The 57,671-nt window shown below is 35.9% G+C and carries 38 protein-coding genes (2 of these 38 cut by a window edge); 10 read left to right on the forward strand and 28 right to left on the reverse strand.

All coding sequences use genetic code 11. The features are described 5' to 3' along the window. The 3 genes from ICJ85_RS12810 to ICJ85_RS12820 form a co-directional block, all read right to left on the reverse strand. Positions 1–1,183, reverse strand: the 5' portion of a protein-coding gene (locus ICJ85_RS12810; RefSeq protein ID WP_188224198.1) for a RagB/SusD family nutrient uptake outer membrane protein. It extends 266 nt beyond the left edge of the window; only the first 1,183 of its 1,449 coding nucleotides appear in the window; it begins with the start codon at positions 1,181–1,183; the stop codon falls past the left edge of the window. Positions 1,184–1,202: 19 nt separating this feature from the next. Next, positions 1,203–4,400 (reverse strand): SusC/RagA family TonB-linked outer membrane protein, encoded by a 3,198-nt coding sequence (locus ICJ85_RS12815; protein WP_188224199.1) that lies wholly within the window; start codon positions 4,398–4,400, stop codon positions 1,203–1,205. A gap of 252 nt (positions 4,401–4,652) precedes the next feature. Next, complete coding sequence (locus tag ICJ85_RS12820) at positions 4,653–5,837, reverse strand: FecR family protein (RefSeq protein WP_188224200.1); 1,185 nt, start codon at positions 5,835–5,837, stop codon at positions 4,653–4,655. 135 nt (positions 5,838–5,972) lie between these two features. Between ICJ85_RS12820 and ICJ85_RS12825 the strand changes: the two genes are divergently transcribed. Continuing rightward, on the forward strand, positions 5,973–6,557 hold the full coding sequence (locus ICJ85_RS12825) for an RNA polymerase sigma factor (RefSeq protein ID WP_188224201.1): 585 nt from the start codon (positions 5,973–5,975) through the stop codon (positions 6,555–6,557). Positions 6,558–6,595: 38 nt separating this feature from the next. On the opposite strand, the gene ICJ85_RS12830 is transcribed toward ICJ85_RS12825, so the two are convergent. From ICJ85_RS12830 to ICJ85_RS12840, 3 genes are all read right to left on the reverse strand, one after another. Then, positions 6,596–7,180, reverse strand: coding sequence for an HD domain-containing protein (locus tag ICJ85_RS12830; protein WP_188224202.1), 585 nt, complete (start codon positions 7,178–7,180; stop codon positions 6,596–6,598). An 82-nt stretch (positions 7,181–7,262) separates the two neighbouring features. Further along, positions 7,263–9,245 (reverse strand): adenylate/guanylate cyclase domain-containing protein, encoded by a 1,983-nt coding sequence (locus tag ICJ85_RS12835; RefSeq protein ID WP_241739548.1) that lies wholly within the window; start codon positions 9,243–9,245, stop codon positions 7,263–7,265. Positions 9,246–9,251: 6 nt separating this feature from the next. Next, positions 9,252–13,943: a S8 family peptidase gene (locus ICJ85_RS12840; RefSeq protein WP_188224203.1), complete on the reverse strand. Its 4,692-nt coding sequence runs from the start codon at positions 13,941–13,943 to the stop codon at positions 9,252–9,254. 450 nt (positions 13,944–14,393) lie between these two features. On the opposite strand from ICJ85_RS12840, the gene ICJ85_RS12845 reads away from it, so the two are divergent. From ICJ85_RS12845 to ICJ85_RS12880, 8 genes are all read left to right on the forward strand, one after another. After that, positions 14,394–15,284, forward strand: coding sequence for a YitT family protein (locus tag ICJ85_RS12845; protein WP_188224204.1), 891 nt, complete (start codon positions 14,394–14,396; stop codon positions 15,282–15,284). Positions 15,285–15,605: 321 nt separating this feature from the next. Further along, complete coding sequence (locus ICJ85_RS12850; RefSeq protein WP_188224205.1) at positions 15,606–16,007, forward strand: DUF2541 domain-containing protein; 402 nt, start codon at positions 15,606–15,608, stop codon at positions 16,005–16,007. An 88-nt stretch (positions 16,008–16,095) separates the two neighbouring features. Further along, positions 16,096–16,818, forward strand: coding sequence for a DUF2092 domain-containing protein (locus ICJ85_RS12855; RefSeq protein WP_188224206.1), 723 nt, complete (start codon positions 16,096–16,098; stop codon positions 16,816–16,818). Positions 16,819–16,835: 17 nt separating this feature from the next. Then, entirely contained in the window at positions 16,836–17,927 is a 1,092-nt protein-coding gene (locus tag ICJ85_RS12860) for a DUF6515 family protein (protein ID WP_188224207.1), read from the forward strand. A 47-nt stretch (positions 17,928–17,974) separates the two neighbouring features. Then, positions 17,975–19,870 (forward strand): DUF3604 domain-containing protein, encoded by a 1,896-nt coding sequence (locus ICJ85_RS12865; protein WP_206688041.1) that lies wholly within the window; start codon positions 17,975–17,977, stop codon positions 19,868–19,870. Positions 19,871–19,955: 85 nt separating this feature from the next. Continuing rightward, entirely contained in the window at positions 19,956–20,828 is an 873-nt protein-coding gene (locus tag ICJ85_RS12870; protein WP_188224208.1) for a peptidyl-prolyl cis-trans isomerase, read from the forward strand. Continuing rightward, positions 20,825–21,817: a HupE/UreJ family protein gene (locus tag ICJ85_RS12875; RefSeq protein WP_188224209.1), complete on the forward strand. Its 993-nt coding sequence runs from the start codon at positions 20,825–20,827 to the stop codon at positions 21,815–21,817. The genes ICJ85_RS12870 and ICJ85_RS12875 overlap by 4 nt, the downstream gene beginning before the upstream one ends. A 178-nt stretch (positions 21,818–21,995) precedes the next feature. Further along, positions 21,996–23,252: a glycoside hydrolase family 27 protein gene (locus ICJ85_RS12880; protein WP_188224210.1), complete on the forward strand. Its 1,257-nt coding sequence runs from the start codon at positions 21,996–21,998 to the stop codon at positions 23,250–23,252. 57 nt (positions 23,253–23,309) lie between these two features. On the opposite strand, the gene ICJ85_RS12885 is transcribed toward ICJ85_RS12880, so the two are convergent. The 12 genes from ICJ85_RS12885 to ICJ85_RS12940 form a co-directional block, all read right to left on the reverse strand. Beyond that, positions 23,310–24,326 carry a zinc-dependent alcohol dehydrogenase gene (locus tag ICJ85_RS12885; protein WP_188224211.1) on the reverse strand — a complete coding sequence of 339 codons (1,017 nt, stop codon included), beginning with the start codon at positions 24,324–24,326 and terminating at the stop codon, positions 23,310–23,312. A gap of 163 nt (positions 24,327–24,489) precedes the next feature. Continuing rightward, positions 24,490–24,930 carry a heavy-metal-associated domain-containing protein gene (locus ICJ85_RS12890; protein WP_188224212.1) on the reverse strand — a complete coding sequence of 147 codons (441 nt, stop codon included), beginning with the start codon at positions 24,928–24,930 and terminating at the stop codon, positions 24,490–24,492. Between the two features lie 35 nt (positions 24,931–24,965). After that, a complete protein-coding gene (locus ICJ85_RS12895) occupies positions 24,966–26,687 on the reverse strand; it encodes an efflux RND transporter periplasmic adaptor subunit (RefSeq protein ID WP_188224213.1) in 1,722 nt (573 codons plus the stop codon). A gap of 3 nt (positions 26,688–26,690) precedes the next feature. Further along, a complete protein-coding gene (locus tag ICJ85_RS12900; RefSeq protein ID WP_188224260.1) occupies positions 26,691–29,189 on the reverse strand; it encodes a heavy metal translocating P-type ATPase in 2,499 nt (832 codons plus the stop codon). A gap of 77 nt (positions 29,190–29,266) precedes the next feature. After that, the gene (locus ICJ85_RS12905; RefSeq protein WP_188224214.1) at positions 29,267–29,824 is read right to left on the reverse strand and encodes a helix-turn-helix domain-containing protein; all 558 of its coding nucleotides are present in this window, start codon (positions 29,822–29,824) and stop codon (positions 29,267–29,269) included. A gap of 2 nt (positions 29,825–29,826) precedes the next feature. Continuing rightward, positions 29,827–31,062: a TolC family protein gene (locus ICJ85_RS12910; protein ID WP_188224215.1), complete on the reverse strand. Its 1,236-nt coding sequence runs from the start codon at positions 31,060–31,062 to the stop codon at positions 29,827–29,829. Between the two features lie 7 nt (positions 31,063–31,069). Next, positions 31,070–34,795 carry an efflux RND transporter permease subunit gene (locus tag ICJ85_RS12915; protein WP_188224216.1) on the reverse strand — a complete coding sequence of 1,242 codons (3,726 nt, stop codon included), beginning with the start codon at positions 34,793–34,795 and terminating at the stop codon, positions 31,070–31,072. 117 nt (positions 34,796–34,912) lie between these two features. Continuing rightward, the gene (locus ICJ85_RS12920; RefSeq protein ID WP_449369424.1) at positions 34,913–35,326 is read right to left on the reverse strand and encodes an HYC_CC_PP family protein; all 414 of its coding nucleotides are present in this window, start codon (positions 35,324–35,326) and stop codon (positions 34,913–34,915) included. Between the two features lie 126 nt (positions 35,327–35,452). Next, a complete protein-coding gene (locus tag ICJ85_RS12925) occupies positions 35,453–37,153 on the reverse strand; it encodes a beta-N-acetylhexosaminidase (RefSeq protein WP_188224218.1) in 1,701 nt (566 codons plus the stop codon). A 156-nt stretch (positions 37,154–37,309) separates the two neighbouring features. Further along, a complete protein-coding gene (locus ICJ85_RS12930; protein ID WP_188224219.1) occupies positions 37,310–37,750 on the reverse strand; it encodes a hypothetical protein in 441 nt (146 codons plus the stop codon). A gap of 54 nt (positions 37,751–37,804) precedes the next feature. Then, the gene (locus ICJ85_RS12935; RefSeq protein ID WP_188224261.1) at positions 37,805–39,193 is read right to left on the reverse strand and encodes an MBL fold metallo-hydrolase RNA specificity domain-containing protein; all 1,389 of its coding nucleotides are present in this window, start codon (positions 39,191–39,193) and stop codon (positions 37,805–37,807) included. A gap of 2 nt (positions 39,194–39,195) precedes the next feature. Next, on the reverse strand, positions 39,196–40,035 hold the full coding sequence (locus ICJ85_RS12940; RefSeq protein WP_188224220.1) for an ATP cone domain-containing protein: 840 nt from the start codon (positions 40,033–40,035) through the stop codon (positions 39,196–39,198). Between the two features lie 165 nt (positions 40,036–40,200). Between ICJ85_RS12940 and ggt the strand changes: the two genes are divergently transcribed. Next, entirely contained in the window at positions 40,201–41,913 is a 1,713-nt protein-coding gene (gene ggt / locus ICJ85_RS12945; RefSeq protein WP_188224221.1) for a gamma-glutamyltransferase, read from the forward strand. Positions 41,914–41,974: 61 nt separating this feature from the next. On the opposite strand, the gene ICJ85_RS12950 is transcribed toward ggt, so the two are convergent. The 10 genes from ICJ85_RS12950 to ICJ85_RS12995 all read right to left on the reverse strand — a co-directional run. Next, positions 41,975–42,874 carry a S1 family peptidase gene (locus tag ICJ85_RS12950; protein WP_188224222.1) on the reverse strand — a complete coding sequence of 300 codons (900 nt, stop codon included), beginning with the start codon at positions 42,872–42,874 and terminating at the stop codon, positions 41,975–41,977. A gap of 195 nt (positions 42,875–43,069) precedes the next feature. Continuing rightward, complete coding sequence (locus ICJ85_RS12955; RefSeq protein WP_188224223.1) at positions 43,070–43,981, reverse strand: glycerophosphodiester phosphodiesterase family protein; 912 nt, start codon at positions 43,979–43,981, stop codon at positions 43,070–43,072. Between the two features lie 52 nt (positions 43,982–44,033). After that, a complete protein-coding gene (locus tag ICJ85_RS12960) occupies positions 44,034–45,647 on the reverse strand; it encodes a calcineurin-like phosphoesterase C-terminal domain-containing protein (protein ID WP_188224224.1) in 1,614 nt (537 codons plus the stop codon). A 29-nt stretch (positions 45,648–45,676) separates the two neighbouring features. Continuing rightward, complete coding sequence (locus ICJ85_RS12965) at positions 45,677–47,656, reverse strand: calcineurin-like phosphoesterase C-terminal domain-containing protein (protein ID WP_188224225.1); 1,980 nt, start codon at positions 47,654–47,656, stop codon at positions 45,677–45,679. A 6-nt stretch (positions 47,657–47,662) separates the two neighbouring features. Continuing rightward, complete coding sequence (locus ICJ85_RS12970; RefSeq protein ID WP_188224226.1) at positions 47,663–48,892, reverse strand: BACON domain-containing protein; 1,230 nt, start codon at positions 48,890–48,892, stop codon at positions 47,663–47,665. Positions 48,893–48,905: 13 nt separating this feature from the next. Further along, a complete protein-coding gene (locus tag ICJ85_RS12975) occupies positions 48,906–50,474 on the reverse strand; it encodes a SusD/RagB family nutrient-binding outer membrane lipoprotein (protein WP_188224227.1) in 1,569 nt (522 codons plus the stop codon). 10 nt (positions 50,475–50,484) lie between these two features. Beyond that, positions 50,485–54,072, reverse strand: coding sequence for a SusC/RagA family TonB-linked outer membrane protein (locus ICJ85_RS12980; protein WP_188224228.1), 3,588 nt, complete (start codon positions 54,070–54,072; stop codon positions 50,485–50,487). Positions 54,073–54,180: 108 nt separating this feature from the next. Then, entirely contained in the window at positions 54,181–55,146 is a 966-nt protein-coding gene (locus ICJ85_RS12985; RefSeq protein ID WP_188224229.1) for a FecR family protein, read from the reverse strand. 61 nt (positions 55,147–55,207) lie between these two features. Continuing rightward, positions 55,208–55,795, reverse strand: coding sequence for an RNA polymerase sigma-70 factor (locus tag ICJ85_RS12990; RefSeq protein WP_262891408.1), 588 nt, complete (start codon positions 55,793–55,795; stop codon positions 55,208–55,210). Positions 55,796–56,294: 499 nt separating this feature from the next. Continuing rightward, on the reverse strand, positions 56,295–57,671 hold the 3' portion of the coding sequence (locus ICJ85_RS12995) for a TlpA family protein disulfide reductase (RefSeq protein WP_188224231.1). It continues 3 nt past the right edge of the window; the window shows 1,377 of its 1,380 coding nt (coding positions 4–1,380); the start codon falls outside the window, past its right edge — the gene reads right to left on this strand; it ends in the stop codon at positions 56,295–56,297.

The raw sequence follows: 57,671 nt of genomic DNA on the forward strand, positions 1-57,671 counted from the left end.
CTGAACTTGCAGTTTCTGCTGCGATATAATACATCTCGCTTATACGAATTAACGGCTGCATAAATCTTGACTCTTTTTCCTTATTTTCTATATCGGCAAATTTGAAAAAAGTTCTATAATCTTTAGCAGCTTCTGTAGACACGAACCACGAATACTCAAAGCGATAATCGGTTGTAATACTTTCGTAATCTTCTTCTAACCTTGCTGTTGAAGCTGCGTAAATTCTTTCTTCATTAAGACTTGCCGCAAAATTATCTCTTTGAAAATTATACAAACCTGTGTTTTGCAATCCGAATAATACTTCGGTAGAGAAAATTCTGTCAATACTTCCTCCTCCACTTGTAATCTCTTCATCAATTACCCAAGGAAACCAAGTAGAAGCTTCGTCTATTACTGTATTAGCTGCTGACGAGGCTGCTTCAATATTACCTGCATACAAGTTTACTCTGGCCTGTAAAGCTTTTACAGCAAAATAGTTTAATCTTAAATTTCTATATCTAAAAAAGTTTGTACTAAAATCTGAAGAACTTGTTGTCATTGGGCCATTTTCTCTAATAGGATCGTTTTCTAATAACGTTTCTGCTAACGATAAATCATTTAAAACAGCATTTACAACATCTTGAGCCGATAGCATTTCAGATATTTCTGTTTCTGGCGTTGTATAATACGGAATAGCATCGTCTTCTGCATTTGTAACATAAACTGGCCCGAATAACCTTAATAAATCGAAATGCAACATGGCTCTTAAAGCATGAGCTTCACCTTCAACTAAAGCTTTTTCTTCATCACTTAATACACCTGTATAAATTTCTAACCCTTGTAATAAATTATTTATATTTAATATGTTAGTATACATAGATGTCCAGATACTGTTAAATCTATTTTGTACATCCTCCTCTTCATACAAATAGTTTGCATAAATATATCCCCTATGCCTATTATCTCCTACATTATAACGTTGCCCTAACAACTCTACAGTTCTCATGGTTAAATCGCCTCCATAAGCACTTTGAGCTACCATTTTTGCATATATACCGTTTAAAGCTGTAAATACACCTTCTTCAGTACTAAATAATTGTTCTTCTAAATATTTATCTTCTGGTTGCACATCTAAATAATCGTCGCAAGACAAAAACCAAATGCACAGTGATAGACACAAAATATGTTTTATATATGTTTTCATTCTTTATTCTATTTTATTATTAAAATCTTGCATTTAAGCTAAATGATACATTTTGAGCAAACGGATAATCAATACCTCTTTCTACTCTAACTGAAGAAATTCTAAAAATATCGTTCATATAAGCGTTAATTCTTAATTGACTTAAGCCTAATGATTTTATCCATTTAGAATCTCTAAAATCATAGCCCATATTAATAGATTCTCCAATAAGCACATTCTCTCTTTGAATAAAACGAGAAGAAATCGGTGTATAACTTATATCACTAATAGATTTGAACTGAGTGACATCTCCTGGTTGTACCCAACGCTCTGTTAACGCCCTTAAATCTTGGTTATAATAGCGTTCGTCTCTTGAAATATTTTCTACTTTTTCATACAAGGCATTATTAAATACATCGCCTCCAACACGGTAACGGAAATTAGCCCCAATAGTTAAATTTTTATAACGTAAATTACTGCTAACCACACCTTCTACTGTTGGTCTTGAATTACCCATAACTTTAATATCATCGGTATCATACTCGTAAGTAGGTATACCATCTGCAGTTAAAAACACTTCTTTTCCAGAACCAGGATCGATACCTAAAGACTCTACAGCCCACATATCGTCTGAACTATAACCATCTTTGTAACGAACTAAACTGGCACTTTTAAGCTCTTGTGCATTTAATCCTGCTAAATCGTTACTAAATCCTCCATATTCATTTTTAAGCGCACTTGCAGTAACACCTATAGTCCAAGTAAAATCATCTTGAGGCATGTATATTGGTGAGAACCTTAAAATAGCTTCAACCCCTCTTGTATCCATAAAACCTGCATTAATTGGATAATTATAAACCCCTGTTGATGATGGTAAATCTATTTTAACAATTAAAGGATCTGTTTTTTTAGTAAAAGCATTAAATGTTGCATTTAAACGATTTCCTAACATGGTCATGTCTATACCAACACTTGTTGTTAAAGTATTTTGCCATTTTAAATCTGGGTTAGCTAATGTGTTTACTGTTACGGCTTGTCCAAAAACATTTGTATACTGCTCAAAACCATAAATGGTTACCGAAGATAAGCTCCCAAACCCTTGATTACCTACAGACCCTATATTACCTCTTAATTTAAGCATAGACATAACTTCAGGATCTATATTAAACGTTTTATGCAAGTTCATACCTGCACCAACAGACCAGAATGGTGAATACTTTTCGTTAGAACCAAAAGATGTTGAACCATCTACACGATAAGTTCCATCAATAAAGTATGTATTATCGAACGCATAGTTAGCACTTGCTAATAAATTAACACGTCTGTATTTACTTTGTGATGTTGATGGTCTTGAATTAGGTTGATAACTAAAAGCGTATGCTGGGTTACCATTTGTTCCTAATGGAAATCCAACCGCTTTAATACCTAATCTTTCATAAGTATTCTCTTCTACTTCTCCTCTAATGTTTGTAGTTATCTTATGATTTTCACCAAGTACTTCAGCATAGGTAGCCATAGTATTTAACCTATAACTAAAATTATCTGTTCTGGTATTAGTGTAGCTACCTCTTTGCTGGTAACCAACATCAATAAAATCTGTATGCTCTGGAGGTAAAAACTTTTCGTTTGTTGTAATAGCTTTGGTTATTTGTAAACCAGACTGTAGCCTAAACTTAGTATTAAAAGTATAAATTGCTTGTAAATTATTTACAAGTTGAAGGTTATTTGAATTATCGATACCATTTAAAGTGCCATTGTATAATGGGTTTGTAAAAATGTAATCATTTCTCTCGAAAATGCCATCTATATCCAAGAACTTGGTAATTCTACCATTTTCATCGGTCTTTCTAAAATACGGGTTAGCTTGTCCAAAATTAGCAAAAGACCCATATTGAGACTCATTTGCATCGTAACCATTTATACGTAATCTATTACTTATATTTAGTTTATCTTTACGGTAAGTTAAATCGATATTGGCTCCCCAAGTTTCGCGATTAGACCCCTCCATAACACCTTGTAAGTCTCTATAATTAACACCTACACCATATGTAAATGCATCGTCACCCCCATCAGCATAAATAGAGTGTCCTAAGGTAGTACCAACACGTAAAGGTTCATTTAACCAGTATGAGTTTACACCTCTACCTACTTCTGCTAAAATAGTATTATAAACCGCATCAAGACCTTTTTGTATATAAGCCAACCCACCTGTTGCCTCTGTATAAACACCTGCTAACCTTTCATATTCTAACTTCTGCTCAGCATTCATTAAGTTATAATCGGTTAAATCAGGCACCTCTAATCTAAAATCTGCATTATACATAACACGTAATTTTCCAGATTTTGGTTTAACCGTCTCTACTACTATAACACCATTAGCAGCTTTAGCCCCGTAAAGCGCTGTAGATGAAGCATCTTTTAAAATGGTAATCGATGCCACACGGTTCATATCTAAATCTATGATAGTACGTAGTGTTGTTTCGAAACCATCTAAAATAAATAAAGGTTGATTAGGACTATTTCCAAACTCATCTCTTAAATTATCGGTAGACACACTTGTTTTACCTCGCACTTCAATGTCAGGTAAACGGTTAGGGTTAGATCCTAAAGCATTATTTTCTACTATAATAAACGAAGGATCTAATGTTTTTAAACTTTCTAAAACATTTAAATTACCAAGAGCTTGTAATTCTTCTCCTGAAACTGTAGCTACTGCTCCAGTAAAACTTTCCTTTTTACGTTCTACAATACCCGTAATCACAACCTCTTCCAGAGTGCTTACGTCTTCTTGCAAAACAACATCTACTTTAGTTTTACCGTCTAAAACAACTTCTACCGTTTTATAACCAATATAACTAAACACTAGTGTTGATGCTTCGTCTACCGTTAAGGCATAATTGCCGTCAAAATCTGTTGTTGTTCCGTATTTTGTTCCTTTAACAAGAACAGTCACACCTGGCAAAGGCATTCCAGAACCATCTGTTACAATCCCCGTTACTTTTACCTCATTTTCAAATGAAGCAGTGTTTTTTGGACTTATTAAAACAATACCATCTTCTGTTTTTTGAATATTATAAGTATTTCCTAACAAAGTATATAACGCATCTACAACATCAGCATTATTAAAATTTGCAGAAACCATTCGGTCTACATTTACTTCTTTATCACTATAAAAGAAATCTACATTAGCTTCCTTTTTAATTTCTTTTAGAGCATCGTACAATGTAACTTTCCCCATTTTCAAGGTAATTTTTTGAGAAAATGAAAAAACCGATATACTAAAAAATGCGATACATAACATGAGAGAACGCTTCATGAATCGGATAATTAAAGGGTTGAGTTTACTGAGTAACCTACAAGTTGTTGTGGTTAACTTTTTTTCCATAAATTTGTGTGTTTTGTTAATTAATTGAGTTTTAATAGTTTTTTATTAGCAAACAAATACTAAGGGGAATGTTGCAGCATTTCCCTTTTTTTTTAGTCGCTAACGTTACTTGGTTAGTTCTATTTCATATTTTCCTGTTTTGTTGTTTTTAGTTATTATATAATTGACTTTAGTGGTTTTACTAATCATGTTTAACAGGTAATCGACCGGCTTATTCTTATAAGCCACTCCGGTAAATGTTTCATTCCTCAAGCTTTCATTTTCTATAATCACATCTACATTATACCAACGGCTCATTTTTACCAGAATTTGCTCTAAACGCTCACGCTCGAAATAGAATTTACCTTCTTTCCATGCCGTGTAAACTTGAGTATCGACCGAAGCCACATCTATACTCGGATTCATCATTTCAATTACGGCACGTTGTCCTGGTGTTAATATTGTACTGCTTTGATCCTTTAAATTTGAATTTAAGGCGACACTTCCTTCAACCAATGTTGAAGAGAAATATTCGTCATCATCGTAAGACGACACATTAAACTGTGTACCAAGAACAGTGATATCTGCCGAATTGGTTTTTACTACAAAAGGACGTTTGCTCTTAGTGACCTCAAAATAAGCCTCTCCTTTTAAAGTTACCACACGTTGTTCTCCTACAAAACGCTCCGGAAACTCTAACGACGTTGCCGAATTTAACCATACCTTAGTACCATCAGGTAATTTTATTTGATACACACCACCAACAGGCACATTTAGAGTATTTATTTTAGGAGCTTTTATTACTACCTCATCTGCATCCCCCAACACATCATACACTAAACCTTCTTTGGTGTTTTGAATACTTGACAATTCATCCTCAGCAATCAATTCTTCCTGATGCACCGCCAAATCTACAATGGTACCATCAGATAAAACCAATGTTGCCTTTTGATCTCCCGGAAGAATTTCCTTTAAGGCATTTTCGGTTATAACTTCTACATTATTATTTGTTTGATTGTATATACCAATCCCAACCGTAATAAATAAAATTAATATAGCTGCATATTTAAATACGGTTTGTAACTTAAATACCTTAGGTTGCTTACGTATTGTATTTAATAAAGTGTCTACTGTAGCTTTCGTATTTGGTGTATTCACACTATAACTTATAGCGTAATTGGTCTTCACAAATTCTTTGAAAATTTGTTTGTTTTTCGAATCCTCCAACCATTTCGAAAGTTCCTTTAACTCCTCAGGAGATGCAGATTGCGACAAATACTTTAATAATATGTTTTCTATATTCTTAGACATGTATTGCTACCTTGTTTTTAATTATTACTCAACAAAAATCACCTACCCTTACTTTTATTCTTTCTTTTTTTACTTTTTATTGTTTTTTTTGTGACATTTACGAAACATTTCTCTTTTTTTGACACAAACTTATTCATGTCCGCATCACAGGAACATAACATAAACTTAATACGTCAGCTCCAAAACGGAGATGAAGAGGCCTTTTCGCACCTTATAAATACCTACCATAAACCGCTTTATATTTACGCCCTCAACCTTACTAAAGATCACGCTGCGGCTGAAGATATTGTTCAAAATACATTTTTAAAAACTTGGAAATACAGAAAAAAACTGAATCCTGATTTACCTATTAAAAATCTGCTTTATAAATCGACCTTTAACAATTTCATAAGTCATTACCGCAAAGAAAAACCTTTTCAATCTATTGAAGAAACTTATATTGAAGCAATTAACGAAACTATTGAGGATGATAATGCCGAAATACTTTCAAAAAAAATAGAAATGGTAACACAGGGCATTGAAGAACTTCCTAAAAAATGTAAAGAGATTTTTTTATTAAGTAAACAAGATGGATTAACGAACTCTGAAATTGCAGAATACCTGAGTATTTCGGTAAAAACAGTAGAAGGACAAATAACCAAAGCTTACCGAATTTTAAGAGATTTAGTTGGAGGACAATTAAAAGAGATCCTGTTTATTCTATTCGATATTAAAAAATAACTTAAAGAAGCCTCTCCAACAGGTATCTTTACCCCTTGTTACATTTTTAAAGAATCCTTTAGTTCCCTAATTCGTTTTACTTTTTTTGGCTTCCTGTATTTTTTTGCAAACTCAGTATGATACCTGTGTTCTTCTAAAAACGCCACCTGCATTTTATTCCACTGGTCAACATCTAAATCTAATCCTTGATTGTTCAACTCTTTTAAAAGCTGATCTCCGGTAACATAAAAATCACGACGCCCAAGATAATCTAAATCGGAATCACATATTATTTCCTCTAAATGGGTCTTTGGATTTTGAGGGACTTTTGTTGCCATAATTAAACCTTTTACTGTTTTAATAGCTTCCTCAGGAAATCCATATTGTTGCATTAATCGTTTTGCTATTACAACACCCTTTTCTTCATGATTTTCTCTTCCCACTGTAAAACCAATATCGTGAAGAATAGCTCCAACACGCAGCAATTTAGCATGATAACCATCTATTTTTTCGCGTCTTATGTATTTATTAACCACATTAAGGACATCCAACGTATGAATAATGTTATGGTAGCAAAGTTCTTCTGGCAATTCTGTATTTAAAATATGTAGAGCATGTTTTCTTAGTTTCAAATAGCCTTTCATACGCTAGTGCTTTATGATCCAATCCCTTTTGGAATTGACAAAAGTAATTTATAATATTTTTCTTATTAAATATAAGAATTTTTTAAACAGCTGTTTTTTTCAATTGAAGTCGGTCTAAAAATCCCTGGTCTTTTACTCCATTCACAAAATACATTTTCATCATACCTCGATTCTTTACTTCTATCTCACCACGATATTTACAATCAAACACATCTTTCACTATTTCATAAGTGTTTTCAGAGATATTAATTCTTCCGGGATCAGAAAGTGTCTCCATCCTTGATGCAACATTTACCGTATCGCCCCAGATATCATAAGCAAACTTGTGAATTCCAACCACCCCCGCTACAATAGGACCTGTATTAACCCCTATACGAATATCAAAAGTAGTTACATTTTCTCCGGTATTTCGCTTTGTTTCATCAATAAACCGGGCTATTTCAAAAGCAGCCATAATAACTTTAAAAGGATGATCAGTTGTTGGGAAAGGCAATCCGCCGGCACACATATAGGCATCTCCAATTGTTTTTATTTTTTCAATACCATATTTTTCCATGATTTGATCGAATCTTGAAAAATAATAATCAACACTATTTACCAGTTCTTCGGGAGATAAATCTTTTGCAAAATAGGTAAATCCTTTAAAATCGGTAAACAATACAGTAACCGATTCAAATTTCTTAGCTTCCACCTTACCTTTCTCCTTAAGTTCCACAGCGGTTTCTTCAGGAAGAATATTATGCAATAAGTTTTCTGAGCGTTTCTTTTCCTGCTCTATAATCAGATTCGTTGCCTTCACAAACTTGTACCGTTTATACAACCCGACTGCAGAAATAAAAACAACAAGTATGGTTAGCAACGACACTAAAATAACACTCTTTTGACGCTTTTGTTTTAACTGCTGGATTTCCGATTCTTTCTCCAACAGTCCAATTTGATCTTCTTTCTTCTCTAAATCAAAATCAAATTGAAGTCCACGTATTTTATCATCGGTTTCTAAATTGAATAAACTATCCTTTTTGGCAACATACAACTCCTTATACTGGTAGGCCTTTTTGAAATCCTGATTTAAAGCATATGCACTAGACAAACCTTTGTACACATCCCTTAATTCATCATTAGCTTCAATACGCTTGGCTAAAATTTCTGCTTCTTCATAAACTTCAATTGACTTAGTAATATCTTTATATTTATAAGCTTCTCCTAAGGCATACAATGCTTGTACTTCATCAAGCTGCAAAGCATTTAATTGCGCAATGTTGTAGGCCTCATTTAAATATTTTATAGACTCCTCAATATCATTTTTCTTTAAAAGTACCCTGCCTGTTTTTATAAGAATATCCGCTCTTGAAGCCACCTTATCATTACTTGATAATGCTTCTTGATAATAGTAAAGCGCTTCATCATAAAGTCCCTTTTTGAAATAAACCTCTCCTACTCCCATCAAGTAACTAATAACAAGTTGCGGATCTTTTAACTCTTCCTTAAAATCATTACATCTATTATAATATTCAAGCGCTTTATCATAGCTCCCCATTTCAGCATAAAGCCCTCCAATATTTAACAAGGCAGATGAAATTCGCAAAGGATCCTTTAATTTCTCTGAAATATTTAACGACCTCAAATAATAATCCAAGGCCCTCACATTACTTCCCTGGCTATAATAAACGGCCCCTAAATTATTAACAAGGTTTGCCATTCCAATAGTATCGTTAATGGATTCAAATTCTTTTAAAGACTCGGTCCAGGAATTTAGCACATCTAAATATTTCCCTTGAAAATATTGAGTAAGACCAATGTATTTTAACGCATAGCCTTTCCCTCTTTTATAATCTAAACTAGTAGCCAATTCATTTGCTCTTTGTGCAAATTCGTGAGCTTTATTAATGTCGCCAATATTCAAGACCTCTCTACTTAAATCATTTAGATTAATTACCATAGAAGTGTCTTTAACTCCTGTATTAACAACATGTTTCAAACTATCAATGGTACTGTTTTGAGCCATACCAGAAAAAGACAAGAAAAAGAAAAAACAGACTAAAATTATACCTGACCTTAATTGCATACAATTTTATTCTTTTAAAATATTATAAGTTCTCAGTTCAGTCTCACTAGCAATCCTAACGATATATAATCCTACGGGCAAGCCAGACATATTAACCTCTATAGTATCAAGAGGGTTAACAAAAGTACCTGCATCAATAACTACAAATCCGTACATATTGATCACTAAAACCGACACATTATTTTCCATGACATTCTGCTCAATATACAGTATTGTAGAAACCGGATTTGGATATATAGAATAGGCACCGTCTAATTTCGCATCGCATTTACCACTCTCACTGGTTGATGCCGATGACACCGAACTTTTTTGTGTCCCGTCGTAAGTTGTTAAACTCCAAACCAATTGGGTTCCGTCAAATTGAATTTCAAAAGTTCCCTCTCCTGGCATAAAAACGGTTGGAAGTAATCCACTATGCTCCGCTCCTGTTAATTTATTATCTTCACCTTCATTAACATACACTGGATAATCATTATCATTTTCATACCTGTAAACCACAGTGTATTTCAAACTCCCAATCGCGTTAGGGTCGTAAGACACACAATCGGCATACGTACGCACCTTTCTGGAACTGTCTGATGGATTTACAAACAAATGCGCACTATTGGAAACAATTATGTAATTTTCAGGTTCAGTAATTTTTACATAATAAGATCCTGGGATATTTGTATCATAAAAAACATTATCCGTATCATCCACAAAATAATATGGAACACCATCTGGAAACACCGTATCTTCACTATCTTCTCCAACAAAGCCATCAAACGTAAACATCAGTTCTGGTTGCTCCCCTTGATAAACCACAGATTCTTCCGGAGAAATAATAACATTAAGGGTAGCTGGTGTAATGACTAAGGTGCCGAAAGTTTCATTTAGCAGATTATGTATCACATAATTATTAGGGTTTCTGATTTTAATCTCATATGCACCCAGCATATCAAGTTCTGATAACTCGTACTCCACATTATCCTTAACAAAGTAAAATGGCACACCATCTGGAAAAACAGTTGTAACAGATTCCACAGCCTCACCTTCAAAAGCCCATCCTTCAAAAGTTGTCTTTTCCAAAAGCATAGCTTCTGTTAAATTAGTTCCGTAAGGCATGGTTATATTTTCAGTACTAACATTTAAGTCCTTTGGATTAATAATTACATTCCCAACACCGTAAGTAATATTGAAGTTTGCTGACATTTCATTTAAGAATGCACCCGGATACACTTGATGGGTATCCTCATCGGTTGGCGTCACATCAATACCTGTTATCATATTTAAAGCGTAAATTTCAGAAATGGCGCGTTCATCATCCGATCCGTCTTCTGGCGGAGCATCCTCTGCATCGATAATAGTGAATACCTCACCATAATCTTTAAAAGGCCTATCAGGATCATCTGTATTCACTACTGCACGAAACTTATTAACAACCGCTCGAAATTTATTCTCGATTCCCAACTCAACATCTCCTGTAAACAAATCTTCGGCATTTACTACCGCTCGAAATTTATTAACTACAGCTCTAAACTTACTCGTTGTTCCACTATCAAAGTCATCTCTAGCAGAAATATAATTGGTTATATCATCTGTTTCAAGGTCTACTACATTCATTCCATTTACAACAGCCCGAAATTTATTTTGTATGGTACGCTCTGAGGCACTCCAGCTACCACCATTTAAAAAGCTCAAATCATAATCATTTACAACTGCTCGAAATTTATTTACCACCGCCTGAAACTTGCTAGGAATACCATCTTTAAAGTCATTAGCATGAGTTTCATCAATTAATAACCTAAAACCATCTTCATCTGAGATTCCTGCACCATCAAATTGATAATTAAACCCTATTGAAATGGCATCACCATAGGTATAAACAACATCTTCAGGCATAATTGTTAAATCTTTTTTGGTAATGGTTAAATACCCGATCTTACCAATATCTGGGTCTGGATCTATATAACCAGACACAAAATTCACCTGATATTTCTCGGATAACTCAGTAGATAATTCTTCCGCAAAGGATGGGGTTATCACATAATCAAAAACAATAGGATATTCTCCTAAAGCCAATTTAGCATCTGCGCCAGAACTTAAAATTACTTCAGGAAAACCAAGTGCAGTCATAATTTCAGGGAAAGATAAGGTTGCATCTTCAATATCTTCAGGAGGTAAACCTTGAACATAATAGGACAGACTAATATCCTGTCCATATTCAAATGCAGCATTATTAGGCACAATATTTATAGCGTACTTGCCGTCTGGTAATATTTTAACCGGATCTGAAAACCCTCCATTACCTTCAGTTCCCGGTTTGGGCTCGGTATATATCTTTAAATCAGGATTACCAGTAAACTCTGGAATGACAGCTATAATCTCTGTATCCGATACCACCTGGATGTCGGTAATCTCATTTCCTTCAAAAAAGACTTTCGCCGGATAAGGCTCTTCACTTTCAGACGGAAAGAATTTACCTATTATAGAGAGTGTAATAGGTTCGGCTCCCGGGTTTCCTGTTAAGATAGTTAAAGATGTGATGTTAGCCGTTTGTGCTGCTATACTTTTAAAAGCATTTAAAGTATTTAAAAACTGAGCATTGCCACCATCTCGAGCCGTAAAGTTAACTGCTGTATTCTTAAACGTGGATAATGCTTGACCATCTGAAAAGGTAGAAGCACCTGAACCATCGGGATACCAATAGGGTAATGCCGACTTAAGTAAAGCCATTGCAGCTGCTGCATGCGGTGCCGCTGCCGAAGTTCCGTAAAAATTTAAAGCTTCATCATTGTCACAAGTGTCACATGTTGCCAATTGACCTATGGTAGTCGAAGCCGTATTGCCTCCGTCAGGAGCATACATATCAACATCAAGCGTTACACCGTCTTTTAGTAAGCCCCCATAACTGGAGAAGGCTTCTGCAACAGGATTGTCTGCAAAACGATAATCTACAGCTCCAACAGTAACAGATTCCGGTGTCATGGCATGCCCACTTACCGTCGGGGCACCATCGCCAAAATATTCCGGAAATGAAAGTCCGTCTGCAGTACCATCTTCTCCCGTAGTTCTAAAAGCGATATACCGAAACGGGACATTCGTTGGACCGTTGGCACTCGTGATTAAAATATTAGCATCTCCGGTGCCTGTGGATCGAAACACAATAATTTCGGTAGGATCACCATTTACATTAACGCGATTATTCCCCACCAGTAACCGTCCTGCATCATCAACAATATATATATCTAAATCGTTATCTGCCCCCAATTGATTCTCTTGTGATGCTACATCCTCTTTCCATTGAAGCGCTATTAAATAGGTTCCTGGAACCACACTTATTTTTTGTAAATAATCTGGTGTTCCATCAGTTTTTGTTCCAAACACATGGGCTACTGTAGGCGTTCCAGTTGGAATAAAATTAGTTAATGGTGTACTTGGTGAACTGTTAAAAGTTGCCTGATATCCTTTATTTGCAACATTTCCGGCCGATGTAAAATGAAATTTACCTAACTGCCCCACAAAGGACTGAACGTTTTCTGAAATTCTTCCTATTCCAAAAAACGGTTCTGTAATAAACGTAATATCATCTACTATTAAATCACAACCAGCATCTTTTAAAGCATTAAACCCCACTTCAAACTGTCTGGGTGATGCTGTTGCCGTATGAAACGCTAAAGAAGCTCCGGGAGCTACATCATGAATAATCTGAAGCATGGCTCGGCCTTCATCAGACGACTTGTATTTATTATCTTCTAAAACCTCAACATCTGCAGGTAGCTCGCCATTTTCAACATCGAGTGCGGCATATTGAGGGGAACCTAAAGCCATATCATAACTATCAGACAACACGCCTATTTTAACTCCGGTTCCATCTACAGGTAAAACAGTACCATCCTCTTGAATTATTCGAAATGACTGACGCACCAAATTTGAAGTTTGAGCACCATCACCTTGCGATACAATACCTCCGGAATTATTATAAGCCGGATAAACGGGTCTGGCGAAATTTATAATATCCGGATAATCGTTTAGAGCGCACAAGTCTGCAGGATTAAAATATACATCGATCGCTGCCAACCCTAAATATTCAGATATATCCAGAAGAAAGTCGGAAGCCGGAATGTTAAATGTATTTTGAAGCAAACTAAGTACAGCCTGCATTTGGTTAGCCTCAGGTACAATTTCAACCAATACCTTACCTCCTTCAATTTGAAAGATTAATTCGGAAGGTGTTTCTCCTGCTACGCCATCGCACAACGAAGATAACTCCTGCCCGATAAGATCATACGACTTACCATTATTTCCTATAACAGGAAAAACAAACCCATCATTGGTTGCACACTTATTGGAATTAGCATTGGCTATAACCGTATGGGTATTTCCATTGCTTACAATAGTCCACTCTACATAGTCATGCGGACCAAACTCTTTGGTAAACACTTTTTCTACGGTACCCGGTTTAAATTTATTTAAACCTTTAGCAACTTTTTTCCCGTTATTGGTTTTTATAATACTACCAGATTCATCAACAACCACTTCCTTATTAGTAGGGTTATAATAACTAAAGGTTGCTTGATACAAGCCATTGCTTAAATCTTTAACACAATAAACAACGGGCTCTATATCTTTATTTTTCTGAGCAAAAGATGGTAATGAAATAAAAAAAACTATGAGGCAAAACAAAAAGACATCCTGAGGTGAGTATTTTTTTTTCATACTAAAAAGATTTATAGTTAAATCCACATTTCACGATAGATTCTAGCGTAAAAAATGACCAATACTACTATACCATAAATCTTAGAGAGGTTGAGAGGTGACCCGAGAAGCCTCGTAAATTTACCACAAATAATTGATTATTAACCAAATAAACCAATATTTAACATTACAGTATCTTTATTGTTAATAAATTATGTAATCTCTATTTTTTTTAACATTTATTTAAAATTAACACAAGTTTCAGCAAACATGCTAACTATCAACATATTAAATTAGAACCTAAAACAACTGATTTAAACAAGAATACACCACATACTGTAGTAGTTATTTTCAAACAATAGGATTACTATGTATTTTTTTACGTACCTTAGACTGTCCTCATATCACACATGAATCACCTCTTTTTGAATTAATTAGCAGCATGTTCAGTTTCATTTTAATTAAATTTATATGAGTGATATTAATTCTGAAGAGTTAAACTTCAAAACCATTTTTTCGTTTCGATCATTATCATTAACCCTTTTGGGAATTTGTTTTGCTGTATTCGCCATAAAGGGATTTATGATACCTAACCATTTTCTGGATGGTGGTCTTTTAGGTATTTCCATCTTAATCCATGAGTTTTACCATATAAGCGTGAGTATCCCACTGGTTCTTTTAAACCTTCCTTTTGTATACATTGGTTATTTAAAAATCAGTAAAAATTTTGCAGCCAGTTCTTTAATTGCTGTTATTTTACTGGGTTTTGTAATGCATGTATTACCCGTTCCGGAAGTTACAAACGACCATTTTTTAACCGCTATTTTTGGTGGCGTCTTTGTTGGTCTAGGTATTGGATTTGTTATTCGGGGAGGTGGAGTAATAGACGGACTTGAAGTTATTGCTGCCTATACCAATAAAAGTATTGGGTTATCTACTGCCGAAATTATCATGACTATTAATACCACATTGTTCTTAATCATTGCATTTTATTTAGGTATTGAAAAAGCCATGTACTCCATTGTAACCTTCTATACTGCACTAAAAACATCAAACTATGTAGTTGATGGATTTGAGAAGCTCATTTCTTTAACCATCATAGCTCCAGACTCCGAAAAGGTAAAATCGTTAATTGTAAACGATTTTAAAAAGGCGGTTACCGTCTACAAAGGCGAACGGGGTAACTTACCGGGTTCTTACGGCATAAAACAAGACTGCGATATTATTGTTGCCGTAGTCACCAGAATTGAAGTTCATAAAATAAAAAAAGCCATTAGAAGTGCCGATCCTAAAGCCTTTATGTATGTTCAAAACATTAATGAAGTTGGCGGTGGCATTGTAAGTAAACGTAGCAACCATTAACCACTTTTATTCAAAAATTTCAGCAAAAATAACGCCAGAGGTTCCGTTAATTTCTTGTTCGAGTTTCGTTCGAGACTTGTTCAGTTCTAAAAACAGGATGATTTTCACCTATTTAATCAAAAAGTATCGCTAGAGGAACAAAACCCGAATCAAACTACTCTCATACAAACAATAAAACACTTAGCGATAAATACTTGAAGATAAATAGCTTTTAGATAACATTCTACTTTAATTAAATATTAAAATTTTAAATCATGTAAGAAAAAGTGAAGATAATTCACTAAATTTAACACAGAAAACATTCAACCTAAACCTTTTACAATGAAATATTTATTTATACTATTCTTCTTAATTTCTGTTGCTGCACCTGCACAAAACGACAACTGGAAAAAATTAGCTGAAAAGACTGTTGCTTTTAAAAATGAAAAAGATAAAGTGACGCTTACCGGTTCTGAAAAAGATATAACCAAAGTAAAACTAACCTGTACACAAGGTACATTGGAACTAAAAAGTGTTACCATTGTTATGGAAAATGGTGAAAAAAAAGAATACGACGCCAAAGGCCTTGGTGTTTTAACCAATGGTATGTCATCAGTACCTTATGCCGTTCCAAGCAAAGGGGATAAAGTAAAATACCTGGAGTTAGAATACGACACCAAAGGGAAAGTTATATTAACTAAAAGAGCCAAAGTTGAAGTTTGGGGTAAAAAAGGAAAAGATTAAAACATAATTTACAGCCAGATTTTATAAACGTTCAAATGAAATCTGGCTTTTTTGTCTCTATACCTATAGCATTTTAACAATACATTCTATGAAAAAATTCCTTACCCTGTTTAGCCTGTTTGCTATTAGTTTCTCTCAGGCACAAACAAAAAGCATTGACTCATCAGCCGTTTATATACTTGATAAAATGGCTGATATTATTGGTAGTCTGGAATCGGTTAAATTCGATATTGATACAGCTAACGACAAGTTAGATGTTGATGGTAATTTAAGCACCTATTATGCTACAAGTAATATTGCCATGACCGGACCAAACAAATTTACCTCAACAACAAATGGAGATGCAGGCAATTTTGGATATTGGTACGATGGCGAATATATTTCGTATTACTCGTTAACAGAACATAATTATGTGACGCTGGAAGCGCCGGAGACCATATTAACTATGATCGACTCCATGCATACAGCATTCGATTTTAAATTTCCTGCAGCCGATTTTTTCTATCCATCCTTTACCGACGACCTTATTGAAGATTTCGACACGATTAGCTACGAAGGCCAACGGTCTGTAGACGGTGAAAAATGTTTTTACATTACTGCTACAAATGCAGACAAACACATTCAACTGTGGATAACAAGTAACACCACTTTGTTACCAAAACGCTTGATTATTGTTTACAAAACCGAAGGCAACTTACAGTTTGAAACCAGCTTCTACAACTGGGAATTGAACCCAAATATACCGGAGGCTATTTACAATTTCACTCCCCCTCCACATGCTAGTCTAATAAGCATTATGGCTAAATCCTAACCTTAACTCAAGTAACTATGAAACTCATATTAAACTCTATTAAATATTTTTCGGCCACAGCCTTAATAGTTATTTTAAGCTTAGGAACAACCGAAACCATGCACGCTCAACGCTTAAAACATCCCGTTTCAAGAGGAGGAAATAAAAGCATGGCTCATAAACCTGCGAGCCGTCCGGTAAGCAGACCAACAACAGCTAACCGAAAAATTACGACACCTACAAACCGTGGTGGTTCGATAAACGGAGGGCACACAAAAGTGATATCCAGAAATAATTTACCAAATAGAAACACTAACAATAAAACCACGGTAAATAGAAATAGACCAACTATTAACAATAATAACAAACAGGTTATTAACAGAAACAAGCCAACCATTAACAATAACAAAGGCAAACAAGTTATTAATCGGAATAAAAACACTTCAAATGTTAAAACTATAAATCGCAGACCAGGAAATACTGGTGGTGGTCGCAATAATATTAACATTAATAACAGTCATAACAACATTAACATAAATGTTAACAATAACCGCCATAACCACAGGAACACTTATGTAAGGCACAGTCATAGACATTATACACGTCCTCCTCATATTTTTGGAGGTTTTAGATTTTATTGTCATTGGCCATATTATTACCATCCTTATCGTCCATACTATTGGGGTCCACACTGGCACCCGTGGGGTTATTTCGTAACCTCATTGGCAACAACTGCTATTATTGTAGCCATTATAGACGACAATAATGATAATAATGAAGAATACCATTACGATAACGGCACCTACTATTTAAAAACCGAAGATGGCTTTGAAGCGGTTCAGGCGCCTATTGGGGCTCAAGTACCATCAATACCTGATGAAGCAGAGAAAGTTACTGTAAATGAAACCAACAATTACTATTATGGTGGTGCCTTTTACGAACAAAATGCAGATGGCTACATCGTGGTACCTGCTACTGCCGGAACCATTGTTCCTAACTTGCCTGAAGGTGGAGAGGAAGTGAAAATTGGCGACCAAACCTATGTACAATTTGGCGACACGTATTACCAACCTATTCAGGTAGATGGTAAAAACATGTATGAAATTGTAGATGTCCTTGAAGACGAATAAACAAAAACAAGACTAACAATACACTTAATTAATAAACTTGAGTCATTATGAATACAACAAAACTCATTCCTTTCGCTGCGTTTTTGTTTCTTTTTAATTGCAATAACACTAAAAAAGAACAACCTGTTGAGGAATCAACTTCAACAGAAATGACAGCCGAACCGGAAGTTCCCGCAAACCCTTTAAGAAATGTATACTGGGGAGACCAGCACTTACACACCGCCTGGTCTGCCGATGCCGGTGCCGTAGGAACCCGTCTAGGACCTGAAGGCGCATTACGCTTTGCCAGAGGTGAAGAAGTTATTAGTGCGACCAAACAAAAAGCAAAATTACACCGTCCGTTAGACTGGCTGGCTGTTACTGATCACTCTGATGGTGCTGGCGTAATCACCGCAGTTATTGATGGTGACGAAGCTGTTATGGGCGATCCTATTGTGGCGCAGTATCATGAAGATATGGAAGCTGGTGGTGATAAAGCAGCGGCCGTAATGATGGATTTAATTAATCGTCAGTCTAACAATAATCTACCTCCTGTATTTACCGACCCTGCCTTTGCTAAATCGGTTTGGTTGAAAAACATAGATATTGTTGAAAAATTTAATGAACCAGGTAAATTCACTGCTTTTATAGCTTACGAGTACTCTTCAAACTATGGTGGTGGTAACAACTTACACCGCAATGTGATTTATCGAGATGGCCCGGAAATTGGAAAACAAATGAGCCCAATGACCACCTTCGACTCAGAAAACCCTGAAGACCTTTGGAAATGGATGGCTAATTTTGAAGAAAAAACGGGAGGATCTTTACTTGCAATTCCGCATAATGGAAACCTATCTAATGGCTTAATGTTCAAAACTACAGCTTTTGACGGAACTCCTTTAACAAAAGAATTAGCAGCCTTACGTAACAAATACGAAGTACTTTACGAAATTACACAAGGAAAAGGAACCAGTGAAACCCACCCTATTTTATCACCTAACGACGAATTCGCAAACTTCGAAATTTGGGATAAAGGAAACTTAGTTATGGTACCTAAAACCAAAGATATGTTACAAACCGAATACGGCAGAAAAGCATTAAAAGATGGTTTAAAACTTGAAAGCAAATTAGGCATCAATCCTTTTAAATACGGTTTTGTTGGGGGTACAGACTCACACACATCACTATCTACAGCAGATGAGAACAACTATTGGGGTAAATACGCATCGTCTGAACCTAGTCCTGAACGTTGGTCTGAAAAAGCCTTAGATTTCCCTTCTGGTTTTGTTCGTGGGTGGCAATTAGGCGCTTCAGGATATACAGGTGTTTGGGCCGAATCGAACACCAGAGCATCTCTTTGGGATGCCATGAAACGTAAAGAAACTTACGCTTCTACAGGCCCTAGAATGACCGTACGTTTCTTTGGTGGTTTTGAATATACTGCAAACGACATTAACGATCCTAATTATGTCGCTACCGGTTACGACAAAGGTGTACCAATGGGTGGTGATATCACCAACGCTCCTGAAGGTAAGGCTCCAACATTCTTAATTAGCGCAGTTAAAGATCCTACCAGTGGTAATTTAGACCGTATTCAAGTAATCAAAGGTTGGTTAGATGCTAAGGGTGAGACTCACGAAAAAATATTTAATGTCGTTTGGGGTGATGCCGATAAACGCAGTTTAGATGCTAAAGGCAAATTACCTCCGGTAGGTAACACCGTTGATGTGTTCACTGCAACGTGGACAAACACTATTGGCGATACCGAGTTAAAAACCTTTTGGAGCGATCCAGAATTCGACCCTACACTTAAAGCCTTTTACTACGTAAGAGTTTTAGAAATTCCAACACCAAGATGGACCACATTCGACATGGTAAAATATAAAATTGAAATGACAGAAGATGTACCAAGAACATTACAAGAACGTGCTTACACCTCTCCTATCTGGTACAATCCGAGTTAGCAAATAATAAGAATAAACAATAAACCATTAAACTCCTGCTTAATGGCTTTTATATTTGTCCAAAGTCTAAAATTAACATCTACAGATGAAAAAATTAATAAAAGAGCCTTTATTGCACTTTTTTGTGCTGGGGGCTCTACTTTTTGCCATATACAGTCTGGTAAATAAAAACACCGATGAAGAAGAAATAATTATTGACAATTCCGACATAGAACATATGATTGAACTTTGGCAAATGCAATGGCAACGTCCGCCTTCTGAAGATGAACTGCAGGACTTAATAAATAAATATGTAGATCAGGAAGTGATGTATCGCGAAGCATTACGTCTTAATCTGGATCATAATGATGAAATTGTAAAACGTAGACTGGCCCAAAAAATGGAGTTTTTAGGTAACGATTTAACTACTTTAGTCGCGCCTGCAACCGATAAAAACTTAAAAGCCTACTTTGAAAAGCATAAAGAAAATTATGCGACAGACTACAACTACACGTTGCATCAAGTCATTTTCACAGCCGATAATCATAAAAATCCGGTAGCGAAAGCAAACAATGTTTTAGACACTTACGATGTATCCAGTTCTGAAAGTTTAAAAGAAGTTGGTGATAAATTCCCGCTTCCATACACCTATTCCAATGTTGATGCCTTCTATCTAAATAGGGAACTTGATGAAAACTTCACCAAACAATTAAGCAGTTTGAGAATTGGTGAATGGTCTGGTCCAATTATGTCTGGTTTTGGTGTACACCTTATTTATATCGAAAAGAAAGACAACCCTAGAATCCCTGAATTTGCAAGTGTTAAAAAGCAAGTTCAAAGAGATTACGAATACCAAATGGTTCTTGATAGTAAAAATGCCATTCTAAAGGAACTTAAGCAGAAATACAAAATAAATATCGAAGCCGATAACATTAGCTCTATGCTAAAACAGGAATTAGCCCAAAACGCAAGCAAATGAAAATAATCATTAAACATCTTATCTTGTTTTTAGCCATCCTAAAAGGCTGTTCTGTTTGGGCTCATGAAATACGTCCTGCATATTTACAAATTACACAACTAGACGAACAAAATTATCAGGTACTTTGGAAAGTCCCAACGATGGGCGACATGGTACTAAAAATTTATCCTGAATTCGATAGTGGTTTCAAACTTTCTGAAAACGGATTAGCAAAACCGGCAATAGAATCGGTAATTAACAACTATTTATTAACCGGAAATTCAGAGCTTTCTGGAAGTAGTTTAACAATTGTTAATCTAAAAAAAACCATGGTCGACGTTTTGGTTAGTATTACTTACCTAAACGGTGAAAACACAACGCTAATGCTTCACCCGAAAACACCATCGGCCATTCTTCCTGGTAAAACCAGTAAATGGCAGGTTGTACAATCATATACCATTTTGGGTGTAGAACACATTTGGTTCGGTATCGATCACCTCTTATTTGTTTTGGCTTTAATCATCATTACAAAAGGATTTAAAAAAATTATAAAGACCATTACAGCTTTCACGTTGGCACACAGTATCACGTTAAGCTTAGCTGTTTTGGGATATGCCAATTTACCTGGTCCTCCTGTAGAAGCAGTTATAGCTCTAAGTATTGTATTTCTGGCTTACGAAATGGTCAAACTTCATCATGGTAAACCTTCATTAACCGCTCAAAAACCTTGGCTCGTTGCCTTTTCTTTTGGACTTTTACATGGCTTTGGTTTCGCAGGCGCTTTAACCGAGGTTGGATTACCACAATCTGAAATCCCTTTGGCCTTAGCTTTTTTTAATATTGGTGTAGAGCTTGGGCAGATTGTATTTGTTATTGCCGTATCAGCCATTTTATATGTACTAGCTTTTAAAAAGGACTGGCCATTAATTGCTAAAAAAGTACCGGCATATGCCATAGGAACTCTTGCCGCCTTCTGGACTATTGAGCGCGTTATAGGCTTTTGGAGTTAATTGTAAACGTATAATGCCACACTCACCACAATAATACTCTATTTAAACTCTATTTAAACTCTATTTTCTTTATTAATCTTTAGTGGTTTTTATTAGATTTGAATACTCTAAAAAATCAAATAACTCAATTTAACCAAATCAATTATTAACCCAATTAATTAAAGTTTTACAATTAAAAATGAAATTAAAACAATTAGGGGCTTTTGCTCTCCTATCTGGTTTTTTAGCAGTATCATGCAAAACACAGCAACCATCAAAACCTGAAACACAAGCCAAAACACTCCACCCTCCATTAATGGGCTGGGCTTCGTGGAACAACTATCGTGTAAACATTAATGAAAATATTATTAAAGGGCAGGCTGATGCTTTAGTAAATCAAAATTTAAATGATTATGGCTACACTTACTTAAACATAGACGATGGTTATTTTGGAGGTCGAGATGAAAACGGAAAAATAAGATCTCATGAAACTCGTTTTCCCACTGGCATGAAGGCCATAGCGGATTATATTCACTCTAAAGGATTAAAAGCCGGTATCTATTCTGATGCTGGTATTAACACCTGCGCCTCCTACTGGGACAAAGACACTATTGGTGTTGGCATGGGTTTATACGGTCATGACAAACAGGATTTAAACCTATTTCTGAAAGAATGGGATTTCGATTTTATAAAAATAGACTGGTGTGGTGGTGAATGGTTAGGACTTGATGAAGAATCGAGATATACTGAAATTGGTAGACTAGCCAAATCCATAAAACCTTCTGTAATTTATAATGTTTGCCGTTGGAAATTCCCTGGAAAATGGGTAACACAAGTCGCTAATTCCTGGCGAATAAATGGTGACCTAGCTGATACTTTTGAATCGGCTTTAAAAACCATCGACGCCAATGCCGACTTATGGCCTTACAGTTCCTACGGACATTATAACGATATGGATATGCTTCAGGTGGGACGCGGCATGACTTACGAAGAAGATAAAACCCAGTTCTCGATGTGGTGTTTAATGCATTCGCCTCTTTTGTTAGGAAATGACTTAACCACTTTAACAGAAGAAACCAAAAAAATAATAACCAACGAAGAACTTATTGAATTAAATCAAAGTACGTTTGTGTACCAAGCCCGAAGAGTAGTTGACTACGGTGAAACTGAAATCTGGGCGAAACCAGTAACTTCAACAATGAGTGGTATTGTAGCGGTTGCTTTATTAAACCGAACGGACGAACAACAAAATATTAGCTTTAATTTAAAAGATATTGGAATTAAGGCTTCGGAAGGTTATACTACTAAAGATTTGTGGTCAAAAGAAAGTTTACCAATATCGCAAGAATCAACCATTACAAAATTGGTTGCGCCTCATGGGGTTGTTGTTTTAAAAATTACTGGAACATCCATTCCGTACAACGTTTTTCAATATAAAGACAAAAAACAAAACTAACAGACATAAAAAAGGCTTGGATAAACCAAGCCTTTTTTAATATTTTCAAACTGAATATTAATTGCAGTTTACAACCACTTTTACCGATTGACTGCTGTCTGCCTGAACTTCGAAAGCTTTTGGCAATTCATCTAATGGAAAACGGTGTGTAATAATTGGAGTTACATCTACCTTACCACTTTCGACCAACGCAATCGCTTCGGCAAAATCTTCATCTGTATAAAATAAAGATCCTTGTACATTCAAACGTTTGTAGACCACCAAATTAGGATTCACTGTTGTTTCCTTGCTATAAATAGCTAAAACCGTCATTTTCCCATCTGGCGCTAAAAGCTCTAGGCATTGTGCAAAAAGAGGGCTTACTCCTGTACATTCAAAAACAGACGTTAAATTTGGTACTTTACCTGAATAATCAAGTGCATCAACCTCTCCATAATGCTCAACAATAAAGTCTTTTAAATCGCCATCCTTAGTTGGATTAAACGTAAACTTGGCTCCTAAAGTTTTTGCCAACTCTAAACGCTTTTCACTAATATCGGTCGCAATAATATTCTCAATGCCTTTACTTTTTAAAGCAGCTATAACAACCAAACCAATAGTTCCGCAACCTGACACCAATACGTTATCAGATGACGTTAAATGCGTTTTATTAATCGCTGCCAAACCTACTGTTAAAGGCTCTAAAAGCGCTCCTTTATCACTGGTAATTTTATCAGATATTTTATGAATATTTTTTCCTAATAAAGCTTGATCAACTTTTACTTGTTTAGCAAATCCACCGGCGCTTATACCTAAGCCAATTCCGTTATACATCGGGTTAACTACTACACGGTCACCAACTTTTAAGTTTTCAACAGCCTCTCCAACTTCAACAAGTTCTCCGCAAAACTCGTGTCCTAAAACAGAACCCGAAGGCACTAAACCCTCATGATAAATATGTAAGTCTGTTCCACAAATACCTGTTGCTTCGACTTTAAGGATAACACTATCGTTAGTTAAAATTGGCAATTCTCTTTCTTCTACTTTTATTTCATGGATACCCTGAAATACACCTGATGGATTTTTCTCTTTCATAATCTTTATACGTATGTTACTTTAGTTCAGAATTTATATTTTTGATATAATTCTACTTACAAATTTGAAAAAAATTAAGTGTATCTCAAAAATACCCTTTAAAAATTAACAATTTACCAACATTAAAGTTAACATAAGTTACTTTTAATAAAAGCAACTTACTTTACATGTGATGTTCTCCATGATCTTCAGCCTTAATTTCACCAGACTGATTCATTTCCATGGTATGATCGTATTGGCAACATCCAGGTAAATTTTTGTAAGCTTCTTCGCTTCCTGCAACCTTTTCGGTATCGTACCCCGAAGCAGCAATCGCTTTATGAATATTCATAGCATCGGTTTTTGAACCATCAAAAGCGACATCAATTTTCTTTTTATCAACATCCCAGTGGGCTTTAGTCACACCATCAACAGCGTTTGCAGCCTTTTCAATGGTGTTTTTACACATGCCGCAATTACCACGAACACCAAAAGACAGCTCTTTTAAAGCTACTTCGCTAGTTCCTTCTGTTTGTGTTGTTTCCGCTTCTTTTTTGGTTTCGTTCTTACAACTTACAAATCCTAATACGGCAATAACCGCTACACTTAAAATTACTTTTTTCATCTCTTAATACATTTATTGATTTTTAATTTATTTGATTATTCTATTATTTGTTTTACTTCTCCACAGGTTAACATGGCATCTCCAAAATATGGATTCAACACTTTTTCTTCTTTACTTAACCAAAACGCTCCTTGGTTATTATTAGCCATTGGACAATACTCTAAAAATACTTTTTCATTAACCCCAAACGATTGTATTGCCCCTATTAATGCATCCGACAGCCCTTTAAAATACTGTCTTTGTTCTTCAATTTTAGAATACTTTGAAATTGATGCTGAATTACTTTCTATCTTCTTTAATTGAGACATCCATCGCATATGTGCTTCATTCTCTTTCAACAATTTCATATCGATTTTCGACAGGCTTTTTTCCAAACTTTGAGATGCCTCTGAAGCCTCTTCTGAATTCCCTTTAACCAATGCATCTTTTAAAATTATATACTGATTATACACAGATTTTAATTGCTCCTGAAAATCCTTAGAAACCGTTAATCTATCCGTTTTTATTTCATCAGACTCCATAGTCTCGACCTTAGCATGATTCATCATCGATTTTTTGCCTTGTAATTGCGCAGCTGCATCTACAGTAAACGTTCCGCTAGTGACAATTTCATCGCCAGCATTTAAACCTTCTAAAACCTGATAAGCATCTCCCTGTCTTCCTCCTAAAGTCACTTCATGCATTTCAAACACGGGCTCTGTTTTACTGGATTTTAGATAAACAACCGAACGTTCTCCTGTCCACAAAACGGCTGTTGACGGAATAATATGCTGTGCATCACTTTGAGGTTTATCACTTTTAATCTGTGCTTCCACAAACATACCTGGCTTAAAATCTCCTTTAGTATTTTTAAGCACCACACGTAAATTAACCGTTCTGGTATTGTGGTTTAATACTGGATCTATAAAATCCACTTTACCTTTGAAAACTTTACCTGGATATGACTTTGCTGTAACCTCGATAGGCTGTCCTTTTTTAAACAGCGCTATCTGATTTTCATACACATCGAAATTAGCCCAAACAGTTCCTAAATTGGCTATTTTTAAAAGTGGCTGACCTTGTTTGATATAATCGCCTTCATTAATTAATTTTTCGGTAACCACACCAGATACTGTGGCATACACAGGAAGATTTTCCTTTACCTTTCCAGTTGTTTCTATATTATTGATTTGACTATCGGAAAGTTTCCAAAGCTTCAATTTATTCCTCACGGCCTGATACAACTCCGGCTGAGATGCCTTTAATGACACCGCGGTTATCAACTCTTGTTGTGCTGCATACAATTCTGGAGAATAAACGGTAGCCAACAGTTGTCCTTTTCGAACATCTTCGCCAGTAAAACTCACATTCAAGTGCTCTATTCGACCCGACACATAACTCACCTGAACAGCATTTGCACTTTCATTTTCTGCTATTTTACCTGATAACGTTATTCCGTGATTCTCTGACTCATTATTCCCCACCACAGTCGTTTGAATATTAGCCAAAGCCATGGCGTTTTCTGTTAGTTTAAACTGATCGGCCGTTAAACCTGTTGCACCTGCTTCAGCTGGGATTAAATCCATGCCACAAATAGGGCAATCACCAGGCTCAGGTTGCATAATTTGCGGATGCATAGAGCAGGTCCACATTTGAACTATCGAAGTTTCCGCTTCATGATTATGATCTGTTTCCTGAGACGACACTCCTCCAAACAACAACCAACCTAACAATAGGCCTACACCTAAAACTGCAACGTAAATGATATATTTTTTCATTGTCTATATTTTAACTTTTCTCAATCTTAATGCATTCGTAATAACCGACACCGAACTAAAGCTCATGGCCAAAGCTGCTATCATGGGAGATAATAATATGCCAAAAAACGGAAACAACACCCCGGCAGCTACAGGCACTCCAAGCGTGTTGTAAACCAATGCAAAAAATAAGTTTTGCCTAATGTTTTTCATCACTGCATGGCTTAAATGACGTGCTTTAACGATGCCTTGCAAATCACCTTTCACCAAGGTTATCATGGCACTTTCTATAGCAACATCAGTTCCTGTTCCCATGGCAATACCTACATTACTTTTCGCCAAAGCTGGCGCATCGTTAATACCATCGCCAGCGACAGCCACTATTCTTCCTTCTTCTTGAAGCTTTTCTACTTCTTTTAATTTATCTTCCGGTAACATCCCAGCTTTAAACTCCGCCAGATTTAATTCTGAAGCCACTGCTTGTGCGGTATCGTGATTATCACCTGTTAGCATAATCACATCAACCCCTTTGCGCTGTAATTCCTTTATAGCAGCTTTACTGGTTTCTTTTATTTTATCGCCAATAACTACATAACCAACAACTTTATTCTCTATAGATAAGTAAGACACCGTTTTACCTTGTTTCTGATAGGCTTTCGCTTCGTCTTCCATTTTCGTGCTAATATCAGCTTTAACAAACTCCATCATTTTAGGATTACCCAAGGCAACTTTATTACCTCCAACAACCGCTTCAACACCTTTTCCTGTAACCGAATTAAATTGTTCAGATTTAAGAATTTTGGCCTGATGCGCTTTACCATACTTCACCGTTGCCTCAGCTAATGGATGTTCACTATTCATATTCAAAGAAACAATGTACTGCAAAACCTCCTGTTCAGTCATCTTCTCTCCAAAAACTCCAATTTTATCAACACTAGGTTTTCCTTCTGTTATGGTTCCGGTTTTATCAACAATTAAGGCATCGACTTTACTCATCAACTCTAAAGCCTCCGCATTTTTAATAAGTACACCATGCTGCGCCCCGCGTCCAACACCCACCATAACCGACATAGGTGTTGCTAAACCTAAAGCACAAGGACAGGCAATAATTAACACGGCAATAGCATTAACCAAAGCAAAAACGTAAGCAGGTTCTGGTCCCCAAATAGCCCAAACGACAAATGTGACTACTGAAATTACAACCACAATAGGCACAAAATAAGCAGATACTTTATCGGCTAAATTCTGAATAGGCGCACGACTGCGACTCGCATCATTCACCATATGAATAATTTGCGATAACAAGGTATCGCTTCCTACTTTTTCAGCTTTCATTAAAAAGGACTGATTGCCGTTGATGGTACCACTACTTACCTTATCGCCTTCCTGCTTGTCTACAGGCACAGGTTCCCCGGTAATCATCGACTCATCAACACTTGAACTCCCTTCTGACACAACTCCGTCTACCGGAATTTTCTCACCAGGTTTTACTTTTAGAATATCATTAATTTCAATACTACCAATACCAACTTCAACTTCTTCGCCATCCACCATTTTAATGGCTTTATTTGGTGCTAATTTCAACAATTCCTTAACCGCTGAATTCGTTTTACTATGCGCGCGCGCTTCCAGCAACTGCCCCAAAAGCACCAGAGTTAAAATAACGGTTGCCGCCTCGAAATACACATGTACTGCTCCTGATCCGGTTTTAAACTGCACCGGAAATACATCTGGAAACGACATAGCAACCACACTAAAAACCCAGGCCACACCGGCACCAATACCAATTAAGGTAAACATATTGAGATTCCATGTTTTGATACTGCGGTAAGCGCGTTCAAAAAACATCCAAGCCGCATAAAATACCACTGGGATAGACAATACAAACTGCACCATATTCCAATATTTTTGCTCCATAATATCATACAACGGATTATGATTCAACATTTCACTCATCGCGATTAAGAATATGGGGAGGGTAAACGCCGTAGCTATCCAAAACTTTTTTAATAACGACTTATATGTTTTCTCTTCTGCCGAAAGTTCCGGTTTTAAAGGCACGAGATCCATACCGCAAATAGGACATGAACCACTTTCGTTTTCTACAATTTCAGGATGCATCGGGCAAGTCCATTGTTCTGATGTTCCTGCCGACAGGTTTTGTTCTTCCACTAAATCCATACCACAAACCGGACAATCCCCAGGTTTATCATAGGTTTTATCGCCCTCACAATGCATCGGGCAATAGTAAGTTCCTGTACCTTTTCCTTTAGGCTTATCTTCTTTTTTAGGTTCTTCATGATGGTGATGTCCTGGCATATGGATGCTGTAACGACCACCTTCATCTTTTAAGGCTTGCTGAAACCTTTCAATAGGAATATGTTTTGCCATCTCTATTTCTGCTTCTGCCTTTGCTAAATCGACCGATACATGGGAAACACCCTCCACTTTAGAAAGCGTGTTTTCAACATGACCACGACAGCCATTACAAGTCATTCCGTGTATATGATATGTATGTTTCATCATTTTCTCATTTTAAAATTTACCATTCAAAATTACCGCAACCCTAAAATTTTGGGTTTTCTAATTATGGTTATTCTTTATACAATTTGGTCTATCGATTTTCGATCCCACTTCTGAAGGGCTTTATAATCCGTCATCGACATGCCAGTCACACTTTTAAATTGCTTCGCCAAATGGCTACTGTTTTTATAATTCAGACTATAAGCGATTTCTGAAAAATTAAGCTGTTGCAACTGAATATACTCCTTAACCTTTTCAATCTTTAAATTTATCAGATACTTCTCAAGCGTGATGCCTTCTTGTTTACTGAACGTTTTACTCAAGGCTGAATAATTCTTCCCAAGCTTTTTAGCAACTTCCGAAAGGATCACATCGGCATCTCCCTTTTCAATGTCTTCTATTAAAGCTATTTTTATCTGCTCTACTATCGCTTCGGTTGATTCTTTAATAAGCTCAAAACCTAATTCATTCAGCTCAATTTCCAAATCGGTATAATTATAATCTTTATTTTCAGCTACCACGACTTTTCCTAATTCAACAGACTGCACCTCAAAACGTAGATCTTTCAACACTTTTAAAACCGTCATTTTACAACGATCGCAAACCATATTCTTTATCATTAATGTATGCGACATAACTACTGAATTAAATAATTTATGATGGTAGACTGCATATAATAGGCTCTTACCGCTTCAATTTGATTCATTTGAAATTTTAACTGCAATTCCTGAATATCCAGAATATCGTTAAAGTTTATGGTTCCTGTTTCGTAACTTTTAATCAAAATACTTTCGGCGTCTTTGGCTTGTTTCAAATTTTTGGTTTGTGTATTAAAACTAATACGCGCCGCAGTTCTGTCTTTTATAGCCTTATCCAATGTAGTTTCTAAAGTATTGTAACGCTCCTGTTTTTGAAATACCAGTTCCTGTTGTTGCAATTCATTCTGTTTGGTTTGTGATTTGTATTTGTTATTAAAAATGGGGATCGACACCGAAACCATAGGCATGATAATGTCTTTTCCGTTATCGGAAAAACTCATATCCGGACGCTTTTCAACATTAATATAATCTAAACCAAAACCTATCATCGGGCTACTTTCCTTTTGATTTAACAACTCCGATTGTTCAACCGAATGAAACAATTTATCGTACTTTATCAACTCAGGGTGTACTTCTAACCGTTCTAAAGCACCATCAAAATCTTCAATTGGTATTTCTAAATCCTGAATCACCTGAATTCCTGTGTTTTTATCTCGATTCAACAACTTGTTCAACTTGGTTTGCTCAGCCAAAAACTGCTGAGATAACACGTCTTTTAACTGCTGTAAATCGTTTTGACGCATTTGCAAACGCAATACACTTACCGCTGATGCTTTGCCAACTTCAACCGAAGTCAGCGCCATCGTTTCGTAGGTTTTCAACAGCTTTATGTTTTCTGTTAACACTTTCTGTTTAGACTGAATGGTGTACAATTCGTAATACGATTGCGATACCGACGCCATAAGTTTACGCTTAGCAATCACATAATCTTCATACTTGGCATCAGCCATCGCCCCCATGTAATGCTCTCTCGCAGTTACATTACCAAACCAAGGCAACATTTGCTTGGCAGATACTTTAAATTTTTGAGCTCCCGTTCGGGTTTCCGGTTCACTAACAAAATACCCTACTCCAAATTCGGTATTCGGAATAACATGCACTTCATTTACCTTTTCGGAAGCAATTTGATACTGCATATCGAATTTCTGAAGCTCCGGACTATTGCTTACTGCTTCGTTTATAAGCTGTTCTAAATCTTGAGCACCAGAATAAAAACTCAAGAATAAAGAACCAAGCCCCAAGAATAACTTAAAATTATTAATATATACTTTCATCTCTCTTTTAGTTTTTAACTTTCAACTCGGCTTTCCAACTATATAACACCGGCACAACAAACAGCGTAATTAAGGCAATTAACATGCCCCCAAAACTTGGGATAGCCATAGGAATCATAATATCACTACCTCTACCGGTTGATGTTAATACTGGTAATAACGCAAGAATAGTGGTTGCTGTCGTCATCAAACACGGTCTGATACGTTTTTCTCCTGCTTCAACTACAGAAGCCCTGATTTCTTTTTTTGTTTCCGGTGTATTCCTATCAAATGTTTGTGTTAAATAGGTTGCCATAACCACACCGTCATCGGTAGCTATTCCAAAAAGGGCAATAAATCCGACCCAAACAGCAACACTTAGATTTATGGGATGCATTTGGAATAAATCGCGCAGGTTTTCACCAAAAAACGACATATTTAAAAACCAGCTTTGTCCGTACAACCAAATCATAATAAATCCACCAGCGAAAGCTACAGCAATACCCGAAAACACCATTAATGATGTCCCTACAGATTTAAACTGAAAATACAGAATTAAGAAAATAATCATTAGTGCAAGTGGCACCACTACCGATAAGGTTTTCTCTGCCCTAAGCTGATTTTCATAACTTCCTGTAAACTGATAACTAATCCCTTTTGGCACCACTAAATCGCCTGAATCAATGTTATCCTGAATGAGTTTCTGAGCATTTTCAACCACATTAACCTCAGCAAAACCATCTAATTTATCGAACAATACATACCCCACTAAAAACGTATCTTCACTTTTAATCACCTGCGGTCCCTGCTCATAACGAATGGTTGCCAATTCACTAAGTGGCACCGGACTTCCTTTTTCAACAGGAATATATACTTGCTCTAAATCGGTTGGATTGGCACGTAATTCTCTTGGGTAACGCACCCGAACACCATAACGCTCACGGCCTTCAACAGTTTGCGTTAACACCATACCACCAACAGCTACTTTCAGCACGTTCTGAACCTGTTCAATACTCACCCCATATCGCGCAATTTTATCACGGTCAATATCGATTAGCAAATACGGTTTACCAACAATTCTATCGGCAAAAACAGCTTCTTGTTTAACACCTTCAGCATGTTTTAATACATTTTCAAGCTCCATTCCAAAGGCCTCAATTTGTTTTAAATCTTGCCCTTTCACTTTTATACCCATTGGTGCACGCATACCCGTTTGCAACATCACTAATCGGGTTTCGATAGGTTGCAATTTAGGCGCAGAAGTCACACCAGGAAGCTTTGTTGCTTTTACAATCTCGTTCCAAATATCGTCCGGAGATTGAATTTCAGGACGCCAGTTACGGAAAAACTCGCCATCATCATCTGGAATGAGTTGTTCTTTTGCATTTACAGATTGCCACACTTCAATATTTTCAGCTCGCAATGACTTCCCGTTTTTTAATATAAATTCACCATCTTCATTTACCTTATAACGTTGGCGAACACCATTAGCATTTAGCATATACTCAGGTTTGTACTGAATAATATTTTCGTACATCGACAATGGCGCAGGATCTAAAGCCGATTCTGTTCTTCCGGCTTTACCAACTACTGTTTCTATTTCAGGAATATTTGCCACTGCCATATCCAGTTGCTGTAACACCCGCTTATTTTCTTCAATTCCGGAATGCGGCATCGATGTAGGCATCAATAAAAACGAACCTTCATTCAAGGATGGCATGAATTCCTTTCCGGTATTTTTCATAATAAAAAACCCAGCTATTACAATGGCTGCCGGAACCGATAAAAACAATACTTTATTATCAAGACACCAACGTAATATTTTAGTGTAATTCATTCTGAAAAGCGTAAAAACACCTAACAAACCGAAACAGATAATCGCTACAAAAATGAGATTCCAAAAAATACTCCTATCTACCCCCAGTGGTCGCCAATATTCCGCTAAAAGAAAGACAATAACTAAAGCTGAAATAATAATATTCAAGCTGTTTTTTGAAAGAACAAACTGTTTATTTAATAGTGAAATACTGTATTCTTCCTTACCTAAATACAAACTCATTACAGCAACAGCAGCAAAACCTACAAGAACAAAACCTAACCAATACCCTTTAACCATTGCTAAAATACCAACAGTAAACAGTATGATATTAACACCATAATTAAGTTTCTTTTTTATATCATGCTTTTTAAAGATGAATGCTGCAAACGGTGGAATTAAAAATAAAGCCACAATAATGGAAGCTGTTAAGGCAAATGTTTTTGTGAATGCTAAAGGACGGAATAACTTCCCTTCGGCACCTATCATCGTAAATACAGGAATAAAACTGATGATGGTTGTCATAACTGCCGTTACAATTGCCCCTGAAACTTCAGAAGTCGCATTATACACCACTGTATTTATTGAAAGTGTTCCATCGTTTTCATCCAAATGACGAATGATATTTTCAGAGAGAATCACACCTACATCAACCATAGTTCCGATGGCAATGGCAATACCAGAAAGTGCCACAATATTTGCATCAACTCCAAAGAATTTCATAGCAATAAAGACCATTAGAACCGCAACGGGTAATAATCCGGAAATTAGTATGGAAGCGCGCAAATTGAAAACCATAACCACAATAACTAAAACAGTGATTAGGATTTCTAAAGTCAGTGCTTCATTTAAGGTACCTAAAGTTTCCTGAATAAGCTCTGATCTATCGTAAAATGGCACAATAGTTACTTGAGATATTCTGCCATCGCTAAGCTCTTTAGTAGGTAACCCCGAACTTAACTCGCTTATTTTCTCTTTTACATTGTTAATAACTTCCATTGGATTCGCACCGTATCGTGCCACGACTACGCCACCAACAACTTCAGCACCTTCTTTATCTAAAATACCACGACGTGCAGCTGGACCCAACGATACTTTAGCAACGTCCTTAATTTTTATAGGCGTAAAATCTTTTGAAGTAACGACCGCATCTTCGATGTCGGCAATAGACTTCACATATCCCAAACCACGCACTAAATATTCAGCTTGGTTAATCTCCAGTGTTTGTGCACCAATATCCCTGTTACTTTCTTTAACGGCTTTTACGATTTGCTGTAATCCAATATTGTATTGACGCATCAATTCCGGATTAACATCCACCTGGTATTCCTGAACATAACCTCCTATTGAAGCCACTTCGGAAACTCCACTTGCCGATGATAAGGCATATTTTACATAATAATCTTGAATACTACGTAACTCTTGTAAATCCCAGCCTCCAGTAACGTTACCATCCTGATCGCGACCTTCAAGCGTATACCAATATATCTGCCCTAAACCTGTTGCATCTGGACCTAAAGCAGGACTTACGTCTTCTGGTAGCAATCCGCTTGGCAAAGCATTTAACTTCTCCAGAATACGACTTCGACTCCAGTAAAACTCCACATCTTCTTCAAAAATGATATAAATACTTGAAAACCCGAACATAGACGAACTACGAATGGTTTTCACTCCAGGAATTCCCAGTAAAGATGTTGTTAACGGATAGGTAATCTGGTCTTCAATATCCTGTGGCGACCGTCCCTCCCATTTAGTAAATACGATTTGTTGATTTTCTCCAATATCAGGAATCGCATCAACGGCAACAGGGTTATTGGGTAAAAATCCGGTATCCCAATTAAGAGGTGCATTTACTGTTCCCCAACCTATAAAAAGAATGAGTAAAAGAACGGCGACCAGTTTATTTTCTATTAAAAACTTAATGCTTTTATTCAGCATGGTTTTGAAATTTTAGTAATTAAAATAGTGTATACAGTAAGAAAGAGCTATTATAAAAAATGCTCAAAACACGTCAAGGTCATAACACATAAAAGTATTACAACCGTTTTACTAAAATCAAATTAAATAGGTCTCGACCAGCTTATAGATTTGCCTGCTAACGAGTGGTGGCTTATAAGCCGCATAAGAATTATCTAACTCCTCTTCACTTTCAAATAAGTTAATAAAGGTGTAAGCAAAAGAGGTTACAAACAATTGTTGGTTAAACGATAATTTTTCAAAATTCTGCTGTAGTTCGTCCTGACCTTCAACAACCAACTGTTTATCATCACAACAATTTTTCTTTGTAACGGCACATGCATCAGTTGAAGGCGTGTCCATTTCCATTCCACAGCCTTTGGCTTTATGGAATACAGCCATTTCAACTAAAGTATCTCCACAATAATGCATATCTACAGTGAACGACATAGTAGTAAGTAACACTACAAATGCCATAGAGATTGCTATTATTTTTAGGGATACACTCTTCATGATTAAAGCAAAGTTACAAAATTTTAATTATGAACGTTTTATTTAACAGAAGTTTAGATTTTGAATTCTCTTAAGTTATCATTTACACCAGAACCCAAAAAGGTTCCTGAAACAGGAACCTTTTTCTTATTCTTCTTCACTTAAACTATGCTTGGCATAATTTAAATTCATGGCTTTATATCGTTCTATTAGATTTGGAAGTCTTAGTTTAAAATCGCTCCAATCACGTTGGTCTTGTGCTGTCCAAACCACTTCACTTAACGCTGTCATTCTAGGTAAAATCATATACTCCACATAATCGGTGGTTTCCATGTATTCTGTCCACACATTAGCCTGAGCACCTAAAATATATTGCTTTTCTTCTTCGGTTAATTCTTCCGGCTCCGGATTATACGAATACACCTTTTCAACATTGGTAAACCCTCCAATAGCCAATGGCTCATTAGCTTTATCTTTAGATTGATAATGATCGAAATAACAATGGGAATTAGGTGCCATAATAACATCGTGATGTTGCTTTGCCGACTCAATGCCTCCTTTTGTTCCACGCCATGACATTACCGTTGCATTTGGAGCCAAACCGCCTTCTAAAATTTCATCCCAACCAATAATTTGCTTGCCTTTGGCATTGACAAATTTTTCGATACGCTGTATGAAATAACTCTGCAACTCATGCTCATCATGTAATCCAAGAGACTTTATTTTACTTTGACAATGCGGACAACGTTTCCAGTTTCCTTTCGGACATTCATCTCCTCCAATGTGGATATATTTAGAAGGAAATAACGGTAACACTTCCGCTAACACATCTTCTAAAAACTTAAACGTATTTTCTTTACCTGCACAATATACATCACCGGTTACACCCCAGGTTTCGTATACTACTTTAGCAGTTCCGTTAGCCTGAAGTTCCTTGCTTTTTTCAGACATTGGGCTTTTTCCTAAATTGGTTGGCTCTTCCGGAAAACAACTCAATTCAGGATATGCAGCAATGGCAGCAGCGCTATGTCCCGGCAATTCAATTTCAGGGATTACCGTAACATGTTTACTTGCTGCATATGCAACAATCTCCTTTATTTCCTCTTGGGTATAGAACCCACCATATACTTTTTGATCGTTTTCTGCACCAGGATGATGACCGACAATAGTACCATTTCTAAAGGCACCGATTTCAGTAAGTTTTGGATATTTTTTAATTTCTATACGCCACCCCTGATCTTCGGTTAAATGCCAGTGAAAGGTATTCATTTTATGCATCGCAATTAAATCGATGTATTGTTTAATGAAACTTACCGGAAAGAAATGACGCCCCACATCAAGATGCATGCCTCTGTATACAAATCTTGGCTCATCTTTTATAATAACCGCTGGAATTGTAAACGAACTTCCTATTTTTGTTGCCTTTTCAATATCGGCAGGCATTAACTGTTTTAAAGTTTGAATGCCATAAAACACTCCAGTACTGGTTTTTCCGGAAATTACAATTTCATTGGTGTTAACCTTTAACTCATAACCTTCGGTATTCTCAATTGCATCATCTAATTTTAACACAATATCACCGCTTACTTCCTTCGAATCTACTTTCAATGTTTTTCCCAAAGCAGCACCTAAAATTCCTGATAAATAATCGGCTTCTTGCGTTAGCTCTTTATCGCAAACAATCTTTGTTTTTTTATCAACTTTAAACGTTCCGTTTAGAATCTCCTGAAATGCAGGTTTGGGTATAATTTGATAATCACTTGTTTCATTAGATGTTTGTCCAAACAAATTAGAATTGAACAAGGTTAAGAAAATAAGCACCAAAGGCACCGAAAATTGAAGTTTCATGTTTAATGTTTTAGTTTGAATGACAAGGTATCTGAATACTTACAACTTTGAAAAAAGTTTAGACGGACGCCTTTATTTTGATATTGAACGACGTATTTTCATAAAAAAAGGCCTCCAATTAACTAAAACTGAAGGCCTTCTAAACAACTAATTACTCTATTCAAGCAAACGTTTTTGTTTGCCATCTTTTATAACACCTTTAACAAGTTCGAATAACTCTTTTTTAAGTGCTCTGTACTCATCTAAAAAGGCGTTTACTTTAATTATAAGTTTGCGATGTTCGTCTCTATAAGCTTCTTCCTGCTCATATTGATCCAACCCATCAACCATAATTTCCAATCCGTTTTCATGACGTTTTACTTCTTCTAACAAAGTGATAATTTCATCATGAATTTTACTTATTTGCTCCGACATTTTTTTTCCGTCTTCAAAATGTTTTGAGTCGATTAACTGTAGGGTGTACGACTTGATTAAATCATTAAAAAACAATTGCTCGTCTTTTGCAAATTCTAATTCAGACATCCACTTAAGAGAACTTTCATGCATGTTTTCGGAGTTTAGCCATACGCGATACCCTTTAACTTCTTGTGTTTTCATCTTTAATATTGTTTTATTTCTCTTATTTAATTTTAATTTAACTCTTTAATTTCCTTAATCTGAAAAGGAATACATTCTAATTGTTTCTTCATCAAATAACTTAGGAATGGTAGCATTCCACCCAAAAATGTTTTTTAGTTTTAATCGTAATGCATCTAATGCTGTTGGTTCGCCATGAATTAAAAACACCTTTTCAGGAACATTCATAATATTGTTCATCCAGTCCAGAAGTTCATACTGATCGGCATGAGCCGACAAACTGTCTATACTTTTCACTGTTGCTTTTACCGGGTAATATTTTCCATAGAATCGGATTTCATGTGCCCCTTCCTTCAATAAACGCCCGCGAGTTCCTTCGGCCTGATAGCCCACTAATAAAATGGTTGTTGAGCGTTGATCGATAAGTTGCTGCAAATACGTTAACACACGACCACCAGTTACCATACCACTACCGGCAATGATTATCTTAGATCGGTTGTCGTCTATAGTTTCCCAAGTTTCTTTGTAAGACTGAATAATATTCACATGATTACACATGGCCTCGTACTCACTATCGGATAATTTATGCCACTTACTGTATTGTTTAAAAACCTTGAGTACATTAGTCCCCATAGGGCTATCGACAAAAATGGGAATATTTGGTATTTTGTTTTGTTTATACAATTTCCATAGTAGAAACACTAACGTTTGTAAACGCTCTACGGCAAAACTTGGAATGATTAAATTACCGTGTTTATGAATCGTTTCATTAATGATTTCTGACAGTTCCTCTTCTACATCATTTTTTGGATGCAACTTATCTCCATACGTACTTTCAACAAATAAATAATCGGCCCATTCCGGCTTTTTAGGAGATTCCAACAGATAATCATTAATCCGGCCCACATCACCCGAAAAGACAAAACGCTTACCGTTAATATTTATTTCTATAAAGGTTGACCCCAGAATATGACCATTAGATTGAAAACGATAAGACATATTATCGGACAGGAAAATCCACTTGTTTGGCATTTCAACCTGAAATTTTCTAATCGTCCGATCAACATCAAGTTTCGTATAAAACGGTAATGCCGGATCGTGTTTGGTATAATCTTCTTTATTCGCCTTTTCGGCATCCTCCTCATGAATTTTAGCACTGTCTAACAATACAATTTCGGCAATAGATAAAGTTGGTGCCGTACCAACAATTGTTCCTTGAAAGCCTTGTTTTAGCAGTCTTGGTAAATAGCCCACATGATCGTAATGTCCGTGGGTAAGCAAAACAACATCTACTTTCCCTACATCAATAGGTAAATCGTTCCAGTTTTGTAACCTTAGCTCCTTTAAGCCTTGAAACATTCCGCAATCCACCAGAATATTTTTTTCAGCTGTTTCAATAAAAAATTTAGAGCCTGTAACGGTTCCTGCTGCTCCTAAAAACGTTATTTTAACAGAATCGTCCATGATTAATGATGACATAACATGTTTATTTCGTTTAATATTTTTTCTTTTCTTTTCTCTGAAATCCCTAAATGATCAAGATAAAATGCATCGCCTACTAATTGCCGGCATAACACCACATCGCGGCTCAATAAAAACTGTTTTTCTCTCTGGGTTAACAAGGTAGATACTGTAATTGGGTATAATCCGAGACGATCAATCCTGTCCTTCAACCCATTATTTACAGGATGATCCCAACTTAATAAATATAGATTAACACATGTTCCATATTTAAGAGCATCTTCAGTAAATCTGGTATTTGTTACCACCCAACCCTCAGTTAAAACTGAAGTGTTTTTTAAATTTTTGTTCCAATGCGCCTTAATATCGTTATAACGGGAATTAATGTAAAGAGGCACTTTCACATTGCACTTAAAAGTCTTTTCGCTATGAAATTTACATTCTATAATCGTGGTTGAATTATTTTTTGTCGCGACAACATCGACTTCATGTGAAATGCAACTCCCTTGCAGTACTTTATCGACTTCGGTTTTATACCCTGAATATGTTAAAACGGCGCTTATAAACCGTTCGAACGGAAACCCTGTTGGCCCAAGTTCGTAAATGGCTCGTTTCAACTTATATTTCGAAGCCAAATAACTCTTCTCTTTTCTGAGTAAGGCAAAGGCTCTATTGTAAATTTCTTTTGTTGAAATATTATCGTACAACTCGTTAATTACGATATCGACAATCTCATCTACCGTGGCTTGTTTTGCACCACTTCGCAGTAAAGATTTTCTTAATTTATCTATTGAAAACTTTACTTTCTCTCCTGAAGACTTTATAACATCAACGGTAGTTTCCATGTTTTCATAGTTGTTTTGAACAACTAAATTTAAAAAACCGATCCCCCTATTGCTATGATATTTATCAGTTTTACATTCCTCTAGAATAGTCGTCTCAGTTTCATTATCTTAGAAACTTATATAAGCACTTAAAAATCAAACTACAAACAAATTACAAAGACATATATGAAGCACCTTAAAACCGTAATTTTATTTCTCCTTTTTATTGCTTTTGACTTCCCAAAAATCCATGGTCAAACTTATGCTAAAAACGGCATGGTAGTTTCGAGTAGTAAAATAGCCTCAAAAGTTGGTGTAGACATCTTAAAACAAGGTGGGAATGCAATCGATGCCTCGGTTGCTACAGCTTTTGCACTTGCCGTTACGCACCCATCAGCGGGAAATATTGGTGGTGGCGGTTTTTTAGTTTATTTAGACACTACCGGATTTTCGACCACTATCGATTTTCGAGAAAAAGCACCTTTAAACGCAAGTCCCGACATGTTCTTAAACGAAGAAGGAACATTACCTAAAGACAAAAATCTATATGGAAAAGAATCAACAATAAATCATATTGGATTAAAATCTGTTGGGGTTCCGGGGACTGTTGCCGGTTTGTATCTTGCCCATAAAAAATACGGAAAACTGCCCTGGAAAACTTTAGTTCAGCCCGCTATTGATTTAGCCGAAAACGGATTTGAACTCCCCTATTCCATAGCTCAGTTTGCAATTTTTACCAATGAAAATTCTGATATTGAGTTTCTAAAGGATTACTTCAAAAATAAAAAAGGAGAACTCGTAAAATTTGGAGAAGTATGGCAACAACCCGCCTTAGCTAACACTTTAAAACTGATTAGAGATAAAGGCAAAGACGGTTTTTACAAAGGTGAAGTCGCCCAAGAAATAGAGCTCTTCATGAAAAAGAACGGTGGTATTATCACCAAGAAAGATTTGAAAACATATGAAGCCATAGAACGTAAGCCTATTGAAGGCACATATAAAGGTTACGACATTTACTCCATGCCGCCACCGAGTTCAGGAGGTGTTGCTCTTGTTGAAATGATGAATATGATGGAACAGGCTAATCTAGATTCTATAGCCTTTAACTCCACAAAATACGTCCATCTTTTAGCGGAAGTAATGCGCAGAACCTTTGCTGACCGTGCAGAACACTTGGGTGATCCTGACTTTAATCTAAATATGCCCTTAGATAAATTAACATCTAAGGCCTTTGCTAAAAATCGTTTTGAACACATTGATATGACCCAGGCATCTCCAAGCAATCCCACAACTTTTGGGCAGATTTACGACGGCCAAAACACTACCCACTTTTCGGTAGTAGATAAAGACGGAAATGCAGTTGCCCTAACCTACACCCTTGAGCATTCTTATGGATCTGGGATGGGTTCAAAAAAACTTGGTTTTATATTCAACAATGAAATGGGAGATTTTAATCCGAAACCCAATGTTACAAACGAAGAAGGTTTAATAGGCACTAATCCAAACATCATCCAACCTGAAAAGCGTATGTTGTCTAGTATGACGCCAACAATTATCGCTAAAGATGGCAAACCTTATTTAGTTATTGGAAGTCCTGGCGGAAAAACAATTATTAACACTGTTTTTCAAACCGTTTTAAATGTGTTGGCCTATAACATGCCCATTGATAAAGCCATTGAGTCTATGAAAATACACCACCAATGGTTACCCGACAGAATTGTTTACGAACAAGACAAATTATCTCCAGATACCAAAAAAAATCTTGAACTCATGGGGCATCAACTTATGCCAGTCTATAGACTAGGGGAATTAATGGGCATTCAAATAGATTCTGAAAATCATATTTTAATAGGCACTTCAGATTCATGGAGTGCAGAAGGCGCGGCTATTGGCTACTAAATTTCATAAAAAAAGAGCAACGTGTGTTACTCTTTTTGTTTTCTAATCAAAATAATTTTAATTATTTATTTCCTTCGTTTATCAATTCTGTAAGTGCTGAAACTGGAATGGTAGCTTTAAGTACCATCTGGGTTTTTGTTTCATCATCGGAATGCTGAAGTGTCTTTGTATAAGACACGGTTCCAATAACATTCCCAAACTGATCGATGATTGCCGAACCACTAGATCCCGCCGCATAATCAGCTGAAATTGCCATAATATTTCTATACCCTCCAAAGGTAATTTCACTAAACTTATCCGTCACCATACCTGATGAAAACGCATAGAAATAGCCTTTCGGATGACTAACGATATATACAGGGTCTCCAATTTCTGCATCTTTAGTAGCCACTGGCAATGCTGGAAGTTCTGTACCATTGGTATCAACTTTTATAATAGCTAAATCGTTTTTTTGATCTGCTAGCAACACCTCTGTTACCGGAAAAATAGTACCATCTTTAAGCATAACCACCATAACATCTCTTGCTTCTTTGTTGTACTTTGTTACATAGCCATTAAGCACATGATAATTGGTTACTATAATACCTTCTGAGCCTATAATATATCCAGAAGCCGGGTAAGTATGTACTTTATCGCACACGTTTCCTTTTGCATTAACTTCACCACATCGGCCCGCTGGTGACACGATAACAATAGATTCTGAAACACGATTATATAACTCACCTGGCGTCAGGCTTTTTTTCTTTGGTGATTTTAGATCTATCGCAACCGGACCATATCCTTTCTTTTTAACAGAAGGACTAAGAGCATCGGCTGAAATCACATTTCCTGAATCGATAAGCTTCCCTGCCTTAAGTGCTAATGGCACTTTATACTGACGGATGTTACTTTTATAATTCTGAGCTTGAACTGTTGATGTTACTACTAATAAAAGTAAAAATATTTTTAAAAAGTATTTCATAATATAAATTGAATAATCTACCTGAATTAGACAGGGAGCAGTATTTGAAATTTAGTGGCGCAAGTTACATTTTTACAAAAAAAGCTTTCTTAGAACTATGTTAAAACTAGCTTATATAAATACTAAAAAAAGCGCAGTAAAAACTGCGCTCTTCAATAAAAAACTAACTCTAAAAAATTGAGTTAAACAAAATATCTAGTTAGTAAGTGACATTACTCTCTCCGGATAATCGGTAATAATACCATCTACTTTTAATTGAATTTGTTGTTTGATATCTTCCATATTATTAACTGTCCAGGGGATTAATTTGACATTCATATTTCTTAAAGAATCAACCGATTGTTTATTGGTTATTAATTTAAAATTCGGACTGTAAATATTAGGTTTAAAATTAAGATGCTTCAAATTATTTTTAATACTGCCTTTTGAAACCAAATAGGCGATTTCTACATCAGGACACTTTTTGTGCAACACATTAAGTATTATTGGGTCGAACGACTGAATATTCACTCGATTTTCCATCCTATTTTCTGCAATAACCTGCGTCACTAAATCTACAAATTCGGCTGGCTGTGGTTGATATATCCCGTAAACAGCCTCGGCAGATTTAATTTCGATATTATACTTTACCTGGGTTAAATTTTCGCTCTTTATTTCAGATTCAATCACCTTAAAAACCTCACTTAACAAGGGCTTATAGGTCTTTATTTTTTGTTGATTCGGGAATTTAGGATTTCCTCTCGATCCTCCGTCAAATGCTTTAATACTATCATAGGTCATTTCATATAAATTAAAGCTTTTCTCTTCCTCCTTAATTACAGGCTCTCCAGAAGGTTTAGACATATATAACGCAGACATAAAAGGTTCGTGGGACACCACCACTTTTTGATCTTTAGAAACAACAACATCTAATTCAAGAACATCCACACCTTTCTGAAGTGCTCCTAAAAAGGCTTCAATAGAATTTTCAGGTAAGTTGCCGCGTTCGCCTCGGTGCCCCTGAACTTCAATTTTATGAATCTTTTCAGCGACTACTTTATCTTCTTTAGATCTACAAGAGATGATTGAAATAAGAGCACAAAGTGTTAATAATTTAGTAATTTTCATAGAGCTATAATTTAAAAAACTTGCCGTTTTAGTTCGACAAGCTTTTTTGTTACTATTTGGCTAAATCGGTTTTAGTAGTATTTGAAAGTTCTTCAATTCTATAACTACTGGTTTGATAATATTCGTTACCAAACATATCGGTAGCTTTAACTTCAATAGTATGTTCTCCTGCTTTTAATTTTGTTGGAATTTTACCTCTCCACAAGTGATTACTTATAATAGGATTTGAACCACGTTTTCCAGCTAACAATACTTCTGAAGTATCCCACTCGTAAACCAATGCAGCATACGACGGATCGTAATCTTCAACATGAGTCATCGCTTTCCACTCGCCTTTATCAATTCTGTATAAAACCTCGTCCTGAGCATTCCCCATAAAGAAATTAGCATAAATTCCAGACTTTGTACGTTTTCCTTTAGCAACAACCTTAGGCGCAAAAACTTCAATTTGATACTCTCTAGGTTTTCCTGCTACCTTATACTCTATATTATAAGTATTGTCTTTAAAATGAATAAACGCATACCCCTTAGGTGTCCCATCTCGCATGGTTGAAACAGGGACCCCAACTTCATTAAGTTTACCGGAATACCAATCTCCTGATGTTGTTCCTACGTTATATTCATGATGTGGTTTTTCTCTTAACCAACCTTCTTTTTCACCAAAGAAATCCTGTTTTTGAATATGAGTATGTGCCGAAAGCGATAAAGTATTCGGGTAGTCTTTTAGTAAACTGAACAATCGATCTCTATCGTAATCTCTGAACGTATCGTTATCTGGTTCACTTAACGGAATGTGAAATGCCAAAACAATTAGGTGATCTTTAGGAACAAATTTTAAATCGTTTTCAACAAACCTTATTTGATCTTCACGAAAACCTCCCCAATACTTGCCAAGCGCACGAGGGTCTGGGTATAAAATATCGTCCAGAACAATGAAGTGCACTTTACCGTAATTGAAAGCATAATTAGCCGGACCAAAATGTGCTTCGTAAGTTTCATCACTTAACTTATCGGTGGTTGCATCAAAATTCATATCGTGATTTCCCAATACATTATACCATGGAACTCCAACAGCTTTTACGGCTTCAATATAGGGATTGAATAAATCTAAATCGTTACCTACCAAATCTCCAAGACTAATGCCGAAAGGTATATTTTTAACGCCCTCAACCTCTTCTATAATACCTTTTTTGAAATATTCAATTTCCTCTAAAGTATAGGGTTGCGGATCACCAAAAACCAATGCCGTGAAATCGGTATTCTCTTCAGTTTTAATTAAACCAAAGTCCACAGACTTTGGTAATTTACCTGTTGGGCTAACCCCTTTAAATTTTAATTCCGGAGATCCCTTTGGTTTGTGATTATAGAAAAACACAGGTAAGTTGTTTTCATCTACTGCAAGATTATATCCTGAAGGCTTTACGACTGAAATAATGTTATCATCTCCAAGAGGTAGTTCATATTTACCATTATTATCGGTAAGCACAACCTGCTCGCCATTAGTGACAGCAACATGACTAATACCTTTTTCGGTTTTATCTTTTTTATTGTTTTTATTCTGGTCGTTAAAAACATATCCTGTAACCTTATCCTGAGCCGAAGCGTTTAGGCTTACTGCACTAAAAACAGCTAAGGCCATTATTTTATTCAATTTTAAATATTTCATTTTTTTACTTTGTGTTTTTAATAGAAAGATTATCTCATATCTACAGTTAATGCCTTAGGGCGCTCCATTGTTTCGGTATACACGTTACCAAATCTATCAGTTACTTTTATTTCTAAAGTCGAATCTGGTGCCGATGCAGTTACCTTAAAAAGATGTGGAGTTTTGCCCGTCACAAACGAACTGGTTGGTGTAGCTCCGGCATTTAGACGAAAAGCTTCATATGAAATAATATGTAATGGATCTTTTTCTTTTACACGAGAAACAGGTAACAATTGATTGTTTTCGGTGACTTCAATTGTCCATTGAGAATCGTACTTCCAGACATTAATTAAAACCTCATTATTCGAACTCGGACTTGAGTATTCCCCGGCATAATCTGCCAAAAGGGCATCGGTTGAATTTGGTGCATATTTAGCTGCTGTTATATGAATACTATTTACATCATACGTACGGAACTGGTAATCTTCTTCGTAACCAATACCTTTATAAACCCATTTAATATCTTTCCCATTCATTTTCCAGATACCATAACCTCCCGGACTCCCATCTTTGCAGACATGATTATTTGCATATCCGTTTTTACCTGTCCACCACCAAGTTGCACAAATGGCTGCGGTGTTATGATCTATAATATTTGGTTGTTCTGTAACGGTTGAATTAATATGCGTATGCCCCGACAACACATGAACTTCTGAAAAATCGCTTAGTATATTTATCAAGGTGCTTCCGTTAGCCAAATCAATTTTATTAACATCATTCCCCTGACTATCTAAGGTTGGTAATTTATACAACGGCGTATGCATTGCCAAAACGATTGGCGTATTTTTATCAGTAATGGTTGCCAAGTCTTTTTTAAGCCATTCTAACTGGTCGTTTGTTAACCGTTCGTTGTAATTACGACTTCCCATAGATGTTTCAGTAGCACCAGAATTAATATATTCAATACTATCTAAAACCACATAATGTACTTTTCCTAAGTTAAAAGAATAATAAGTTGGTCCTATAATTTCTTTATACCTGGCTTCGGCATCCCAATCGCTTGTCTTAAAGGGATCGTTATCGTGATTTCCTATTAAATTAAATACCGGCGCATTAATTTTGTTCATATAAGGAACGTAGTCGTTTAATCCAAAATTGTTACTCTCCCAATAGTATTCCCAGGTTAAATCTCCTAAAGTTAAAGCATAAACCTTTGTGCCAGTTGCTGTATATTTTTCAACAGTTTCATTAATATCTGGCAACACTTTAGTTGTAAATTGCTCTAAATCGTTATTTCTGTTAGCTAAATGCCAGTCTGCTAACGATAGTACCACATGGTTTTCGTTATTAACTTCTAAAAGTGAAAAGTCTTTTTGTTCTACACTCTCCGTACTGTTGCTAACACGTTTAAAAAACTGAGGTGCACTTCCTACATTACTTACTTCGTAATTTCCAGGTACCGATATAAAGACAAACCCGGTGGTTTTAAGAGAAGACAAATAATAACGGCCTTCAGCATCAGTGGTAGTAACTTCATACCCATCGGAAACTGTTACATTAGAAATGCCTTTACCGTTACAATACACTACTCCTTTAATGTTTTTACCTTCAACATCCGGAATGTTTGTATTAGCTACAACATTAATTAATATATTTCCAAGGAGTAAACTATTACTATCGCGTAAAATATTAATTTTATAACTACCCGACACAAATTCTGACGGGATATTAAAAGTGAATGTGCTTTCTGTTACTTTGGTTACTATTCCTGAAAAACTTGTTAGAGTTGTTGAAGATACAAACTCGATTGTATCTTCAACATTAAACCCTTTTCCTGTTAAAGTCGTTTCTGATCCTTTTACTACATCAAGCGTTGCAGGAATACTAACTCCTGAAATATTAAAACTATTATTGTCGTCAACAACTATTTCGTCATCACCACTACAACTCAGTAAACTAAAGCCTAAACCGCTAACACCTAATGTCGTTAACCCACTAAGTTTTATAAATTTTCTTCTAGATTGACTCATTAAACACTACTCTATTATTTCAACTTTAATATCATCCAAGAAGATTCGGTTTTTACCTTTACCAACACCATCAAGATTATAATCACCACCAAGTAATTTTAGTTGCGTTTCCGCTGTTGCTCCTGTTATGGTAAATGAGTAAATAGCAGACGGAGCCTTCCATATTTCGGTACAATTTGGGTCGGCTTCGTAATCTGGCCAGTTATCGATTATAAGCGATTCTACACTTGGCGTTCCTGGCCCAACTACACTAATATTTAAAATATTATCGTCTTGTGTTCCTCCTTTTGTTTGGTATGGCGCTGCTTTAAACGTGACTTTTACAGTAGTCTCTCCATCTAAAACTTCAAATTTTGGCGAAATTAAATCGCCTCCGTATTTGGTTTTTCCTAAACTTACAAAACCAGTTCGGGCATACACCAAGCGTTGGTTGTTTGAAAAGGTATTTGGGGTACTCGACCAGCCTCTATCCATTTCTTCATTTGTCCAAGAATCCATTCTTACCGCTCCTGTAGAACTTGTAATATAAAGTACATTATCTCCGTAAGCCAACCATTCAAAATCTTCCTGGATAACAATACTACCATCTAATTGTGTAATAGTAATGGTTTTAGTAAGTGCCGGATGCTCTGCCGAACTAACCGTTAATGTTGCTGTACGTTCTGCTCTTCTGTTTTTTAAAGCTGAAAGTTTTATCGCCGATTCTGTTACCTCAACTTCTGAAATCCAATCGCCATCAACAATATTATAAGCCCAATCGACATTAGCACTTAAATTGATTTGAAATTCCCCTCCAGCAGAAGGAACAGAAACACCAGCCTCTGAGTTTTCAACAATAATAAAAGGCACATTAGCTTCTTGTTCTATACGAAACAGTGCAGGCTGCTCTTTTCCGTTAACCACAAAAGCGAAATTCACAACACGGTCATCAAATGTATTATTTTCATTTACGATAAATTTGAAAATACCATCGTCTTCTCCTTCAGAAGGAAACGCTTTAACCCAATCGGTAGCTTCTTGTGAAACAATTTTCCAAGGTTGATTAGAACGTACTACATAACTCTGGGTAAGCCCATTAATATCAACCGAAAGCCCAGTAGGATTTTCTTCGATTGTAAAATATGGTTCTTCTGTAATTTCATCATCATTATCACAGGATACGGACACAAATAATACAGCTAATAAAGCAAACAGCTTTAATGCCTTGTTTGAGAATACTATGTTTAAATTTTTCATTGGTTTTAGTTTTTTAGATTCCACTTTCAATGGCTTGTTTACTCCACCAAACTGGTGTTTTCATGTTATTTTCACCGCCCATTCGAGTTAGAGCTTCTTGAGCATTGGCGTTATTTGTAGCCATTGTAGTATTTGGATATGCAAAACGTGTAGGTAAAATATAATCGTTGAATACCGTTCCGCGACCAATGGTTAATTCAGGATAACCTGTGCGACGGTACTCATGATATGCTTCCATACCAACCCAAAATAAAGCCAGATATTTTTGGTTTGCGATTAACTCTTCTTTGTTTGCTGCCAAATCCCACGAACCTAAATCTGATGCTAAAAATTCGGTAATATGTTCTTCTGTAATGTCTACTGGTGTCTCACTATATTGGCCCAGATCCGCCCATTTTTCAATAGATGCCGTTACAGCTTTTTCGTAATATTGTTTCGCAGCAGATTCGCCTCCTGAAACATAGCCCTTGAGAGCAGCTTCAGCTAAAATAAACTGTACTTCGGCGTAATCCATAAAACTCCCTGGCATCTCAGCTCTACAAAACACAGCCGCATTTAGCCAAGAAGTTCCCTGATCGGCTTCACTTTGCTCTGCTTCGGTACATCCGGCAATGGTGCCTTTCCATGCGTTTACGCCGTTAACCATATAATTTGGATTTTTCTTCCCATAAATCGCTAAACGCGGATCTTCATAAGTTTGATTACCAAAGTTGTCTGTTAAAACAGTCATTTTAATAACCTGTTCTGTTAACTTTCTTCCTGAACTCGTAAAGGAATTTTCGTTAGTATTAGTAAATTGACTACGATATGGATCTGCTCCAGAAAACTGTACCGAAGCATTATCTTCGTTAGATGCGAATGTTGGGTATTTCGAAAGGTTATTAACAATCTCTTTCATTTTTACACCAACATTCATTTCTGTGCGTCCACTTACACGACATAACAAACGTAAATACAAAGCATTATTAAATTTTCGCCATTGCTCCATACTTCCACCATACATGCCATCCATAGTAGGCTTTATAAATACCGGATTACTGGCATATAAGTTATTCGCAGTTTCCAGTTCTTTAAACATTTGTTCGTAAACCTCTTTTTGCGAATCGAATTTAGGCTCGGTAGTTCCTCCATCACGTGCTTGAAAAGCTTCAGAATAAGGTATATCGCCAAACATATCTGTTAGGTTAGACATATATAGCACCTTTAATGTTAGGGCTATAGCTTGCAACGATTGATCATCCTGTTCCACACTTAAATCATACATATGGAGTATGTTATTGGTATAGCGCGTATACAAGTTCCATACACTCTGCCAGTTTTGATCTCCAATAAAATAACGATGTTCCTGACGTGTTCCTCCACCTGTAAATGCAGTAAACTGAATTAATTCATTATTCCAATACCATGTATAATTTTGCCAGGCATTAGCACCATTGTATAAAATAGGTTCGAACATGGCACTGGCTTTTACATCGCCTACAGTAGTGCGATTAGGGTTTGTGTTTATATCTTCAAAATCGGAAGTACAGGCCGTTAGTATCCCAACTAAACCGATTGCTAAAATTTTTCTTAATGTATTCATAACTATATTTTTAGAATGAAAGTTGAACGTTTAATCCGTAAGTTCTCGTCATTGGAAAAGTCATAGATTCAATACCTTTATAAATATTTGAACCATTTAACATCCCTGTATCCGGATCGTATTGTGGGAAATCGGTAATACAAAATACATTGGTAGCATAAGCTCCAAAACTTATTTTTTGGAAAGCTCCTAGCTTACTAAGAATTCTTGCTGGTAAGTCGTAATCTAAACGTAACTCTCTTAATTTTAAATAAGATGTATCGAACGTATTCATTTCGGTGTTATTACGATTCCATACATACGTGTTGTAATACGTTTGAATGCTGTTGGCTACAGTATTGTTTTTAGTGTAAGTAATAGTACCATCGGTATTTTCTAATGCATTAACACCTGGATGTACTAAACCGTCGTAACGCCCTTCAACAGAGTTGTTAAGTTTTCCTTGGTAGGACAAAGCAAAGTTGGTTACCGAAAACGCATTACCTCCCATTTGTCCCGCGAAAGTGGCTGATAAGGATAGGTTTTTATAACGGAAACGTTGTACCATTCCAGCTCGCCAGTCTGGATTAACGTTTCCAATTTTAGTAGTTGGAGAATTGTCTAATACCGGGTATCCTTCTGAGTTTACAATGTGCATTCCTGAAGCATCTACTTCATTACCATTTTCATCGGTATAGGTAGCTCCCTCAGGCGCTCTTTGGAATCCACGGCCATAAATAACATGCATTTCTTCACCTACGTAAGAGTACACATAAGTTCTACTTCCAATAGTGGTCCCCATATCGGTTTGTAAAGGCACTGTAGGATCCCAGCCATCTTGAAGACTTACTAATTTATTTTTGTTTTTAGACCAGGTGACATCAAAATCCCATTTAAAATCTTTAGTTCTAACCGGAACAAAATTAGCTGTAATTTCAAGCCCTTTGTTTGATATTTCACCTGCGTTAATCGTCATTCCTGTAGCTCCAGCAATTTGATCGGTGTCTACAGAAACAATTTGATTAGTGGTTGATGAATGGTAGGCCGTTACATCGAATGATATTCTATTCCTGAATAATTTAGCCTCTATACCTGCTTCCCAGCTTTCTACATTTTCTGGCTGAATTAGCGGATCTGGAATATTTCCTGGTAAAGCATAACTACCAGGGAATGACGTATTACTGTACACCTGATCTAAAGAGTAAGCTCCGGTATCGTTACCTACATTTGCCCATGACACACGAGCCTTTAACATATCTACCCATGGCGCATTAGACTTAAAGTTAAATGTTTTATCTAAAAGAACGCTTGCTGATACTGATGGGTAAAAGTAAGACCAATTTCCTCTGGACAACGTACTTGACCAATCGTTACGCGCAGTAACATCAACAAAATACGCATCATCCCAACTTAAAGACACTAAACCGTATAAACTGTTAACTACTTTCTCACTGCGATAATTGTAAAAATCAGGATTTACACCTGTTGGCAAATTTGACGTATGATAAATCCCTTCTTCCCCTAATTCGCTTAAGGTTATTTTGTAATTATAGTAGGTGTTCTTTCTGTTGTTACCTCCAACCATTGTTGAAAGCCCAAAACGCCCTTCACTAAACTCATTATTATAACGGAGCATGAATTCGTTATTATTTTCTAACCTTCTAACGGTTTGTTCTCTGTAAAACCCGTTAGGAACACCTCCGGTATAATGGGCTTTACGCATGGTTCTAAACTCATCAGACCAATCAACACCTGATCTTAAATCTAAGATCATACCTTTTAACAGATCAAAGGTTAAACCTATATTTCCAAAAACGCGATCTTTATCCTGAGTATTTAAAGATTCATAAAGGGTTCGATACGGGTTAAAAGAATTAGCTGATGGAAAAACAAGTCCCATACCATTTTCTCCTCCAGCATTCCAGTTGGCATAGTTATAACGCCCTTCAAAATATTCATCTTTCCAATCCTGAATGCTATTCACGTTAAACCCCCAAACAAGGTTATACATTGGATTGGTTTCATCGTAACCACTTACAGGCATATTATCACTTTTCTTTTTATAATAATTTACCTTGGTGTTAAACTTAATTTTATCTGAAACCGGCGTATTTATTGTAAAGGATACTGTATTTCTTTTAAAACCAGTATTTGGCATAATCCATTCATTTTTAAAATCGGTTACCGAAAAACGCGTAGAAGTGCCTTTACCATTGTTTCCGTTAATACTAACCGTATTATTGGTTGTAACTCCGGTTTCAAACAATCCGGTATACCAATCGTCCTGGTACACCCATGGTAATTTGGTATAGGTATTGTCGTCCCAGTTTTTTGACGCATATAAATAACGGTATTTATTCGCATCGAACTTTTCACCAAACGTATAGCGAGAATAATGTCTGTTTTGAGCAATACCATCAGGCGCCATTTCCTCACTTATATTCCAAAGTGAATATTCATTTAGTCCCATATCGGAACCATTTCCATATTGTGTTTGAAAGTCTGGAAAATATCCTGCTTGTTCGAAGGTTACCGATGAATTAACAGAAATACCTAAGCCTTTGTTTTTTCTTCCAGATTTTGTGGTTATCATGATAACCCCATTAGCGGCACGTGACCCGTATAAAGCGGCCGCCGAAGGTCCTTTTAATACTGAAACTGACTCAATATCGTCGGGATTAATATCACTCATGCCGTCACCGTAATCTACAGGCGCATCGGCTTGAGCATAATTACTAACACTTCTGGTTGCCGTGGTTCCTGAACTTACAGGCACACCATCAATTACAAACAAAGCTTCGTTGCTCCCGTAATTTAACGATTGGTCTCCGCGTAATGTTACTCGAATAGAACTACTGGGACCTGAGTTGGCAGACGCAAAAGTTAAACCGGCTACTTTGCCATTTAAACTGTTTAACCAGTTTCCTGAAACCGTTTTGGTAATTTCTTCACTTTCTACTTTTGCTACAGAATATCCTAAAGATTTTTCCTCACGAGAGATATTCAATGCCGTCACCACAACTTCATCAATGGCGACAACATCTTCTTCCATGGTTACATTAATAGCCCCTCCGCTATTCACAGCTTTTTCAGCATCCTGCATTCCCATGTAGGTATACACAAGTGTACTATTCTTTGGAACGCTCAATGTATACCTTCCATCAAAATCGGTTAATACTCCCGCTTGTGATCCTTTTATAAGAACATTAACACCTATTAAAGGCATTCCCTGAATGTCTTTAACTTCTCCCGAAACTTTAACTTTTTTAGAAGTCGTTAATGTAATGGTCGATCCATTAACCATATAACTCAACTGAGCATCTTGACTCACCTTGTCTAAAACCGTTTTTAATTTCTGGCTTTTGAAACTATAAGTAAATAACGTTTTGTTATTAAGAATTTCGTCTGAAAAACTAAACTGACAATTAGCTGTTTCTTCTAATTGGTTAAAAAGTTTAGTTAGTGTTACATTTTTCACATTAAATGTAACAGATTTGTCAAGGACACTTTGTGCTGTAGCTTGTTGTATAGCCACAACCCAAAGGGCCAGAGCCATAACAAATAGCTGCAAAGGTTTTAAGGAACAAAAATTCCTTCTTTGATGTAAATTTAATTTCATAATTTAGTGATTACTTTAAGTAAATAGGATTTTAAAAAATTCTAATAGGCTGGAATTGGTGACGCAATTCCAGTTTTTTCTTCTTTTTCTGTTATTGATTCATAAAGTTTATTTAATTAATATCGAGTCGTTTTGAATGGTATATTCAATGCCAATCATAAATTCTAAACTTTTAAGCACCTTATCAACAGGCTCGTTTTTATAGGCAGCGCGAATTTTACGGTTTAGAACGGTATCAGATTTACAAAGCACTTTAACGTTATACCACTGTTCTATTTTACTAAATGCTTCTTTAGCTGTTATAGCATCGAAACGAAGTATATTTTTATGCCAATCGGTAACTTTACTTGCATTAACATGTCTTTTAACCAGATCCTCTTGAAGATTATTAAAAACTACCTGATTGTTTTTCTCTAAAATGAATTGTTTCTTGGTTACTCTATTTTCTACCCTAACCTTTCCTGTTCTTACAGTTACCTGAAAATCATTTTCTGCTTTATTAACGACACTAAATGAAGTACCTAAAACCGTTGTCGTGAAGTTGCCCGATTGCACCTGAAAAGGTTTTTTGACATTTCTTTTCACTTTAAAAAATGCTTCTCCAGCCAATTTCACGTTTCGCTGGTTACTTTGAAAAGATTCCGGGTAGCTCAAAGTAGCACCTGAATTTAAAAACACTAAAGAACTGTCTGGAAGTAGCACCTCTATACGCTCACCAATAGGACTGGATACAGAAATGTAATTAATCGCTCTAGGATTGAAAAAAATTGAATTTAAAAGCACTCCCAATCCTAAAAACACCACTATGCTAGCTGCAACAGCGAAACGTTTTCTAAACTTAAGCACCCTTCTTTTTTCTGATTGTTCAATTTTATATCGCAACTTCTTTAAACCGCGCTCTAAACTAAATTCGTTAACATTTGTCGATTCGTTTCGAAATGCTTCACTTAATGTGTTATACTTTTCTAGGTATTCTACATTCAACAGGTATTTTTTTAACAATTCTGTTTCTTCTGCGGAAGCTCTATGAGCCAAATACTTTAAAGCGATTTCATAAAAAACCTCGTCGTTCATTTATTTTTGATCTTTTACTATTAAGACCATTTTTTGGCAGTCTACCTACCATTGAAAGACGTTAACAAATCGTTACATAAATATCAAGAAAACAAAACAGAAGAATTGAAGAGATAAATTGGGATTCATATTGAGACACATATTTAATTGCCTCTAACATTTGTTTTTGTACGGTACTCACAGAAATACCCAATTGATCGGCTATTTCCTTATACTTTAGACCATCAATACGGTTAAGTTTAAAAATAATTCTGCGTTGTGGAGGTAGTTCATCAATTATTAAATCTATACGGTTTCTAAGTTCTGTATACTCTAAAGAATCATCACTATTATAATGGGAAAGCTTTAAATGTAAATCACTCATTTCTTCATTAACAAAACTAGCCTGAGCTTTCTTTACAAGATTTAAAGATTGATTTTTTGTTGCGACAAACAGGTAAGATTGTAACGAACTGTTAATAGAAAGTGTCTTTCGATTTTGCCAAACGTTGAAGAATACATCTGAAACCACTTCTTCGGCTAAATCGGAATCGTTTACATACTTTTTAGCAAACAGACACAAATTAAAATAATACTTTTGAAATAACTGTTCCAAAGCCTTTTGGTTATCATTTTTAACGCATTTAAACAGTAATTCATCTGGAGTCATTTTATCAAATAAAAAGAGTTAGTTTTTACTTAGTAAAACTATTATTTGAAGCCAGAACCTCTGTTATTAAAAAATTAAGTTAATATTATTTTTAATAGTATTTAACAAAAAAAGAGAACCTATTTATAACTTCTCTTGCTTCCTGGTGGGAACAGGACTCGAACCTATGACCTTCGGGTTATGAGTTCATCTCCAGACTTATTCACAACACAAAATAAGGGCTTCCCAGATGCTATATTTTAAATTCGTGTTCCAAAACGTGTTCAGTTTTGTGTTCACTTTGTTATTTAAATTTTCACTAAAATAACATAAATAACTCTTACCATTTTAATCTTGGTTTAAAAATAATTACATGATCGCTTTTTATCCTTGATTAACATATTAATTATAAAAAAACAAAAGGACTGCTTTTGCAGTCCTTTACAATTCACATTTACTTAAGGGGAACTAACTCAAATATGAATTCTCAACCAAAAAAATTAAGATATAAACTCGATACTTATAACTTCAATTCATCAAATAATGCTACTAATTTTTCATTAGAAGGTCTTGGTGCATTGGCTGTAACTATGTTTCCTTGTGGATCTAAAAGAATAAAACGAGGTATTCCTTTTATTAGATAATCTTGAACAAACTTGGAGTCAAACGCATTATCTGCAAGTAACTGAATACCCCCAAGTTCCTTCTCTTCAACCATGGCTTTCCATTTATCTCTATTATTAGGAGTATCTACCGAGATGCTTACAAACTCTATATTCTTATCGTGATATTGCTTTTCTACTTCTTTTAAATAAGGAATCTCGGCTTTACATGGCCCGCACCATGTTGCCCAAACATCTATATACACATATTTTCCTTTTAAATCGTCTAAAGATGTTGTTGTGCCATCGATGTTCTCATAACCTTCAAACTTTGGCGATGGTTGGCCCTTAGTAACGGTTTTTAAAGCCAGGTAACTTTCTTCTATTTCTTTGTTATTAACCTCATCTGTACTTCCTTTTAGATATTCGGCATAATACCCTTCTAAATCGGAGGTATAAGTAATACCGTATTTAGCGCTTTTGTAACACAGAATGTTTTTTATGGTTTGATTAGATAAAGTATTAACCGCCTTCAAGTAAGCAACATCTTGATCTATTTCAATAGAATCTGACAATTTTCGAGCATGTTCAGTACAATAATTACCCACTAACCTACCGTAATTACTTGAAAAAAAGTAATCTTCAGCATTATTATAATTTAACTCTTCCAATTCTTTTAAAAACCCTTCAGACACCTTAAAGTCTTTTGTCTTACTGTAATAGGCGTGAGAACCTTCAAACTCATTTAATCGACTTAAATAACTATACCTAATATTTCTTCTCTCTTTATCAATGTATTCACTTGGCAAACCTTGAGTAGTTTCCAAAAGCTTGAAAGAAGCTAATACTATCTCTTGTTGTTTCTTTTTAAATTCATTTTCAGGAAGCAAATAAACATTACCTACTCCTTTTAAAATGTCTTTTGAAACTTTTTGCTTCTCTAGTAAATAATTATTGTAAGCAGCACCTGTTCCTGAAAAATTTACAGTTTCATCGTAGTTATTGGCATCAAAATTTAATTCAATATTATCTCCTGCTTGCAAATACATGTATGTTAGCTTACTTCCGTAATACAGCATAACATTATCAGCCTCTACTTGTAATGTATCAACGAATGTTCCATCTTCATTAATTGGAATGTATTTACTATTTGAATAAACCAAACTCATCAATTTTAAATCATCAGCCTGTGGATTTAAAACCTTTCCTCGCAAAATGATATAATCATTTTCATGTCCCGTATGACAGGAAACCAAACTCATCAAGATGGCTCCGACACCTAAAATTTTTTTTAT

The sequence above is a fragment of the Aestuariibaculum marinum genome, assembly GCF_014596975.1.
Classification (GTDB): domain Bacteria; phylum Bacteroidota; class Bacteroidia; order Flavobacteriales; family Flavobacteriaceae; genus Aestuariibaculum; species Aestuariibaculum marinum.

What these genes read in the sequence shown, in the direction of transcription:
- ICJ85_RS12815 (WP_188224199.1), bottom strand. Translation starts at nt 4,400, where the DNA reads ATGGGGAAAGTTACATTGTACGATGCTCTAAAAGAAATTAAAAAGGAA.
- ICJ85_RS12820 (WP_188224200.1), bottom strand. Translation starts at nt 5,837, where the DNA reads ATGTCTAAGAATATAGAAAACATATTATTAAAGTATTTGTCGCAATCT.
- ICJ85_RS12825 (WP_188224201.1), top strand. Translation starts at nt 5,973, where the DNA reads ATGTCCGCATCACAGGAACATAACATAAACTTAATACGTCAGCTCCAA.
- ICJ85_RS12830 (WP_188224202.1), bottom strand. Translation starts at nt 7,180, where the DNA reads ATGAAAGGCTATTTGAAACTAAGAAAACATGCTCTACATATTTTAAAT.
- ICJ85_RS12835 (WP_241739548.1), bottom strand. Translation starts at nt 9,245, where the DNA reads ATGCAATTAAGGTCAGGTATAATTTTAGTCTGTTTTTTCTTTTTCTTG.
- ICJ85_RS12840 (WP_188224203.1), bottom strand. Translation starts at nt 13,943, where the DNA reads ATGAAAAAAAAATACTCACCTCAGGATGTCTTTTTGTTTTGCCTCATA.
- ICJ85_RS12845 (WP_188224204.1), top strand. Translation starts at nt 14,394, where the DNA reads ATGAGTGATATTAATTCTGAAGAGTTAAACTTCAAAACCATTTTTTCG.
- ICJ85_RS12850 (WP_188224205.1), top strand. Translation starts at nt 15,606, where the DNA reads ATGAAATATTTATTTATACTATTCTTCTTAATTTCTGTTGCTGCACCT.
- ICJ85_RS12855 (WP_188224206.1), top strand. Translation starts at nt 16,096, where the DNA reads ATGAAAAAATTCCTTACCCTGTTTAGCCTGTTTGCTATTAGTTTCTCT.
- ICJ85_RS12860 (WP_188224207.1), top strand. Translation starts at nt 16,836, where the DNA reads ATGAAACTCATATTAAACTCTATTAAATATTTTTCGGCCACAGCCTTA.
- ICJ85_RS12865 (WP_206688041.1), top strand. Translation starts at nt 17,975, where the DNA reads ATGAATACAACAAAACTCATTCCTTTCGCTGCGTTTTTGTTTCTTTTT.
- ICJ85_RS12870 (WP_188224208.1), top strand. Translation starts at nt 19,956, where the DNA reads ATGAAAAAATTAATAAAAGAGCCTTTATTGCACTTTTTTGTGCTGGGG.
- ICJ85_RS12875 (WP_188224209.1), top strand. Translation starts at nt 20,825, where the DNA reads ATGAAAATAATCATTAAACATCTTATCTTGTTTTTAGCCATCCTAAAA.
- ICJ85_RS12880 (WP_188224210.1), top strand. Translation starts at nt 21,996, where the DNA reads ATGAAATTAAAACAATTAGGGGCTTTTGCTCTCCTATCTGGTTTTTTA.
- ICJ85_RS12885 (WP_188224211.1), bottom strand. Translation starts at nt 24,326, where the DNA reads ATGAAAGAGAAAAATCCATCAGGTGTATTTCAGGGTATCCATGAAATA.
- ICJ85_RS12890 (WP_188224212.1), bottom strand. Translation starts at nt 24,930, where the DNA reads ATGAAAAAAGTAATTTTAAGTGTAGCGGTTATTGCCGTATTAGGATTT.
- ICJ85_RS12895 (WP_188224213.1), bottom strand. Translation starts at nt 26,687, where the DNA reads ATGAAAAAATATATCATTTACGTTGCAGTTTTAGGTGTAGGCCTATTG.
- ICJ85_RS12900 (WP_188224260.1), bottom strand. Translation starts at nt 29,189, where the DNA reads ATGAAACATACATATCATATACACGGAATGACTTGTAATGGCTGTCGT.
- ICJ85_RS12905 (WP_188224214.1), bottom strand. Translation starts at nt 29,824, where the DNA reads ATGTCGCATACATTAATGATAAAGAATATGGTTTGCGATCGTTGTAAA.
- ICJ85_RS12910 (WP_188224215.1), bottom strand. Translation starts at nt 31,062, where the DNA reads ATGAAAGTATATATTAATAATTTTAAGTTATTCTTGGGGCTTGGTTCT.
- ICJ85_RS12915 (WP_188224216.1), bottom strand. Translation starts at nt 34,795, where the DNA reads ATGCTGAATAAAAGCATTAAGTTTTTAATAGAAAATAAACTGGTCGCC.
- ICJ85_RS12920 (WP_449369424.1), bottom strand. Translation starts at nt 35,326, where the DNA reads ATGAAGAGTGTATCCCTAAAAATAATAGCAATCTCTATGGCATTTGTA.
- ICJ85_RS12925 (WP_188224218.1), bottom strand. Translation starts at nt 37,153, where the DNA reads ATGAAACTTCAATTTTCGGTGCCTTTGGTGCTTATTTTCTTAACCTTG.
- ICJ85_RS12930 (WP_188224219.1), bottom strand. Translation starts at nt 37,750, where the DNA reads ATGAAAACACAAGAAGTTAAAGGGTATCGCGTATGGCTAAACTCCGAA.
- ICJ85_RS12935 (WP_188224261.1), bottom strand. Translation starts at nt 39,193, where the DNA reads ATGGACGATTCTGTTAAAATAACGTTTTTAGGAGCAGCAGGAACCGTT.
- ICJ85_RS12940 (WP_188224220.1), bottom strand. Translation starts at nt 40,035, where the DNA reads ATGGAAACTACCGTTGATGTTATAAAGTCTTCAGGAGAGAAAGTAAAG.
- ggt (WP_188224221.1), top strand. Translation starts at nt 40,201, where the DNA reads ATGAAGCACCTTAAAACCGTAATTTTATTTCTCCTTTTTATTGCTTTT.
- ICJ85_RS12950 (WP_188224222.1), bottom strand. Translation starts at nt 42,874, where the DNA reads ATGAAATACTTTTTAAAAATATTTTTACTTTTATTAGTAGTAACATCA.
- ICJ85_RS12955 (WP_188224223.1), bottom strand. Translation starts at nt 43,981, where the DNA reads ATGAAAATTACTAAATTATTAACACTTTGTGCTCTTATTTCAATCATC.
- ICJ85_RS12960 (WP_188224224.1), bottom strand. Translation starts at nt 45,647, where the DNA reads ATGAAATATTTAAAATTGAATAAAATAATGGCCTTAGCTGTTTTTAGT.
- ICJ85_RS12965 (WP_188224225.1), bottom strand. Translation starts at nt 47,656, where the DNA reads ATGAGTCAATCTAGAAGAAAATTTATAAAACTTAGTGGGTTAACGACA.
- ICJ85_RS12970 (WP_188224226.1), bottom strand. Translation starts at nt 48,892, where the DNA reads ATGAAAAATTTAAACATAGTATTCTCAAACAAGGCATTAAAGCTGTTT.
- ICJ85_RS12975 (WP_188224227.1), bottom strand. Translation starts at nt 50,474, where the DNA reads ATGAATACATTAAGAAAAATTTTAGCAATCGGTTTAGTTGGGATACTA.
- ICJ85_RS12980 (WP_188224228.1), bottom strand. Translation starts at nt 54,072, where the DNA reads ATGAAATTAAATTTACATCAAAGAAGGAATTTTTGTTCCTTAAAACCT.
- ICJ85_RS12985 (WP_188224229.1), bottom strand. Translation starts at nt 55,146, where the DNA reads ATGAACGACGAGGTTTTTTATGAAATCGCTTTAAAGTATTTGGCTCAT.
- ICJ85_RS12990 (WP_262891408.1), bottom strand. Translation starts at nt 55,795, where the DNA reads ATGACTCCAGATGAATTACTGTTTAAATGCGTTAAAAATGATAACCAA.